Source organism: Pacificibacter marinus, assembly GCF_900109555.1.
GTDB classification, from domain to species: domain Bacteria; phylum Pseudomonadota; class Alphaproteobacteria; order Rhodobacterales; family Rhodobacteraceae; genus Celeribacter; species Celeribacter marinus_C.
In genome coordinates this window covers 58,776-116,446 of the sequence record NZ_FNZV01000011.1, presented here as the reverse complement: position 1 = coordinate 116,446, position 57,671 = coordinate 58,776, and the positions used below count along the sequence as shown (strand labels likewise).

At 52.6% G+C, this 57,671-nt stretch carries 55 protein-coding genes (2 of these 55 cut by a window edge); 8 read left to right on the top strand and 47 right to left on the bottom strand.

Going from position 1 to position 57,671, the window contains the following annotated elements; genetic code table 11:
* The 15 genes from BM025_RS14070 to BM025_RS14000 form a co-directional block, all read right to left on the bottom strand.
* Window positions 1–330 carry the 5' portion of a transglutaminase family protein gene (locus BM025_RS14070; protein ID WP_085850173.1) on the bottom strand. The gene continues 468 nt to the left of window position 1, outside the view, so only the first 330 of its 798 coding nucleotides appear in the window; the start codon lies at window positions 328–330; its stop codon lies beyond the left edge, outside the window.
* Window positions 331–342: 12 nt separating this feature from the next.
* Entirely contained in the window at window positions 343–1,284 is a 942-nt protein-coding gene (locus BM025_RS14065; RefSeq protein ID WP_085850172.1) for an alpha-E domain-containing protein, read from the bottom strand.
* Window positions 1,285–1,289: 5 nt separating this feature from the next.
* Complete coding sequence (locus tag BM025_RS14060; protein WP_085850171.1) at window positions 1,290–2,717, bottom strand: circularly permuted type 2 ATP-grasp protein; 1,428 nt, start codon at window positions 2,715–2,717, stop codon at window positions 1,290–1,292.
* A 57-nt stretch (window positions 2,718–2,774) separates the two neighbouring features.
* Window positions 2,775–3,554, bottom strand: coding sequence for a transglutaminase-like domain-containing protein (locus BM025_RS14055; RefSeq protein ID WP_244515754.1), 780 nt, complete (start codon window positions 3,552–3,554; stop codon window positions 2,775–2,777).
* A gap of 130 nt (window positions 3,555–3,684) precedes the next feature.
* On the bottom strand, window positions 3,685–4,536 hold the full coding sequence (locus tag BM025_RS14050) for an ABC transporter ATP-binding protein (protein ID WP_085850169.1): 852 nt from the start codon (window positions 4,534–4,536) through the stop codon (window positions 3,685–3,687).
* Window positions 4,533–5,432: an ABC transporter ATP-binding protein gene (locus tag BM025_RS14045; protein WP_085850168.1), complete on the bottom strand. Its 900-nt coding sequence runs from the start codon at window positions 5,430–5,432 to the stop codon at window positions 4,533–4,535. The genes BM025_RS14050 and BM025_RS14045 overlap by 4 nt, the downstream gene beginning before the upstream one ends.
* Window positions 5,429–6,292 (bottom strand): ABC transporter permease, encoded by an 864-nt coding sequence (locus tag BM025_RS14040; protein WP_085850167.1) that lies wholly within the window; start codon window positions 6,290–6,292, stop codon window positions 5,429–5,431. The genes BM025_RS14045 and BM025_RS14040 overlap by 4 nt, the downstream gene beginning before the upstream one ends.
* Complete coding sequence (locus BM025_RS14035; protein ID WP_085850166.1) at window positions 6,285–7,292, bottom strand: ABC transporter permease; 1,008 nt, start codon at window positions 7,290–7,292, stop codon at window positions 6,285–6,287. Before BM025_RS14035 ends, BM025_RS14040 begins: the two co-directional genes overlap by 8 nt.
* Before the next feature lie 69 nt (window positions 7,293–7,361).
* Window positions 7,362–8,900 (bottom strand): ABC transporter substrate-binding protein, encoded by a 1,539-nt coding sequence (locus BM025_RS14030; protein ID WP_085850165.1) that lies wholly within the window; start codon window positions 8,898–8,900, stop codon window positions 7,362–7,364.
* A 126-nt stretch (window positions 8,901–9,026) separates the two neighbouring features.
* Complete coding sequence (locus BM025_RS14025; protein WP_085850164.1) at window positions 9,027–10,574, bottom strand: phytoene desaturase family protein; 1,548 nt, start codon at window positions 10,572–10,574, stop codon at window positions 9,027–9,029.
* Between the two features lie 4 nt (window positions 10,575–10,578).
* The gene (locus BM025_RS14020) at window positions 10,579–12,129 is read right to left on the bottom strand and encodes an indolepyruvate oxidoreductase subunit beta family protein (RefSeq protein WP_085850163.1); all 1,551 of its coding nucleotides are present in this window, start codon (window positions 12,127–12,129) and stop codon (window positions 10,579–10,581) included.
* Window positions 12,130–12,141: 12 nt separating this feature from the next.
* The gene (locus tag BM025_RS14015) at window positions 12,142–14,286 is read right to left on the bottom strand and encodes a thiamine pyrophosphate-dependent enzyme (RefSeq protein ID WP_085850162.1); all 2,145 of its coding nucleotides are present in this window, start codon (window positions 14,284–14,286) and stop codon (window positions 12,142–12,144) included.
* 11 nt (window positions 14,287–14,297) lie between these two features.
* Complete coding sequence (locus BM025_RS14010; RefSeq protein ID WP_085850161.1) at window positions 14,298–14,744, bottom strand: MarR family winged helix-turn-helix transcriptional regulator; 447 nt, start codon at window positions 14,742–14,744, stop codon at window positions 14,298–14,300.
* The gene (locus BM025_RS14005; protein WP_085850160.1) at window positions 14,741–16,306 is read right to left on the bottom strand and encodes a phytoene desaturase family protein; all 1,566 of its coding nucleotides are present in this window, start codon (window positions 16,304–16,306) and stop codon (window positions 14,741–14,743) included. The genes BM025_RS14010 and BM025_RS14005 overlap by 4 nt, the downstream gene beginning before the upstream one ends.
* Before the next feature lie 13 nt (window positions 16,307–16,319).
* A complete protein-coding gene (locus BM025_RS14000; RefSeq protein WP_085850159.1) occupies window positions 16,320–17,114 on the bottom strand; it encodes a cyclase family protein in 795 nt (264 codons plus the stop codon).
* Between the two features lie 356 nt (window positions 17,115–17,470).
* Here BM025_RS14000 and BM025_RS13995 point away from each other — a divergent pair, with 356 nt between their 5' ends.
* From BM025_RS13995 to BM025_RS13985, 3 genes are all read left to right on the top strand, one after another.
* The gene (locus BM025_RS13995) at window positions 17,471–17,896 is read left to right on the top strand and encodes a cupin domain-containing protein (protein WP_085850158.1); all 426 of its coding nucleotides are present in this window, start codon (window positions 17,471–17,473) and stop codon (window positions 17,894–17,896) included.
* An 81-nt stretch (window positions 17,897–17,977) separates the two neighbouring features.
* Window positions 17,978–18,820 (top strand): fumarylacetoacetate hydrolase family protein, encoded by an 843-nt coding sequence (locus BM025_RS13990; protein ID WP_085850157.1) that lies wholly within the window; start codon window positions 17,978–17,980, stop codon window positions 18,818–18,820.
* Window positions 18,817–19,626, top strand: coding sequence for an SDR family NAD(P)-dependent oxidoreductase (locus tag BM025_RS13985; protein WP_085850156.1), 810 nt, complete (start codon window positions 18,817–18,819; stop codon window positions 19,624–19,626). The genes BM025_RS13990 and BM025_RS13985 overlap by 4 nt, the downstream gene beginning before the upstream one ends.
* 40 nt (window positions 19,627–19,666) lie before the next feature.
* On the opposite strand, the gene BM025_RS13980 is transcribed toward BM025_RS13985, so the two are convergent.
* The 6 genes from BM025_RS13980 to BM025_RS13955 all read right to left on the bottom strand — a co-directional run bounded on the left by BM025_RS13980 (window position 19,667) and on the right by BM025_RS13955 (window position 24,472).
* Entirely contained in the window at window positions 19,667–20,131 is a 465-nt protein-coding gene (locus BM025_RS13980) for a MarR family winged helix-turn-helix transcriptional regulator (protein ID WP_085850155.1), read from the bottom strand.
* Between the two features lie 76 nt (window positions 20,132–20,207).
* Entirely contained in the window at window positions 20,208–20,600 is a 393-nt protein-coding gene (locus BM025_RS13975) for an acyl-CoA thioesterase (protein ID WP_085850154.1), read from the bottom strand.
* On the bottom strand, window positions 20,593–21,006 hold the full coding sequence (locus BM025_RS13970; RefSeq protein ID WP_085850153.1) for a RidA family protein: 414 nt from the start codon (window positions 21,004–21,006) through the stop codon (window positions 20,593–20,595). The genes BM025_RS13975 and BM025_RS13970 overlap by 8 nt, the downstream gene beginning before the upstream one ends.
* 15 nt (window positions 21,007–21,021) lie before the next feature.
* On the bottom strand, window positions 21,022–21,450 hold the full coding sequence (locus tag BM025_RS13965) for an acyl-CoA thioesterase (protein ID WP_085850152.1): 429 nt from the start codon (window positions 21,448–21,450) through the stop codon (window positions 21,022–21,024).
* Window positions 21,447–22,190, bottom strand: coding sequence for an SDR family NAD(P)-dependent oxidoreductase (locus BM025_RS13960; RefSeq protein WP_085850151.1), 744 nt, complete (start codon window positions 22,188–22,190; stop codon window positions 21,447–21,449). Before BM025_RS13960 ends, BM025_RS13965 begins: the two co-directional genes overlap by 4 nt.
* On the bottom strand, window positions 22,187–24,472 hold the full coding sequence (locus BM025_RS13955; protein WP_085850150.1) for a bifunctional salicylyl-CoA 5-hydroxylase/oxidoreductase: 2,286 nt from the start codon (window positions 24,470–24,472) through the stop codon (window positions 22,187–22,189). The genes BM025_RS13960 and BM025_RS13955 overlap by 4 nt, the downstream gene beginning before the upstream one ends.
* Before the next feature lie 338 nt (window positions 24,473–24,810).
* Between BM025_RS13955 and BM025_RS13950 the strand changes: the two genes are divergently transcribed.
* A complete protein-coding gene (locus BM025_RS13950) occupies window positions 24,811–25,227 on the top strand; it encodes an acyl-CoA thioesterase (RefSeq protein ID WP_085850149.1) in 417 nt (138 codons plus the stop codon).
* A 237-nt stretch (window positions 25,228–25,464) separates the two neighbouring features.
* Here BM025_RS13950 and BM025_RS13945 read toward each other — a convergent pair whose 3' ends face one another.
* From BM025_RS13945 to dctP, 9 genes are all read right to left on the bottom strand, one after another.
* Window positions 25,465–26,517, bottom strand: a complete 1,053-nt coding sequence (locus BM025_RS13945) for a 2,3-butanediol dehydrogenase (protein ID WP_085850148.1) — start codon at window positions 26,515–26,517, stop codon at window positions 25,465–25,467.
* A gap of 63 nt (window positions 26,518–26,580) precedes the next feature.
* A complete protein-coding gene (locus tag BM025_RS13940; RefSeq protein ID WP_085850147.1) occupies window positions 26,581–28,380 on the bottom strand; it encodes an NAD(P)/FAD-dependent oxidoreductase in 1,800 nt (599 codons plus the stop codon).
* 141 nt (window positions 28,381–28,521) lie between these two features.
* Window positions 28,522–30,243 carry a sigma-54-dependent Fis family transcriptional regulator gene (locus tag BM025_RS13935; RefSeq protein ID WP_085850146.1) on the bottom strand — a complete coding sequence of 574 codons (1,722 nt, stop codon included), beginning with the start codon at window positions 30,241–30,243 and terminating at the stop codon, window positions 28,522–28,524.
* Between the two features lie 525 nt (window positions 30,244–30,768).
* Complete coding sequence (locus BM025_RS13930; RefSeq protein WP_085850145.1) at window positions 30,769–31,494, bottom strand: ribonuclease activity regulator RraA; 726 nt, start codon at window positions 31,492–31,494, stop codon at window positions 30,769–30,771.
* Window positions 31,495–31,503: 9 nt separating this feature from the next.
* Window positions 31,504–33,237: an L-arabinonate dehydratase gene (araD, locus tag BM025_RS13925; protein ID WP_085850144.1), complete on the bottom strand. Its 1,734-nt coding sequence runs from the start codon at window positions 33,235–33,237 to the stop codon at window positions 31,504–31,506.
* A 4-nt stretch (window positions 33,238–33,241) separates the two neighbouring features.
* Window positions 33,242–33,412, bottom strand: a complete 171-nt coding sequence (locus tag BM025_RS19220; protein WP_170842198.1) for a hypothetical protein — start codon at window positions 33,410–33,412, stop codon at window positions 33,242–33,244.
* 8 nt (window positions 33,413–33,420) lie between these two features.
* Window positions 33,421–34,737 carry a TRAP transporter large permease gene (locus BM025_RS13920; protein ID WP_085850143.1) on the bottom strand — a complete coding sequence of 439 codons (1,317 nt, stop codon included), beginning with the start codon at window positions 34,735–34,737 and terminating at the stop codon, window positions 33,421–33,423.
* Window positions 34,727–35,248, bottom strand: a complete 522-nt coding sequence (locus BM025_RS13915) for a TRAP transporter small permease subunit (protein ID WP_085850142.1) — start codon at window positions 35,246–35,248, stop codon at window positions 34,727–34,729. Before BM025_RS13915 ends, BM025_RS13920 begins: the two co-directional genes overlap by 11 nt.
* Before the next feature lie 68 nt (window positions 35,249–35,316).
* Entirely contained in the window at window positions 35,317–36,342 is a 1,026-nt protein-coding gene (gene dctP, locus BM025_RS13910) for a TRAP transporter substrate-binding protein DctP (RefSeq protein ID WP_085850141.1), read from the bottom strand.
* A 133-nt stretch (window positions 36,343–36,475) separates the two neighbouring features.
* Here dctP and BM025_RS13905 point away from each other — a divergent pair, with 133 nt between their 5' ends.
* Window positions 36,476–37,201 carry a GntR family transcriptional regulator gene (locus BM025_RS13905; RefSeq protein WP_085850140.1) on the top strand — a complete coding sequence of 242 codons (726 nt, stop codon included), beginning with the start codon at window positions 36,476–36,478 and terminating at the stop codon, window positions 37,199–37,201.
* Window positions 37,202–37,367: 166 nt separating this feature from the next.
* Here the strand turns inward: BM025_RS13905 and BM025_RS19625 are convergent, their stop codons facing one another.
* From BM025_RS19625 to BM025_RS13880, 5 genes are all read right to left on the bottom strand, one after another.
* Entirely contained in the window at window positions 37,368–37,670 is a 303-nt protein-coding gene (locus tag BM025_RS19625) for an ATP-binding cassette domain-containing protein (protein ID WP_085850139.1), read from the bottom strand.
* Between the two features lie 111 nt (window positions 37,671–37,781).
* Window positions 37,782–38,786 (bottom strand): LacI family DNA-binding transcriptional regulator, encoded by a 1,005-nt coding sequence (locus BM025_RS13895; protein ID WP_085850138.1) that lies wholly within the window; start codon window positions 38,784–38,786, stop codon window positions 37,782–37,784.
* A 185-nt stretch (window positions 38,787–38,971) separates the two neighbouring features.
* Entirely contained in the window at window positions 38,972–39,295 is a 324-nt protein-coding gene (locus tag BM025_RS13890; protein WP_085850137.1) for a hypothetical protein, read from the bottom strand.
* A 167-nt stretch (window positions 39,296–39,462) separates the two neighbouring features.
* Window positions 39,463–39,963, bottom strand: a complete 501-nt coding sequence (locus BM025_RS13885) for a gluconokinase (protein WP_085850136.1) — start codon at window positions 39,961–39,963, stop codon at window positions 39,463–39,465.
* Window positions 39,963–40,730, bottom strand: a complete 768-nt coding sequence (locus BM025_RS13880) for an SDR family oxidoreductase (RefSeq protein WP_085850135.1) — start codon at window positions 40,728–40,730, stop codon at window positions 39,963–39,965. Before BM025_RS13880 ends, BM025_RS13885 begins: the two co-directional genes overlap by 1 nt.
* A 162-nt stretch (window positions 40,731–40,892) precedes the next feature.
* Between BM025_RS13880 and BM025_RS13875 the strand changes: the two genes are divergently transcribed.
* The 3 genes from BM025_RS13875 (at window position 40,893) to gndA (ending at window position 44,358) form a co-directional block, all read left to right on the top strand.
* The gene (locus BM025_RS13875) at window positions 40,893–41,840 is read left to right on the top strand and encodes a 2-hydroxyacid dehydrogenase (RefSeq protein ID WP_085850134.1); all 948 of its coding nucleotides are present in this window, start codon (window positions 40,893–40,895) and stop codon (window positions 41,838–41,840) included.
* Window positions 41,841–42,872, top strand: coding sequence for an L-idonate 5-dehydrogenase (locus BM025_RS13870; RefSeq protein WP_085850133.1), 1,032 nt, complete (start codon window positions 41,841–41,843; stop codon window positions 42,870–42,872). It begins immediately after the preceding gene.
* Window positions 42,873–42,960: 88 nt separating this feature from the next.
* The gene (gene gndA, locus BM025_RS13865; protein WP_085850132.1) at window positions 42,961–44,358 is read left to right on the top strand and encodes an NADP-dependent phosphogluconate dehydrogenase; all 1,398 of its coding nucleotides are present in this window, start codon (window positions 42,961–42,963) and stop codon (window positions 44,356–44,358) included.
* Between the two features lie 333 nt (window positions 44,359–44,691).
* On the opposite strand, the gene BM025_RS13855 is transcribed toward gndA, so the two are convergent.
* From BM025_RS13855 to BM025_RS13800, 12 genes are all read right to left on the bottom strand, one after another.
* Complete coding sequence (locus tag BM025_RS13855; RefSeq protein ID WP_085850130.1) at window positions 44,692–45,495, bottom strand: sugar phosphate isomerase/epimerase family protein; 804 nt, start codon at window positions 45,493–45,495, stop codon at window positions 44,692–44,694.
* Between the two features lie 77 nt (window positions 45,496–45,572).
* Window positions 45,573–46,490, bottom strand: coding sequence for a carbohydrate ABC transporter permease (locus tag BM025_RS13850; protein WP_085850129.1), 918 nt, complete (start codon window positions 46,488–46,490; stop codon window positions 45,573–45,575).
* A 1-nt stretch (window position 46,491) separates the two neighbouring features.
* Window positions 46,492–47,262 carry a carbohydrate ABC transporter permease gene (locus tag BM025_RS13845; protein ID WP_244515751.1) on the bottom strand — a complete coding sequence of 257 codons (771 nt, stop codon included), beginning with the start codon at window positions 47,260–47,262 and terminating at the stop codon, window positions 46,492–46,494.
* Window positions 47,263–47,444: 182 nt separating this feature from the next.
* On the bottom strand, window positions 47,445–48,734 hold the full coding sequence (locus tag BM025_RS13840; RefSeq protein WP_085850127.1) for a type 2 periplasmic-binding domain-containing protein: 1,290 nt from the start codon (window positions 48,732–48,734) through the stop codon (window positions 47,445–47,447).
* 84 nt (window positions 48,735–48,818) lie between these two features.
* Window positions 48,819–49,901: an ABC transporter ATP-binding protein gene (locus tag BM025_RS13835; protein ID WP_085850126.1), complete on the bottom strand. Its 1,083-nt coding sequence runs from the start codon at window positions 49,899–49,901 to the stop codon at window positions 48,819–48,821.
* Between the two features lie 307 nt (window positions 49,902–50,208).
* On the bottom strand, window positions 50,209–51,015 hold the full coding sequence (locus BM025_RS13830; RefSeq protein ID WP_085850125.1) for a sugar phosphate isomerase/epimerase family protein: 807 nt from the start codon (window positions 51,013–51,015) through the stop codon (window positions 50,209–50,211).
* A gap of 68 nt (window positions 51,016–51,083) precedes the next feature.
* Window positions 51,084–52,061, bottom strand: a complete 978-nt coding sequence (locus tag BM025_RS13825) for an ABC transporter ATP-binding protein (protein WP_085850124.1) — start codon at window positions 52,059–52,061, stop codon at window positions 51,084–51,086.
* Window positions 52,058–53,050 carry an ABC transporter ATP-binding protein gene (locus BM025_RS13820; protein WP_085850123.1) on the bottom strand — a complete coding sequence of 331 codons (993 nt, stop codon included), beginning with the start codon at window positions 53,048–53,050 and terminating at the stop codon, window positions 52,058–52,060. The genes BM025_RS13825 and BM025_RS13820 overlap by 4 nt, the downstream gene beginning before the upstream one ends.
* Before the next feature lies 1 nt (window position 53,051).
* The gene (locus tag BM025_RS13815) at window positions 53,052–53,927 is read right to left on the bottom strand and encodes an ABC transporter permease (RefSeq protein WP_244515748.1); all 876 of its coding nucleotides are present in this window, start codon (window positions 53,925–53,927) and stop codon (window positions 53,052–53,054) included.
* Window positions 53,920–54,840 carry an ABC transporter permease gene (locus tag BM025_RS13810; protein WP_085850202.1) on the bottom strand — a complete coding sequence of 307 codons (921 nt, stop codon included), beginning with the start codon at window positions 54,838–54,840 and terminating at the stop codon, window positions 53,920–53,922. The genes BM025_RS13815 and BM025_RS13810 overlap by 8 nt, the downstream gene beginning before the upstream one ends.
* Window positions 54,841–54,938: 98 nt before the next feature.
* Window positions 54,939–56,567, bottom strand: a complete 1,629-nt coding sequence (locus tag BM025_RS13805) for an ABC transporter substrate-binding protein (RefSeq protein ID WP_090875384.1) — start codon at window positions 56,565–56,567, stop codon at window positions 54,939–54,941.
* A gap of 299 nt (window positions 56,568–56,866) precedes the next feature.
* On the bottom strand, window positions 56,867–57,671 hold the 3' portion of the coding sequence (locus tag BM025_RS13800; RefSeq protein WP_085850121.1) for an aspartate transaminase. The gene runs 404 nt beyond the window's last position; the window shows 805 of its 1,209 coding nt (coding positions 405–1,209); its start codon lies off the right edge, out of view; the stop codon is at window positions 56,867–56,869.

Below are 57,671 nucleotides of genomic sequence, written 5' to 3'. Positions count from 1 at the left end.
AGGTTTGGTGCGTGGCGTGCTTTGCAAGAAATGCCATAGCGGCGCTGTGCCATAGATTTTGCCGAATATCCCGTCTGAGGTGTGGGTTTCAACGGTGCCTGATACTGTCACCGTCACTTCGCTGGTGCCTCGATCTGCCAAAACCAAAAGCGTTTTGTTTTGGTATTGATCGTCAAAGGACACTTCTTGTGTGCCACCCACAATATCGACCGTCCAATCCAAAACGGTTTGGTGTTTGGTCGTGATGGGGGTCAAACGCACCTGTTGCAAGCCGTAGGGCACGGGGGCGTCATAGGTGTATGTGTTCGTGTGTGTGATGTGCAATTTCATGTTTTCAAACGCCTATCTGACGAACCTATAGTCTTTTTCAATCTGCAGCCCGATTGCGTTGTTGTCATGGATGAACGACGTGATGAACACATGCAGACCTTCGTCAAAGATCGATGCAATTGTGTGTTCGCGCATCTTATCGCGCTGTATGTCGATCAAGTCATGACAGGGCAGGCGGGTGCCATAGTCTTTCGCCAAAAAGCCAAGACTGTCATCCAAAAGGCGATTGCAAAAGGACAATGATCTTGGAAACCGGTTATCAAGGATCAGGAACTCAGCGATACTTGCGGGTGAAATATCGTGATTGTTGAGCCACTTAAACGAACGGTGCGCTGAGACAGATCTGAGGATCGTTTCCCATTGCACGTTGTCCAAGGTCGATCCCACTGAACTGGCCGAGGGCAAGAGCGTGTAGTATTTCACATCAATGATCCGCGCTGTGTTATCAGCCCGTTCCAGCGATGTGCCTATTTGGGTGAAATCAAAGATATCGTTGCGCAACATCGTGCCGTGAACAGCGCCGCGCACCAAAGCCGTGTGTCGACGAATTTCGCCCAATAGAGCTGGCAGTTGAGTGTCATTCACGGGCTTTTTCAGAGCGGCTTTCAGCGTCATCCAACTTTCGTTGACGGCTTCCCACACTTCGGTTGTCAACGCTGTGCGCACCAAACGCGCATTTGTGCGGGCGTTTTCTATCGACGAGATAACACTGGACGGGTTGCCAGTGTCTCTGAGCAAAAAGTCGACAGCATGTGCCGCCGTGTAGCTGTCATATTTGGCATCATAAATACCGCGTACACCAGCGGTTGTCAGAACGGATTTCCATTCGGATGCGGGGTCTTTTGATCTGGTCAGAGCAATCCGAAAGCCCGCCTCAATCAAACGCGCGGTGTTTTCGCTGCGTTCCAAGAAACGGGACATCCAATAGAGCCCACCTGCAGTTTTTCCAAGCATGGCGTCTAGTCCTCCAAAACCCAAGTGTCTTTGGTGCCGCCGCCTTGACTTGAATTGACGACAAGGGACCCGTCTTTCAAAGCCACGCGCGTCAGACCGCCGGGGGTGATATTCATGCCATCGGGGGACACAAGAACAAAGGGGCGCAAATCAACATGGCGTGGCGCCAGCCCTTTTTTGGCAAAAATAGGCACCGTCGACAAAGACAGGGTAGGTTGCGCAATGTAATTGGACGGGTTTCTGCGCAGCTTTGCCGCGAAACTTGCCAGTTCCGATTTGCTTGCCGCAGGTCCGACCAACATGCCGTATCCGCCTGAGCCGTGCACCTCTTTGACCACCAAATCCGCAAGGTTGTCCAAAACGTATTTAAGCGCATCTGGTTCGGAACAACGATGGGTTTCGACGTTTTTCAAAATCGCTTTTTCACCGGTGTAGAATTCGATGATTTCCGGCATGTACGAATAGATTGCCTTGTCATCTGCAACCCCTGTGCCCGGCGCGTTGGCGATTGTGATGTTGCCTGCGCGGTAGACATCCATGATGCCCGGCACGCCCAACATTGAATCTGGGTTGAAATTCAAAGGATCAAGGTACTCGTCATCGACACGACGATAGAGCACATCGATCACTTGGTAGCCTTCGGTGGTGCGCATTTGAATGCGCCCATCCACAACCCGTAAATCATGACCCTCGACCAATTCAACGCCCATTTGATCCGCCAAAAAGGAGTGTTCAAAATAGGCCGAATTGTGAATGCCAGGGGTCAAAACCGCCACTGTCGGCTTGCCATCGCAATTTGGGGGCGCACATGCGGCCAAAGACCGACGCAGGTTTTTAGGGTAATCGCTGACAGGCTGCACTTTGATCTGGCTGAACAGTTCAGGGAACATTTGCAGCATCGTTTCGCGGTTCTCAAGCATGTACGACACGCCTGATGGGGTGCGTGCATTGTCTTCGAGCACAAAGAAATCATCTTCACCGGTGCGCACAATATCAGTGCCCACGATATGGGTGTACACGCCACCGGGGGGTGTCACGCCCATCATCTGCGGCAAGAACGCGTCATTGCGTGAAATCAGTTCGATCGGGACAATGCCGGCCCGCAAAATTTCTTGGCGATGATAAATGTCGTGCAAAAATGCATTGATGGCCCGCACGCGCTGTTCGATCCCTTTGGACAATTTTGTCCATTCCCTGTTCGCAATGATGCGCGGGATGAGATCGAAAGGGATCAAGCGTTCTTGAGCTGCCGATTGACCATATACATTAAAGGTGATGCCGGTGCGCCGAAAAAACGCCTCGGCCTCTTTTGATTTTTTGGTGAGACGCACGGGGTCTTCTTTGGAAAACCATGTGTGATATTCTGAGTATGGATCGCGTACGCCATCCTGTCCCAAAAGCATCTCGTCGAAGTGTTTTCTGTCTGATTTCATCCAATTAGGTTAAGCTGTGGATGGAAAGTTACAAGCAATCGTTTTGCAACACATGATTTAAGTGATGCGGCTGACCTGAACTGACTGATTTTTAAACGTCATCCAGCCATAAGATGTCATGAAAGACACATCTGCGGCATCTCTGCCAACGCCTATGCGTACAATTTCGGGTGCATAGGCCATGCCTGTCGGGTCGATCAAGTGCCATTGGCCGTCTAAAAATACTTCGACCACGGCATGAAAATCTTGGGGTGTGACGTCTGGCGCATAGGCGCTGACGATTCTTGCGGGGATGCCAGCAGAGCGCGCCATGGCGATCAGCACATGGGCATAATCGCGGCAAACCCCAGCGCGTGCTATGAAACTGTCTGTCGCGGTGGTTGATGCGGTGCTGGCTGCATTGTCATAGGTGAAATGAGCTGTGATCCAATCTGCCATGGCTGCGATCAGGGGGCCACCTGAAAGCTGTGCAAATTGCTGTGCCACGAAATCAAGAAATGCTTCGGTGTGGCAATACCGCGATGGCATCAAAAATTTGATCACATCATTGGGAAGCGCCGCATAGGGGGTGGTGTTCAATCGGGAGAGTAAAACAGCGGGGCGTTGCACACGGACTTGCGCTGTGTAGGTGCAATCAAAGGTCTGATTGACGCGGCCCCAACGCCGGACGCCAATGTTTTCTTCGCCCGTCACTGTGGTCCATGCCACGTCAGGCTGCGCAGACAAAAGCGCGCGTTCGCAACGTTGAGTGCCGTCTTGCGCCGCTTCAATCTGTAGCAAAAGAGTGCAGGGGGACTGCACTGTATAAATGATGTTTGTCTGGATTGAGATTAGCAACCTGTGGCCTAACTGGTGCAATGGGCAAGGCGGGTACAGTCCCATCTATTGTAGGGATTGTCGATCCTTGTTTGATGCAAACAGGGCGCAAATTCCGAGTTGAGACGGCTGGAAAACCCATGTTGCGCGCTTAAAAGCTTTCTGTTTCGGCCCACCAGTCTTCATCAATTTCTGGCGTTGGGATCGCAGCCAAAAGGGATTTTGTGATGTTGGATTGTGGCGCGTCAAACACGGTTTGAACGGGGCCTTGGTCGACAATAACGCCGTGATGCAAGACAACGACATTGTCGCATAAATACTGAATGACCGACAAATCATGGCTGATAAACGCGATGGTCAGCCCCATGTCACGCGCAAGATCGCCCAAAAGCGTCAGCACCTGCGCTTGGCTTGAAACATCAAGGCCCGACACAATTTCATCAGCCAAAATGAACCGCGGTTCAAGTGCGATGGCGCGGGCAATTCCGACCCTTTGACGCTGTCCGCCAGACAGCTCGTGAGGATAGCGTTCCGCAAATTCAGGCGGCAGTCCAACTTTGCCAAGGGCGGCAATCGCATCGGCGCGCGTGCCACCGCGACCATAGCGTTTCATCGGTTGGGTGATAATGCGCGACACTTTATGACGAGGATTGAGCGACGACATTGGGTCTTGGAAAATCATCTGAAGATCACGCCGCAAAGGGCGCAACTCTGTCTCATTCAGACTGCCTATGTCTTGGCCATCAAACAAAACCTGCCCCGAATCCGGATCGAGCAAGCGCACCAAAATACGGCCAAAGGTAGATTTTCCTGACCCAGATTCACCAACGATACCAGTTATTTGACCTTTTGGAATGTCTAGACTGATACCTTTGAGCACTTCAATGCGGGGGGCGGGGCCAAGCAAGGGCTTGTGCGCTCTATCGGGGAAAGACAGGTGTAAATTTCGGATGGAAAACAGTGCGGGGACGTCAGAAATCGCGGGTTGAATGGGATGGGTCATGCGCGATCTCCTGCGTCATAGGCGGCGTCTATTTTAGCAATGTCGCTGTGCAGCTCTGCGATCAGTTCGGCGGGCACAGGCGAGAAAGATTTTGTCACTGCATTCAACGTTGGCGTGGCTTTGATTAAGGCCTGTGTGTAGGGATGGCTTGGAGCTTCAAACACCTGTTGAGTGGGCGCATCTTCCATCACACGACCGGCAAACAGCACGGTCACTTGTTGGCTGATTTTGGCCACAACGCCCATGTCATGGGTGACGAACAGCACAGCGGTGCCGGTTTCACGCTGCAGTTCGCGGATCAGTTTCAGGATTTGTTTTTGAACGGTGACATCCAGCGCGGTTGTTGGTTCGTCCGCTACAATTAGGCGGGGCGAGGGTGCAAACGCCGCAGCAATCAAAATGCGTTGACGCATCCCGCCTGACAATTCATGTGGATAGCTGGCCATCACCCGTTCGGGGGCGCGGATGTGAACGCGGTCCAAAAGATCGCGGGCACGTTTCATTGCGCGATCAGCGGACCATCCGTGAATGCGGATCAAAGGATCGGTGATCTGCGGCCCGATTTTACGTACTGGATTGAGCGCGGTCAGCGGGTCTTGCGGGATTAGAGACGACATTTTGGCCACGGTTTTGCGGCGTGTGCTGGGGGTCATGGCATTTAGATGCGCCCCTTCCAAAATGATTTCGCCTTCGGATATGTCCAGATTGTTGGGCAGAATACCGAGCACAGCTTTGCCAATCATCGACTTGCCAGCGCCGCTTTCCCCGACCAACGCACGGACTTCGCCTGGCTTGAGGGTCAGCGACACATCGCGCAGCAAGCGTCGCCCATTTGCGAGTCTCACGTTGAGTTTGATGATGTCTAAAGTTTGCGCGGTTGGGTGTGTTGAAGTCATTTGTGCACCGGATCAAAATGTTGTTTCAGACCTTCGCCGAGCGTTGAAAAGCTGAGGACAGTCAAGAAAAGCGTGATGAGCGGGAACAATAAAACCCACCATGCGAAATGTATCGATCCGCGGCCTTCTGCGATCATGGAGCCCCATGTGGGGTCGTCCGATGAAATCGATAGGTTGACGAAACTCAAGATGGCTTCGACGATCACTGCGATCCCCATTTCAAGCATCAAAAGCGCAATAATCGAGGGCAACACATTTGGTAGAATTTCACTGACCAAAGTTGCTGCACGCCGTGCGCCACCAATCCGCGCACTGTCCACATAATCCATACGTGCTTGCACCATGGTTTCTGCACGGATCACACGCGCAAACCGCGTCCAGTCAATCAACGCAATGGCGGCAATCACGGACCCAAGACCTGTGCCCATAACGGCCACCAAAAGTACGGCAAACAGCACGGGGGGAAAAGCCATCCAAATATCGACCAAACGCGAGATGATCCTATCCGGCCATCCGCCGTAAAAACCGGCAATCAGCCCCAAGGTAGAACCAAAAATGCAGGTCGCCGTTGCTGCAATCAGACTGACAAACAAAGCAATCCGCGCGCCGTATATCATGCGAGACAGCACATCACGGCCAAGACTGTCGGTGCCCAGCCAGTGACCCGGCTCTGATCCATCCATGAACGCAGGAGGCAGGCGTTCTAGCATGAGGTCTTGGGCCAAAGGGTCATGAGGCGCGATGAACGGGGCAAAAAGCGCGGCGGCAGCAACCACAGCGATCCACACAAGGGGCAGCCACAGTCGTAGATTCATCGGCGTCGCGCGGCGGCGAAACGGTTTTGTTAACACATCAGCCATTGCGCAACCTCGGGTTCAAAAAGGTGTAAGAAAGATCGACCAACAAGTTGATCACGGTGAACAAAGCGGCAAACAAAAGCACGATGCCTTGCACCAGCGGCAGGTCGCGGTTGATCACGGCATCGATGGCCATATTGCCCAAGCCTTCATAGGCGAACAGGCGTTCGACGATCACTGTGCCGCCGATCAAAAAGGTGAATTGCACGCCAATCAATGCGATGGTTGGCAGGGCTGCATTGCGCAGGGCTTCGCGTAAAATCACAGAAGTTTCGCTAAATCCCCGCACGCGGGCAAGGGTTGTGTAATCTTGCACCAGCACTTCTTTGAGGTTCTGTTTCAACAGTTGTGCGATCATCGCAGCCAAAGGCAAAGCCAAAGACATGGCGGGCATTAACATGTGCGACAAGGTCGATCCGACTACATCAAATCGGCCACGCAAAACGCCCTCGATCAGATAGAAATTTGTGGTGAAATCAAAGTCGATGCGCGGATCAATGCGCCCTGATATGGACAAGATCGGCCAAAGCACACCGAACAATAGTACAAAGACCAGACCCCATAGAAAATCAGGAATGGACAAAACTGCACCGCTTGTCAGGTCAAGCCCAACTTCGGTGGCAGTGCCGCGTTTGCGGGCACCAATGACAGCCACAAAGCCGCCAAGCGCCACTGCAATTGTAAGCGCCATAACAGACAGTTCCAAAGTGGCAGGCAAGCGCCCCAGCACCAGTTCAGACACAGGTCTGCGCAGGGTGATTGAAGTGCCAAAGTCACCATGCAGCACGCCGCCAAGCCAAATCACGAACTGTTCCGGCAGGCTTTTATCAAAGCCGTAAAGGGCATTGAGATTGGCAATATCTTCTTGGGTGGCCCCAGGGGGCAGCATCATAGAAATCGGGTTTCCGGGCGCAACGCGGATCAGTGTGAACACAACAACAGCCACGCCAAACAGCGTGACTGCGGTGCTGAGCAGTCGAATAAGAATGGTTTTCGCAAGCATGTACGCCTCGCCAGATTAGATTTTGGGCCGCAAACATGTTGCGACCCAAGGGAATGTTGGTGCCTGTGGTTAGGCTTTTGTGGCAGCTTGTGGCAGCAGATCGCCTGAGCTGTATGTTTCAACATCGATGGCAGAGTTGAACACAACCGGCATCACGTATTGCAAAAGCGGGATCACGTAGCCTTCTTCAGCGATGTAGCGTGACACGGCTTTATAGTCTGCGATCCGTTTTTCTTCGTCGGGTTCCACAAAGAGCGGGCCGATTTTTTCGATCAAGTCAGGTGTATCCCAAACCGCGTGAGGCGAGGGGCCAAACATGGAAAACCCTGTTGAGGTCGAAGGATCGCCGATTGAGTTGCCCCAGTTGTAAAACGCGGCTGGTGCCAGTGTGTCTGTGGCGCGCAATTCGTAGTGTTTTGCGATCTCATAGACTTCGATTTCCGCCTCGATGCCGACCTTGCGCCACATGCCAACAATGGCTTGGATCATCTCGTAATCTTTAGGTTTGAACCCGCGTGTGGTTTGGATGGTAAAGGTCACAGGATTGTCGGTGGAATAGCCGGACGCTGCCAGCAATTCTTTAGACAATTCAGGGTCGTAGTCGACAACGATGCTGTCGTCATACGCCGCATATCCGGGGGCCTCCAATGTAGAAAGTGGCACGCCGTATCCACGCAAGAGGCGATCAATGATCAGCTGTTTATCGATGGCGTGATGCGCGGCCAGACGCACGTTTTTGTCCATCATCACGTCGATATCATTGAGAAAGATCATGCCGATGTCTGTGACCGGAACAGCTTTGCCAGACAGGCCATCTTTGGCGATCAAACGGTCGTATTCTTCGTAGGGAATGTTGCTGGTGATATCGGCGTTGCCAGATTCAATTTCAGCCACACGAGATGCCGCATCTGTGACAAATTTGATAGTGACAGATTTGAAATCCGGCGCGTCGCCCCAGTAGCCGTCAAAGGCTTTTAGGCGCACATATGCGCCTTGTTCGAACGCGTCGACCATGTAGGGGCCTGTGCCGATTGGCGCTTTTTCAAAGCCTTCTGATCCGACCTGTTCGTAGTAGTTTTTGGGCAAAATAAAGGCGGTCAAAAATGCCATCCATTTGAACAGCGCAGGTTCGAAATCAATCACATCGGCTGTGATGACGTTGCCGTCTACGGTGAAATTCCCGATTTTAGACCAGACGAATTGCATCGGATTGCCCGTTTCAGGGTTTGCCGCGCGCGTGAGGGACCAAACCACATCTTCTGGCGTGAAATCATCGCCATTGTGCCATTTAACACCTTCGCGAACGGTCATGGTGATTTTGGTTTTATCGTCGTTAAACCCCCAATCCAACAAAAGCCCGGGGCCAAATGACAGGTCGGGGGCTTGGTTCACGTAACGGTCAAACACCGCGAGATAAACTGATTGCAATGCAGGGTTCACCGCAGCGGGCCCTGTGGTTGGGTCCCAGCTTTGCACTGGAATATTATAAGCGATTGTGAGGCTATCTGTGCTCTGTGCAAGCACTGGTGCGCCTGTTGCTATCAATGCTGTCAGGGCCGCGGATGTGCCAATAAATCCGCGCCGAGTGAGCTGTGTCTTTGCTGTCATGTTCAAACTCCCGTTGATGATGAAGGCTCAATTTATGAGCTCTGATTTTAGGATGAGTGTGCAGTCATATGCTTTATATTTAAAGCAAAATATGACACTCTTTTGTAAATTTTTTTGAACAGGGTGTTATTTGATCAATTGCGACGCAAAAAAACCAGATCCAGCGCCCGTTCCCGCACCGGGCCAACATGCGGCCCCGATCATGTGCAACCCGTCAAGAGGGGTGTGCCCATCGGCAAAACCGCGCACAGGGCGGAATATAAAGTTTTGAGTCAGGTGATGAGATCCGCAAATTTGATCCCCGCCCACAAGATTTGGGTTACCTGATTCTAGATCAAGGGGGGACACAAGGGTCTGCGCAAGGATCGTTTGACGAAACCCTGGAGCCTGTTCTTCGATCAAATCAAACACACGCTCAGCCATGGGTTCTTTGGCATCTTCCCATGTTTTATCGATGATTTGACCCGTCGAATCGCCCTTGATGTCGGCGGGAACCATGCGCACTTGGACCCAAAGTGTGTGTTTCCCCTCGGGGGCACGACTTGGGTCAAAGACCGTAGGTTGACCAACAACAAGCAACGGAGTGTCTGGCAAAAGCCCTGCAATCGCTTGGGTATATGTGCGTGCTGCCGTGTCAATTGTGCGTCCAATGTGGACATAGGCAAAATCTTTAAGGGCTGTGGCTTTCCACGGCACAGGGGCATCCAAAGCCAAATGGATCATCATTGTGCCGGGGGCATGTTTAAACGTGTTCAAACCGCGATCAAATCCAACGTGACCCGATGCGCCCCCAATAAGACGCATCAGGTGTTTTGGCGCAAGGCCTGCTAATATGGTTGAAGCTTGAATTTCTTTTTTGCCAACGCGCACGCCGGTGGCTGTGCCATTTTGGTGCAAAATTTCATCAACTTCAGCATTGCAGGTAATGGTCCCGCCGTTGCTTTTAATCATCGAAACCAAAGCGCGGGTGACGGTGTCTGCGCCGCCTTTGCCGATCACCATGCCCATGGCTTGACCGCCCATGGCCTCAAGATACGGAAATATAGCACCGCCTGCGATGTCAGGGGCAAAATCAAGATGCATGCCCCAAGTGGACAGCGCTGTGCGCAAACGTGGATCTTCGAATGTTGCGTCCAACCAATCGCGGGGCGAGGTCATTAAAAACTGCGCAATTTCAATGCTTTTGGATGTGCCCAAAGCGCGCCAGTTTTTCCAAAGGAATTTGACCAAGGGCCAGCGACGCATAGGCGTGCCAAGCAATCCGCCAACCACGCCTGCGCGGGTTGGAAAATCGTCCATAAGTGCGCGCCATGTTGCTTTGTCAGTTTCTGATGCAAACGTGGATAGGGTTTCGTCCAAATCCGTGGTCACGCCCAGATGATCACCCGGCTCCATCGCCTGCGCGAAAGGGCGCGTGATCGGCACAAATTCGACGCCATGTTTTGCCAGTTCTGCACCATGCTTGGCCATGAATGCAGACCCCGCAAACATGGACAGATTCATCGCAGCAACGTCGTGACGAAACCCTGCAATGGTCAATTCTTCGGTGCGCACGGCACCACCGGGCGTGGGGCCGCGTTCAAAGATGTGCACCTTTTTGCCACGGGCTGCGAGGTCCGCGGCGGCAACCAATCCGTTGATCCCAGCGCCGATGATGACAATAGGTGCACTCATGATTTTACCCCGCAAAGCTTTTGATGGTTTCTAGCGCGCCGTCCAATTTATCGCCTTCGACATCGTCAAGTGCGGCCGTGCGCAAACGGCGCATCCAGTCGGCTGCATCTGGGCGACCTTTGAGCAGATCAATCGATTGCATAATGCGCGCAAATTTAGACATGCCGCGCACGTGCGTGTCGGAATAGCCTTTGATCAAGCGGTAGTTGGCCAGCACTTCAGACGCGAGCGCGGTGTCGGTTTTAGCGACATCCATCGCAGTGTCAAACCACGCATTGGCATGGGTCATTTCGCTGTCATGGCGCAAAAGTTTACGTCGAATAGGGCGCAAAGAGGACACCAGCCACAACGACAAATACCCCGAAAGACTGTCGGTACGAATGCGCCGCCCTTTGTCAAAGTGCTTGGTGTAAAACGCTTCGACGCCTTTGCGCTTTTGCATAAACTGGCCAAGAGCGCGGGGGAGGGTGGTGGTGAATTCTTCGTAGCGGGGGTGAAAATATTCTGTCAGGTGTAAAACTTGATCGTCTTTCACCACAACTTCGTCTTTTACACGGGCAAAACGAGAGGCACGGGTTTTGATATCGGCCACCCGCAACAGGTCATCGTAACACAATGCGCGGGCGCAATATTTGGCCGCATTGGCGCTCATTTCATAGGGGGCTGTATCCAAGGTTACAGATTTTTCCACCATGTCGAGATATTGGTGCCCGTAGGTGACGTCTTGATAATCAACGACTTTTTTGATCCCAAGCCCTGTCATTTCTTGCACTTCCAACGGCAGAGCAATGATGCGTTTTTCAAGTGCTGACCATGAGGCCTTGAGATGCTTTGGCACATTCAAAACGGGTACGGGCAGGTCGGCAGCGGTTTGTGGTTGGGGGGCAGGTTTGTCGCCTTTTGCGATGTCATAAGCATCCCCAAAAGCCCGCAAAGATGCATCCACACCGCGCCCAGATGCACGAATGATATCTTCGAAACTGCTGCGTTCAAATGGCAGTGCGCCAGAGCCAGCCAATGCGCCCAAAAGCGAGGATGAAATCACTGAGCCCGCTTTTTTGGCAACCGTTTCCATGTCAAAGGCCACCAATTGATCAGCGGCAATGCCCATGGCTTCGTACACATCTGTTTCATCGAAGCGACCGTCACCGGGGACGATTTTTTCTGACACGGCCGCGATGCGGTGGGTTGATGTGATCAGTGTCGTGCGGCCCGGTGTAACGAACCCGCGCATGATCGCACGGCCACCTTCCATCAATTCGGAGGCCATCAAAATATCTACATCGCCAATGGACGGAGATAAGGAAAACACCGGCATGCGGCCTGTGTCGCGGCACATTTCGATGTAGTAAATCGTGGCGCCTGTGCGTTGTGCGACCCCTGCAACCGAGGTGGATTGGGCGCGATATCCGTTGGCTTCGGCGACGGCAACGATCCAGTTTGTTAAAACGCCGCCGCCTTGACCGCCCACAGCCAAAGCTGCGAGCGTGATGATTTTTTCGCCGTCAGGACCGGGGGAGCGGCGTGCGACGAGAGGTTTGGTTTGGATGTTCATAGGGTCTGGTCCTTATGCAAAAGCGACGCGTTTGGCGTCACGACGCGTTTGCAGCCATGCGATGATTTTGCCTGTGCGCGAGGCGCGGCGTTTTTCAAAATTGCTTGGGTTTGTGATGATTTCTGCTTGGAAGAATGACGGGCAAAGCACTGCCGCATCCGCCACTTCGCCACAGTTCCCACAGCCCACACAGGTTTGGTCGATTGCGGCCACTGGATCATCGCGCAAGGGGTCGCCCGTGTCTTTGACCGACAAAGATGGGCAGCCAGACAGGCGCATACAGGCGTGATCTCCGGTGCAAATATCTTCGTCCACACCAAAGCGGGGGCGCACCACGCGTTTGCCGTCTTTGGCGGCTTTTGCCATTTGCGGTTTCACACGACGCTGTTTGTTGAGCATACATTCTGATGAGGCGACGATGACCTTTGGGCCTTCGGCTTCTGTGGTCAGCGCTTCTTTCAATGTGTCGCGCATTTTGGTCACATCATAGGTGCGATCAATCTGGCGGATCCATTTGACGCCCATGCCTTTGCAGGCATCCACGATGGAGTTTTGCGTTTGCTTGGTGGGGTTGTCGGCGCGTGAGGACAAGATGTCTTGTCCGCCTGTTGCAGCAGAGTAAAAGTTGTCGACGATCACAATGACGTTGTCGTTCTTGTTGAACACCGCATTGCCCACCGATGACGTTAGGCCGTTGTGCCAAAAGCCGCCATCGCCCACGAAAGAGATCGAGCGGCGGCCTTTTTTGTCAGCGTTGTGAAATGCCGATGCCGACGCTGGCCCAAGGCCAAAGCCCATGGTGGTCGCGCCGAGGTCAAAGGGCGGCATGATTGAAAACAGGTGACAGCCGATATCCGACGCGATGTGGTGTTCGCCCAGTTCTTCTTCGACCAATTTTGTTGCAGCAAAAATAGGGCGTTCAGGGCAACCCGTACAAAAGCCTGGTGGGCGCGCAGGCAAAGATTTCGACAGATCAGGGATCGAGATGGGTTGTTCGTTGGTGGTGACTTTCGCAACTGGAAGCATGGCTGGTGCGTGCTGCGAAAAGAAATCGCCAAGCCCATCGACCATCACTTGACCGGTGTATTCACCGCCCATTGGCAGGATGCCTTTGCCCTCTAGTTTGACGGATTTGCCAGACTGGTACAGCATATGTGCGATTTGTTGTTCAACGTAATTGGGTTGGCCTTCTTCGACGATCAAAACGGCGTCTTTGCCTTCGCAGAAATCTAAAATCTGGTCTGGCACCAAAGGATAAACGCAGTTGAGCACCAACATATCTACATTGGTGTCGCCATATAGATCGGCCAAACCAAGACGGTTCAACGCACGAATGACGGTGTTGTATGTGCCACCTTGCAAGATGATCCCGACCTTGCCGGAGGGCGTGCCAAAGCGTTCGTTGATCTGTTTGTCGATGATGAATTTTTGCGCAGCGGGCAGACGTTTTGTCAGCTTTTCTTCTTCGTGAATGTATGTCGCAGGGGGCAAAACAATGCGTTGTAGATCGCGTTTTGGGTTTTCCAAAGCCTCAGAGACATTCATCTGGGGGCGTTTGTTGTCTGACGCAGTAAAGTGGCCGTGCACGTGACACGAGCGAATGCCAACTTGCAGCATTACGGGCGTGTTTGAGATTTCTGACATCTCAAAACTGTCGCCCACGGCTTTGACGATTGAGGGCAGGTTGGGGCGTGGATCTAGCATCCAGACCTGTGATTTCATTGCAAACGCATATGTGCGCTCTTGCATGATGGATGAACCTTCGCCGTAGTCTTCGCCGACGATAATCAATGCGCCGCCCGTTACACCGCCAGAGGCAAGGTTCGACAAAGCGTCAGAGGCCACGTTGGTGCCGACCACGGATTTATAGGTCACAGCACCACGAATTGGGTAATGCACAGAGGCGGCCAGCATTGCTGTTGCGGTTGCTTCTGAAGCGGAGGCTTCGAAGTGGACGCCCAGTTCGGTGAGAATTTCTTGGGAGTCTGCCAAGACATCCATCAGGTGTGAAATTGGCGAGCCTTGATAGCCACCAACATAGCCGACACCATTTTCCAAAAGGGCCTTAGTGATAGCTAAGATGCCCTCGCCGGTGAAGGTTTCGCCTTCTCCTTTTTTAAGCTTTTGGACTTCTTTGGCGAAAGAACGTTCTGCCATTTCAGGCTCCTTTAAAAATCGTGATGGCGGATGTCGTAAAAAATCCGCAGTAGCAATGAGTTGAAATTCTCGCGTTCATCTTCGCTGAGGGACGCAAGCATGGTGTCGCGCATATTTTGCATCGATGGCCAAGCGGCGTCATAGGCGGCGCGCCCTGTTTGGGTGAGGCTGATTTGACGGTATCTGCTGTCTGAACCTTGCGCTGTGCGCAAAATCAGGCCTGCGTTTTCCATCGTGTCGAGTGTGCGTGACAGGGTTGATTGTTTGATGACCGTGAGGATGGATAGATCGGTAATGGAACATGGCCCGCTTTCGGCCAAAGCGGCCAAAGCACGCATTTGAGCCACGGATATACCGACATCTTTGAGAGCGGATTCAACACCTTTGTTGTACCGCGCTGCGATGCGGTTCATCAGATAGGGGGTGAATTCTTCTAGCTGTTCGCGATGATCGGTCATGCGCCCAACTCTTTTGCTGTCAAAAACCCTGATCCGCCTGACAAGCCCGGGCCGGGATGGGTTGAGGCGCCGATGTGGTACAGACCCTTGATGCCAGTGTCATGACGCACGCTGTCTTTGAACGGACGCCAGAGGAAAAATTGCTCGACCGAACACGCGCCGCCGTAGGGATCACCGCCGACAAGGTTCATGTTGTAGCCTTGTAAGTCTGCGGGTGAAATCGCGCGACGTGTGAGAACACTGTCTTTGAAACCATCGATGTGTTGAGCCAAAATGGCTTCAATACGATCTGCATAGGCTTCGCGCAGTTCGTCCGTCCATTGACCGTCAGCGGGGACTTCAATCTCGCCTTTTGCATCGCCTTTGACCACGCGTGGGGCTTCGGGCATTTGCAACCAAAGCACGGTTTTACCAGCGGGGGCACGAGTAGGGTCAGCAGCACAAGGTTGACCGACGCAGATGGTGGGCACCTCGGGCAACATGCCGCGTTCGGCCTCGTTTCCAGCTTTCGACACCGCATCAAGTCCGGCACTTAGATGCAAAAGTTGTACGTCTTCCAAGCCATTGGTGTTCCATTTGACGTCACCGTCAATGAGGTAGTGAAGCTGGAAGTTTCCTTTTCCGTATTGATATTTGCGCAGATCATCGGCTTTTGCAGGTGTAGGGGCGAGCGTGCCGTAAAGTTGGTTTGGCGTGGTTGACGCCAACACCGTACTGGCCGAAACTTCTTCGCCAGATGTCAGCACCAACCCTGTTGCTTTGTTTTGTGTTAGCGTGATTTTTGCGACCTCTGCCGACGTCCGCACGCTGCCGTCGTGTTCTTCGATGATGGCGATCAGGCCGCGCACCATTTCAGCTGCGCCGCCTTTGATCACGGGCGCACTTGCGGCTTCTAGTGCAAACCCGATCACTTGGCCCATCTGCCCCGAAAACGTTGACTCTGGCCCAAGCCCCGCATGCAAACACCATGGGGCCCAAAGCGCGCGATTTAGATCGCTGTCAAATGATGTTTCCAACCAATTGCGCATGGATTGCAGCGCGCCACCCATGGTGGAAGCCAACCCGCGGGGTTTGCGTTTCCATGTTTCTTTGGCCATTAATTTTGCCGTAGATTTGGACCACGGGTCACCGCCCATCAATCCAAACAGCAGTTCGGCGTCTGCACCGAAAGCGTCTAGATCGGCGGCAAATTGTGTGCCGTCGCCGTCATGGACCGCGTTGAATGCGGCCACGTTGGTTGTACGGTCTGTTGTATATGTCAGTGCTCGGCCATCTGGCATCAAAACACCTGTTGGCGTGTTTGTGCTGCAGAATTCAACACCGTGGCGGGCCAGATCTGCACCCAAAGCACCATGTGCAGCACCTGTGACCCAAAGAACAAAAGTGGTGGCAAGGGGATCATATGTGACCCCCTCGGCCAATGTTTCTGACCGCATGCAACCGCCTGCGATGGCTTCGCGTTCAAACACTGCGACGCGTTTGCCGGATTTTGCGAGCATGGCACCTGCGGTTAGGGCGTTGATCCCTGATCCGATGATGGCAACCTCGGTTGATGTGGTCATGGCTGTGCTCACTTTATGCTGCTGGCACAAGTGCAAGGGCGCGAATCGGGGACCCCGTGCCTTTGACGATTTTGAGCGGTGCAGTGATCAAGATTGCGCCTTTTGCGGGCAGTGCGCTGAGGTTGGTCAGCGATGCCAACCCATAGCGGTTGTGTTTATGCAAAAGGTTGTGTGCTGGGAACGGAATTTCAAATCCGCCCGCCGCACCTGCGTCTGTTCCGATGCACTGTGTGCCCCAGCCCAGTGCCTTTTTCTCTTCCATCAAGTATTGAATCACTTCTGCGGTCGGGCCAGGTGTGTGTGGGCCGTTTTCGTCAGCGTTCAGGTACTTGTCTTCGTCATCGTTGTATTGGTCCCAATCGGTGCGCATCAGTACCCATTCGCCTTCTTTGATCTCGCCGTGCTCTGCTTCCCATGCTTTGACGTGCTCTACTGTGAGCAAGAAATCTGCATCAGCTGCGGATTCTTTTGAGCAATCGATCACGTTGGCGGGGGCGACAAAGTTTTGGGGTGCGATGGTGTCGACTGACCCGTCTGGGTAGTCTTTGCCAGTGATCCAGTGGTGTGGCGCGTCATAGTGTGTGCCAGAGTGTTCACCCAATTTGAGCCAGTTCCACGCCCACCAAGGGCCACGGTCGCCATACTCAGAAATCTTGTGGATTTCGACTTTGGGTGTGTTGTCTGCAAAGTCTTCTGGCAGTTTCAAAAGCGGTGTGTCGGGCCCGAGGGGGGCTGTGCAATCAACAACTTTGACTGAGCCATCAAGCAGGCCTATGGCGACGTTTGCGAGTGTATCCTGAGCGTTCATATGGGGTGTCCTCTGTTGGAATGTTTGGTTTTTCATTTTGTTATATGCAAATGCATACAGTTGGTTTCTTCAAGTACAAAATTTAATTTGAGTGAATTTTTTTGGAATTGTCCCTAATATGAATGTGCTGTGTTGCTGTGTTGCTTACTATTTTGGCGACAAATGTAGCATTAAACACACTATTTAAGCGAATATGAATGAAATTGATCTGATGATTCCGTTTGTGTCAATTTCTGTAGTGATGAATATTTCATACAGCTGCATTCAAAATATACTTGAGATTTAAAGTAAATAATGTCAGGCTTTGGCTGATATGAGCCTATGAGCTGCATGTAAAATCTTAGGAGGATTTCCATATGACCGAAAAAGTTGTTCCAGTTGTCACACGTGCGTCTGAGCTTGATGACGGCACATCGCAGTCTGGCGATTGTGTTCGTAAATCTGGCGTAAGCCCTCAGCACACACCTGCTACAAAAATCTGGTTTGGTCGTGTGAGCAATGAGCCGGGTCATCGGTCACCGCCGCATCACCACGAAGAATGTGAAACAGGTGGCTATGTGTTGAAAGGCCATGGTCGAATTTATTTTGGCGAAGATTATAAAGAATACACAGACTTACACGAAGGCGACTTTGTTTTTGTGCCGCCATTTATGCCGCATGTTGAAGTCAACATGAGCACGACAGACGAGCTAGTTTGGCTGACATGTCGGACGCCTGACAACCTTGTCACCAACCTTCCAGAAGTGCCTGACGACGCCCTTGAAGGCTATCGCCGCGCTTAATCTCAAGACCAGTGCGTCGTTGTTGACACCTTTGTGTTGTGCGCAGAGGGTCGTCAACGGCGCGCCACGAAAGGACCATTTATGAAACTTCTCCGCTACGGGCCTGTTGGTGCCGAACGCCCTGCAATTCTTGATGCTGAGGGCAATATGCGCGATTTGTCCAGCGTTGTGCCTGACATCAATGGGGACGCGCTGTCGCCCGAAAGCTTGGCAAAAATCGCCAAGGTCGATGTGTCTAGCCTGCCTGTTGTGCAAGGCACGCCTCGCGTGGGATCTGCGATTGCACGGCCCGGAAAGTTTCTGTGTGTGGGACTGAATTATGCTGATCACGCACGCGAAACAGGCAAAGAGCCGCCCGCAGAACCTGTCTTGTTTTCCAAAGCCACCACAGCTTTGTGTGGTCCTTATGATGATGTCGAAATCCCACGTGGGTCTGATCGCACAGATTGGGAAATCGAGCTGGGGATCGTGATTGGCAGCCGCGCAAAATACGTTGATGAAGCGGATGCTTTGAGTCACGTGGCAGGTTACGCATTGGTGAATGATGTCTCTGAGCGCCGTTTTCAATCAGAGCGTGGCGGGCAGTGGATCAAGGGCAAAAGCCATGACACCTTTGGTCCTGTTGGACCTTGGATGGTGACCAAAGACGAATTTGACGACATTCAAAATATCGACCTTTGGCTTGATGTGGATGGCGACCGTCGTCAGACTGGTAACACCAAAACAATGATCTTTGGCGTGGCGCATCTTGTGCACTACATCTCGCAATTCATGACCTTGGAAGCTGGCGATATTATTGCCACTGGTACGCCTCCTGGTGTTGGCTTGGGCATGAAACCCCCGACGTTCTTGCGTGCGGGGCAGGTGGTCACTTTGGGTGCATCTGGTCTTGGTGAGCAACGTCAATTGATGGTGCAAGCATGAGTGTAGACTTTGAAAAAGCCAAAAATGCGCTAACGGATTTGACTGGCAAAACCGCAATTGTCACGGGTGGTGCGCGCGGCCAAGGTGCAGTCGAGGCAGAACTACTTGCCTGTGCTGGGGCCAGCGTTTTGATCTGTGATGTGCTGCAAGATGACGGTGTCGCTTTGGCTGAAAAGCTAACTGGTTCTGGTCTGAATGTGCGTTTTCAAGCCCTTGATGTCACATCAGAATCCGCATGGGCCACAGCTTTGGATGTGGTGCAAGAGTGGACCGGTCGGTTGGATATTTTGGTCAACAATGCCGGAATTATCAATCGTAAAATTATCCGCGACATGTCCGTAGAAGAGTGGCGCAAGGTGATGGATGTCAACGCAACGGGGGCCTTTATCGGTATCAAACTTTGCGCGCCGATGATGATGCAAACTGGTGGGGGAAGTATCGTTAATATTTCTTCGAACAGCGGATTTTCGGGTCACTATGACCCGGCCTATACATCGTCCAAATGGGCGCTGCGTGGCCTGACGCGCTCTGCCGCGATGGAATATGCGCAAGAAGGTATTCGGGTGAATGCGATCTGTCCTGGGTTGATTGTGACTGACCTCAATCGTGGGTCACCCCATTTGAAGCCAATGATCGAAATGACCCCGATGAAACGCTCTGGCGAGGCCGAAGAAGTCGCGCAATTGGTGCTGTTTTTGGCCTCCGAAGGGTCGGCTTATATCACAGGTGAAGACTTTGTGATTGATGGTGGTTTCACAGCGGGCGCGGGCTATCGCCGCGTCGCGCAGGAAACAGGCATCTTATAAAGATTGATATCGCCCCAGTGTTTAAACCTTGGGGCGATCGTCAGCTTTTGTTGCGCACATCCAGCATGATTGAAATACCGCGTGCTGCGTCAGCTTCGGTCACGTCCGTAAACATGTCATCAATCCAGCCGCGATGCTCTGCTGTCATCTCATCCATCAAAGTGTTGCCTTTTTCGGTGATTTTAACCAAAAAGGCGCGGCGATCGCTGATCATGTTTTCGCGGATGGCCAAGCCGTCTGCCACCAGTCGTTCGACAACCCCAGTGACATTGCCGTTTGAGACCACCAAATGCTGCGATAACTCGCTCATTTTCATGCCTTCTGGCGCGGCATATAGGGCTGCTAAAACATCAAAGCGCGGCAAAGTTGTGTTGTATCCAGAGCGCAGTTTTTCGCGCAGTCCGCTTTCAACGTGGCGCACAGCTTTGAGCATTTGCAACCAAAGCCGCAATCGTTGACGTGACAAGGCTTCGTCTTCAATATAGTGCAGATCGTTCGTCGTCATACCTAGGCTCCAAACGCTTGTGGTCAAAAGACAATTTCATATATCAGTGGAAGCCCTTTGGCGTAAAGAGAAAGGTTCAATTCCTCACTTGGCTTGAATATTTCCGCGGCTTACCTTTGGAATCGATGGCGACCAACAAAACATCAGCAGTCATAATGCGTCGGCTGTCTGTGTCGGGTTCGGCCCAACCAGACAGCGACAGATTGAAAGAACTGTTGCCATGACGGGTGACAGTTGCGTGCATCACGAACTCTTCACCAGCCGCCAAAGCTGCATGAAAGTTCAGCTCTTTGATGCTGGCGATGATCACATTTCCACCTGTCATCTTACGACCTGCAAGCCCTGCGGCGTGATCGAGTTGTGACATGATCCAGCCACCAAAAATAGCGCCGCTTGGGGTCGCCTCGGCGTAGGGGGCGACGGTGATCAAAACGGCAGGTTCTGAGGGACGTTGGTCTGGCTCACTCATGTGGAATAACTGCCGTGGCTTCGATTTCGATACGTGCCGCGTCTTCCATCAATCCTGCAACTTGCACAACGGCCATCGCTGGAAAATGACGCCCAAGAACTTCACGGTAAGCTGCGCCAAAGGGTCGCAAGTTTTCGTTATATTCTTTTTTATCAGTTATATACCAAGTCATTCGCACCAAGTGTTCAGGGCTGGCACCAGCTTCAGACAGCACGGCCACGATGTTTTTGAGTGTCTGGCGGAACTGGCCCACCATGTCCAGATGTTCCCATTCTTGTTGTGCATTCCAGCCAACAAGACCGCCAGTAAAGACCATTTTGCCCTCAGCCATCATGCCATTTGCATAGCCTTTTGCCGGAGCCCAACCATCGGGTTGTAGAAATGTGTGCGGTGTCAGAACAGTCATAATCAAGCTTTCGAATTAAGGAGTCGGAGACATAAGGTAAGTGGACATTTTGCTGCGTAGGCTATTGGGCCATGGCGCGGATTTGCCCGTGGATGTGTTGGCGTAGACAACCGTTGCGGAGCCTGTAAAACGGGTTTCGTCATTGCTGGCGCAAGCTAAATCAAAGGTCGCAGATGAGGTGCCAAGCCGTTTGATGAACACAGTAAATTCAAGCCATTCGCCAAGGCGTGACGGCGCGCGAAATCGCACATCAATACTGCCCATAGGGGTGCCCATGCCGCCATCAGTTTGGCGCATTTCACCCCAACTAAATTCCATGGCATCGGCAAAAAACCGTTCGATGGAAGATGATATCATTTCAAAATAGCGTGGGTAAAAAACGATACCTGCCATGTCACAATGATTGAATTCCACCTGTCGTTTGAGTGTAAAGGTCTTGGTCACGTTTCCCCTCCTGATACGGAAATGCTTTGACCTGTGATCATATCAGAGCCTTCACCGCACAGCCACAACACGGTTTTTGCGACATCTTCAGGGGGGACGAGTTTGTGCATCGGATTGGTCGCTTCTAAACTTGCGCGCGCGTCTTCAGGGGATCGGCCTGTCTTTTCAACGATGTTAGCGATGGAGCGTTGGGTCATTTCTGTGTCTAGAAACCCGGGACAAATTGCATTGACCGTGATGCCTTTGCGAACCAGTTCTAACGCGACGGATTTGACCATGCCGACCACGGCGTGTTTGGCCGCTGCATAGGGCGCAACATAGGGATAGCCTTTGAGACCCGCAGTGGACGCGATAGCAATCAAGCGACCCCATGGTTTGTCTTTCATCGCTTTCGTGCCTTCGCGCAGGGTCAAAAACGTGCCTGTGACATTGACCGACATCATGCGTTCAAACGCAGCAAGTTCAGTTTTTGCAAAAGGCGCACTTTCGGATGCCCCCGCATTGGCAATCACGATGTCGGGCGCGCAGTCTGCGATAGCTTTTGAGATTGCGGCCTCATCGGTGATGTCTGCCACCACAGCTGATATTGCGTTATGTTTGGCTGCCACAGTTTCAAGCGGGGCCAATCGCCGTCCACAGATTGTGACTTGCGCGCCGGCGTCGGCAAGCATCAGGGCGATGACCGCCCCAACGCCAGAACCGCCGCCCGTCACAAATGCTGTTTTGCCAGAAAGCGTCATGTTGCCATCGCTTTTGCGCGTTCGGCCAAGGTGATCGCCTGACGACGTCCGCCTTCGTAGGGGGCTGGCCATTCTTGTTCTGTATCACCAAGTTCGACCGCCGCGTGCAAAGTCCAGTAGGGGTCGGCCAAATGTGGTCGCGCCAAAAGCACCAAATCCGCACGCCCCGCCATTAAGGTCGAGTTGACGTGATCAGGCTCATAGATGTTACCTGCTACAAGCGTCGGAATGCCGACTTCGTTGCGCACACGGTCTGAGAATGGCACTTGGAACATGCGGCCATAGATTGGCTTTTCGGCTTTGTCAGTTTGACCGGATGAGACGTTCATCGCGCTGACGCCAGCATCTTTAAACATCTGCGCAATTTCCACGGCATCCTCGGGCGTGATGCTGTCGCCTTCCATCCAGTCGTTGGCGGAAATGCGGACTGTCATTGGTTTTTCGGCGGGCCAAACGTCGCGCATTGCATGGAAGATTTCCAATGGGTAGCGCATACGGTTTTCAAGGCTTCCGCCATATTCGTCACTTCGTTTGTTGGTGACGGGCGAAATGAATGACGCAAGCAAATACCCGTGGGCTGCGTGCATTTCGATCATGTCGAAACCAGCTGCATCGGCGGATTTAACCGCGTCAATGAATTGCGCTTTTACTTCATCCATGTCGGCGCGGTCCATTGCTTTTGGCACAACGTTACCGTCCATCAATGGGATAGCTGAAGCAGACAAAAGATCCCAGTTTTCGCCGTCAGGAAGGGCTTGGTCGATGCCGTCCCATGCCAAACGTGTGGACCCTTTGCGACCTGCATGACCAATTTGGGCACACATTTTTGCGTTGGTTTCTGCGTGGGCAAAGTCATTTAAGCGTTTCCACGCTGGGATTTGCGCCTCAGAAATGCAGGGGCACCCGGGGGTGATACGCCCTTGCATACTTACGCAAAGCATTTCGGTAAATACAAGACCCGCGCCGCCTTTGGCACGTTCTGCGTAGTGCACAAAATGCCAGTCATTCGGCATGCCATCTTTGGCTTTGTATTGCGCCATCGGGGACACAACGACGCGGTTTTCCAGCGCCATATTACCCAATTTGAACGGTGCAAACATAGGGCTGCGCGTTGATGTGCTGCCCGCTTGTTTTTGGAACCACGCCTCGGCGGAAGCAAGCCATTTAGGGTCGCGCATCCGTAGGTTTTCATGGCTGATCCGCTGCGAGCGTGTGAGCATGCCGTAGTTGAGCTGCATCATGTCGAGGCCAAGGTAGCGCTCGACATCTTCGAACCATTCGGTGGAATTGCGGGCGGCAGAGGTGACGCGCAGCACCTGCAATTTACGTTCGTCTTGGTAGGTTTCCAAAGCGTCAGGCAGAGCTTTGCCGGCGTTGAGTTCATCTGCCAACATGATGGCACTTTCCATGCCAAGTTTCGACCCAGAACCGATTGAGAAATGCGCGGTTGCAGAGGCATCGCCAAGCAATACTACGTTTTCAAAGAACCAGTTTTCACAGGTGACACGCGGGAACTGAATCCAAGCAGAGCCACGAATATGGTTGGCGTTGGTCATCAAAGCATGGCCGCCAAGATGTTTGGCGAAAATCTTTTCGCACAAGGCAATACTGTCTTGTTGGTTTAGGGTATCAAACCCAAAGGATTTGTAAGTTTCCGGGCCGCATTCAACGATGAAGGTCGCCGTGTCGTCGTCGAATTGATAGGCGTGCGCCCAAATCCAACCGTGTTCGGTTTCTTCGAAAATAAAAGTGAATGCGTCATCAAATTTTTGATGGGTGCCGAGCCAAACAAAGTGGTTTTGGCGCATATCGATTTGCGGTTTGAATTTGTCTTCGAAAATGGTGCGGGTCATTGAATTGAGACCATCTGAGGCCACCACAACGTCATAGTCTTTTTTCATTTTGGCAATGTCATCTGCCGTAATGTTGGATTCAAATTCAAGTTTGACACCAAGCTGACGGGCGCGCTCTTGCAGCAAGAGTAACAACTTTTTACGCCCGATTCCGCAAAACCCATGCCCGCTTGAGGTCATGCTTTCATCGCCACGAATGGTTTTGACATCGTCCCAATAGGCAAAGCTGTCGCGGATCATCTTTTCAGAAATCGGATCGTTTTCTTCGAAGTTAGACATGGTTTCGTCTGACAAAACCACGCCCCAACCGAATGTATCATCCGCTTTGTTGCGTTCGAAAACAGTGATGTCGTGATCTTCATTGCGCAACATCATCGAGATTGCAAAGTATAGGCCTGCGGGGCCTCCTCCGAGAATCGCTGTTTTCATTGTTGTATCCTTTATTGAAGCGGGCCTTGCCGTATCTTCATTGAATGTTCTAGGTCTTCAAGAGACTATTTACTTTAAGTCTAAAGTTAAATTTCAATGCATCGCCTGTCAACGGACTTTGTCACTCTATACGCTAAATATATCGGGATTTCTGTATTATTGGCGTTATGAACACTAATATTTTCACATTATCTGTAATGTGTAGATTAGATTTGTTGAGAGATGCGCGCAAAATACGTTGTGCACACGCGAGGTTTGACATCTGCACAAACTTTAAACATAAATTATATAAACCAAAAGCACAGTTGGTGCTGGATAGTAAAAATAGAGGAAATATCATGCCATTTAAGATTTCAAAACCGATGCGCTTCGGCGATTGTGACCTCACTGGGATCGCTTATCACCCCGCATATTTATCTTATCTCGTGGATGTGAATGAGGCCATGTTTGCCTCGTTCGGGGTGACATGGAAAGAGTTGATGTTTGAGCGTCATCTTGGGTTGCCGAGTGTCAAAATGAACATCGAGTTTAAAAAGCCAGCCGTGTATGGCGATACATTGGATTTCGCGGTGCATGTCAAACGCATAGGAAAATCATCTTTGGATCTTTATACTGTCGTGACCGTTGATGGGGACATTATATGGACGATCGAGCAGCTGATTGTCATGACATCAACCAAGGATCACAAATCTCATCCATGGCCAGACGATTGTCGTGCGGGTTTAGAGACGTATTTGGACCCCGCGCAATCCTAAATGGGGACTGTTGCATTACTGATGCCCGCGATCTTGATATTCATTTGCCTTGGTGCCTATAGCGTCGGCCATAGCGCACCAATGTCTGGCTGGTGGTGATGTGGGGCATGATTGGAACCGCAGGGCCGCCCCTTTGAGAGCCCCAGCGTTATAAAGCCCGCACCCTCACGAACACGATTTCGAACAATCCGGCGCATGGTAAATAGGACGCGAGCTTTCAAGCCCGCGTCCGGAAGATCACTCGGGTGCTTTTACGAGGATTTTAACGTGGGATTTCTCGGTCACGAGGCTCTCAAACCCTTCTGGCACGATGTCATCAATGGAAATCCGTTTGGTCACCAATTTATCAGCGTTGAAATAGCCTTGGGTCATCAACTTCATGACCGCAGGATAAACGTTTCGATATGCGATAGTACCAAGAAGTTGTCGCTCTTTGAGTACCACGGTGTTGGGGTGAAACGCCGCTTCCTTTTCCCAAATCGAGACGATCAACGTCTGGCCCTCATGTCGGGTTGCATCAATACATTGCGGCAGAACTTGCGGCACACCTGTCACTTCGAAGGAGACATTCACGCCCCCCGTTGCCTCTTGGATTTTGGCGACCACATCCTCGGCGGTGGGGTCGATGGCGGTTGTTGCGCCAAGTTCCAGCGCTTTTTTGCGGCGCACATCTGAGGGTTCAACCACATGGATTTGCGACGCACCAGCCACGCGCAGCGCTTCGACGACCAGTAAACCGATGGGCCCCGCGCCAAACACCGCCGCGGTATCGCCCGCCTTGATTTTTGACATGCGGACGGCATGCAGCGCCACGGCTGAGGGTTCGATCAACGCGCCCTGTTCCATCGACAAAGCATCGGGCATCTTGTGGACCATGCGGGCTGGCACCACCGAATAGGCGGCAAACCCACCATGACCACCAGACAAACCGACAAACCCGAGATCGTTGCAAAGATTGTATTTGCCTTCCAAACAGGCGGGGCAGTCACCACAGGCAAAAATCGGCTCGATGGCAACGCGGTCGCCTTTGGCAACATGGGTGACGGTTTCGCCAACCTCAGTCACCACGCCGCTGTATTCATGCCCCATCGTGATCGGAGCTTGGTCGTGGCTGAGCGGGTGATCTTCGCCCACGGGCACAAAGATCGGTCCGGCGAGATATTCATGCAAGTCACTGCCGCAGATGCCAGTCCAAGCAACCTTTATCTTGACGTCACCGGGGCCTGGGGATGGCTCTGCCACCTCTTCAACGCGGATGTCTTTAACACCATACCAACGTGCTGCTTTCATAGTTCATCTCCATATTTATAAAGGGTGCGCCCGAACTGGAAACGTTCGGGCGCAAGGGAGGCATCACGACAGGTGATGCACCGTTTGAAGGCCGTAGACCGAGGTCTCAAGGCCCTCCATCCGCGCTTTGAGTTGCAGCGCGAGATAAAGCGAATAGTGACGCGATTGGTGAAGGTTTCCGCCGTGGAACCACAGGTTTTCTTGTTGTGTCGGTTTCCACATGTTGCGCTGTTCACCTTCCCATGGACCGGGGTCTTTTGTGGTGTCAGAACCAAGTCCCCAGACCTTGCCAACTTTATCGGCAACCTCAGGGCTGATGAGATCCGCAGCCCAGCCGTTCATCGAACCAAACCCCGTGGCCATCACCACAAGATCTGCTTCAAGGCGGGTGCCATCGCTTAGAACCACAGCGTCCTCGTCAAAGTGATCAACCTGACCTTGCACGAGTTTGACCGCACCATCTATGAGCAGTTGGCTTGCGCCGACATCAATGTAATAGCCCGACCCACGGCGCAGGTATTTCAAGAACAGACCAGAGCCGTCGTCTCCCCAATCCAGTTTGAAACCGACCTTTTCAAGCCCCGCGTAAAACTCTGCATCACGCTCGCGCATCTGATCATAGAGCGGGATTTGGAATTCATGCATGATCTTGTAGGGCAAGGACGCAAAGATCATATCTGCTTTCTCGGTCGTAACCCCGTTGGCCAGAGCTTCCTCGGAATAGAGTCCGCCAAGACCGATATCCATCAAGCTTTCGGAACGCACGATATGGGTCGAAGACCGCTGCACCATGGTCACATCGGCATCAGCCTCCCAAAGGGCGGCGCAAATGTCATGTGCAGAGTTGTTGGATCCTACAACGACGACCTTTTTGCCAGTCCAATCATCGGGGCCTGTATGTTGTGACGAGTGTTGGATTTCACCCTTGAAGCTGACCATTCCGGGGAAATCGGGCACATTCGGTTTGCCCGACATCCCCGTGGCCAGCACAAGCTGTGTGGGATGCAACGTGACGGTTTCGCCATCGCGATTTACCTCGACCGTCCATGTTCCGGCGCTTTCGTCATAGGCGGCGTTGACCACCTCGGAGCGGGTCCAATAAGGGATTTCCATGACTTTGGTGTACATTTCAAGCCAGTCACCGACTTTGTCTTTCGGCGTAAACACCGGCCAGTTGTCAGGGAATTTTATATAAGGCAGATGATCATACCAGATTGGGTCATGCAGGCAGAGCGACTTGTACCGACTGCGCCATTGATCGCCGGGGCGGTCGTGTTTGTCCAAAACGATGGCCGGCACACCGAGCTGGCGGAGCCGCGCACCCAAAGCGATACCGCCTTGTCCGCCGCCAATGATCACCGTGTAGGGTTGCGTGTCATAGCCAAGCGAAGCCTCCTCTGCCTCGCGACGTTCTGTCCAGCTCTGGCGGTTTTTTTTGGCCCCGTGTTCCGCGCCCATTGGGCGATGTTTGCCACGGTTTTCTTCAAAGCCTTTGAGTTCTTGCAATGCGGTCAGCAAGGTCCAAATCCGACCGTCTTTGAGCCGCATAAGACCCCAACCACGTCCGGCCTTTGTCTCAAATGTGATCCATGCTGTTGTGACACCGTCCTCCTCGACGGGGCATTCTGCATCTTGCAGTCGGAAATGGTCTGGGCACGTTTTGTCCAATTGGTGCAACAGCATTTCGCCTACAGCTTCTTGACCTTCGACCGTCTTTAGGTTCCAAGTCACGGCGACCAAATCGCGCCAATAGCTGTCGGTGGTAAAAAGCGCTGTCGCCCCTTTTACGTCGCCTGTCTGCAAAGCGATGTTTAATTTATCCAGCACGTCCTGCGTGCGGGTTGCCACGGTTGTATCAAGCATCACATCTCCTCCTAAGTGCGTTTCTTGTGGGAGAAGTATCTCAGTAGGAATTTGCTGCGGGCTATGCTCAATCGTATTGGGTACGACCAAAAAGTAAGCGCTGCGTTGCGGCATGTTGCAAGCGCAACAGCACGCAACATCTTAATCGGGGGGATGCAATCCGGCTTTGCGAATTCGGCGCAAAACGGTTGATCGATTGACACCTAGCCGCCGCGATGCCTGCGCCATGTTCCAGTCACAGGCATCCAGAACCTGCTCCAACGTTTCTTGTACAGGTTGGTGCGCCTCAACGGGGGGCGGCAGATCAGACTGGTCGATCACCGGCCCTTCACAGAGCGCAACTGCCACGTCGAGCACTTGTTCCAATTCACGCAGATTTCCCGACCATGACCGCCCCATCAAATCGGCCCGCGCCGAGGGCGATAGGCGAACGGTATCTGGGGCGCGGCGTCGCAACAGTCGGTCAATCATCCATCCGAGATCTTGTCGCTGGCCCAGCCGTGGGACGGTCAGCGTACTTCCCGCCAAACGGTGAAACAGCGGCCGCGGCAGGGTTAGTTGACCCGGCGTGAGACACGTTGTGGACAAGGGGCGCAGATTGGGTTTTTGATCCAAAAGCACAGTGAGCGCGCTTGCGGTTTCTGAACTGAGCGCATCAATCCCGCGTAGCAAAAGCGTCGTCGGCACCGTGATATCGTTGCAGGCCAAATGGAGGTCTTTGGGTGCCATTCCAGCGCAGTCAAGTAGAATGAACCCATTGGCCTGTCCCACCATATGAATGGTCCGCGCCAGTTTGCTTTTGCCGGTGCCAGTGTCGCCACAGATCAACAAAGGCACGGTGGTTTGCGCCAGCTTTTCAGCATGGTTCAACAACCGCGCCATGATGGGATCGCTGCCTGCCAATCCGGCCAAAGCCCCGTTGAGACGGGACGCGGTTCGCAATGTGCGCGGCGCTTGGGGAGCGATGGCATGCCCAAAAAGCGCGCCGCCGTCACGCAATTCCACGACCCGATCTTCTGTCGGGCGGTCCCGCATCAGGCTAGGCAGATCATCGACAGACAAGTTCAAAGCCGCGTCGATCTGCTGACCCAAAATAGGCACACCCTCGGGAAACAACCGGCGTGCGCCACGGGTGTAACCGATGACCCGTCCCGAACCATCCAGCCGCACCGCGACCTCTGGATCGACATCCAGAAATTCTGGGCTGGTTGAAAAGCGCAATACCCAGTCTTTGCGGCTTTCGGCCATCAGATTGGCCATTTCCACCCGCCGCGCGGCGGTGGTCACAAGGCTCATGGCAAGGTTTTGACTGCTTTTCGTGGTCGGTGATCGCAAAAGCGAAATATCCAGAACGGCGGTGAGTTTTCCAAGACTGTCAAAGATTGGTGCGGCTGTGCAGGACAGGGTTGTATGGGCGTTGCCAAAATGATCGTCTTGATGGACCGTCACGGGTTCTTGGGTGACTATACAGGCGCCAACACCACTGGTGCCGGCCAGTTCTTCGGCCCAGTTCGAGCCAAGATATAGCCCCGCTCCGCGCAGTTCATCGGCAAATAAATCATCACCAAAATAGTCAACACAGACACCCTGAGCATCGGTCAAGATGAGCACATAATTCTGTCCGGCAACCTGACGAAATAGATTTTGAAGTCCCGTTCGCGCCGCCGCGATCATCCATTCCGCTTGTTTACGATGATCGCGCAATTCTGCCTCGGTCACAATATGCGCTGGATCGTTGCGCAGGGGGTCCATGCCGTAAAGTTCTACGCAACGCCGCCAAGATGCGGACACAAAGGTATCGCGTCCAGTCTGTGTGCCATCCAGAACTTGTCCGATTTCTTCGATGTGTTGGTGATCTGTCAAAGCTGTATCCTCCCGCGCATGAGCGTAACATGAGTTTTTCGCTTTTTGGGAATGAACTTTCGCAGGTGCGCCGCTTTCACCATACGGATCGCGGACTGCAATACTGTTCCAACGATTATTAAGAAGCGCCTGTCTAATTTACTTTTTGACGAATATAGGAGCTTCAAATCCATTCAGGCAGAACTGATATGGCGCACGCCTTATGCAACCAGATGCCAAATCGAAGGGGCAATATTTCAGTATATTAATGGGTTAAATAACGCACGACGGCGGCGTTCGTCATTAAGTTGCCAAAGCCTGTTGGCCTTCGTATTGAGCCTCAATCAATGTTAAGCCTAAGGCAACTAGTTCCATAAGACGTGCCGCAGGGGCGTCTTCACCAATTTCCATTCCGCCTCGAAGGGTTAGGCTGCGGATTGCAGCTTCTCAACCGCTAGTCATTCTAACAGTTCAGGGTCATAGGTCGGCGTGCTGAACCAACATTGCGCCACATCACCGTCAGCCTCGTGCGTTAAATTTATGCCCTCAACGACCTGTTTTCATGCGCCATGCGTCAAACTTTTTCTGGTTTTCATCTTTGGTACAGGGGTAGAGACCAATGATTGGTGCGCCGTTCATGACTTCTTCGAGCACGAAGTCTTCGAAACTTTCCATGCCTGAACATACATCTGCAATCTCATCGGCCAAATGTGCGGGGATCACCATCACGCCGTCGCGGTCGCCGACAACGACGTCGCCAGGAAAGACAGCGACATCGCCGCAGGCAATTGGGCCATTGATTTCGATGGCTTCGTGCAGGGTGAGGTTTGTGGGCGCTGATGCACCAGCACTAAAGGCAGGCATGTCCAATTGGCCAATGCCGTGGGCATCGCGAAAACCGCCATCCGACACAACGCCCGCACAGCCACGCACCTCAAGTCGCGTGACAAGGATCGATCCAGCTGTGGCTGCGCGTGCGTCTTTACGCGCATCCATCACCAACACATGGCCTTTGGGGCAGGTTTCCACCGCAACGCGTTGCGGGTGATCTTCGTTGCGAAAGACTTCTAGCGGATTGCGATCTTCGCGGGCAGGAATGTAGCGTAGAGTGAAAGCTTGCCCGACCATATTTTGGTCTTTGTCGGACACAGGGCGCACCCCTTGGATGAACTGCGTGCGCAGGCCGCGTTTGAACAGTTGCGTGGCAATTGAAGCGGTTGATACGCACATTAGTTTTGCACGGGTAGCATCGGAAAGTGTATATTCAGACATCGGTGTCCCTCAGAAAATATCAGGTTCGCCAGCGGTGCGGCCAAACCCTGTTTCAAGAAAATCAAAGTCGCAGCCTTTGCCGGCTTGCGTCACATGTTTGGAAAACAAGTAGCCATAACCACGCTCGAACTTTGGCTCTGGCGGTATCCAAGCGGCACGGCGTCGCGCGAGTTCTGCGTCATCGACCAACATATCAAGGCTGCGAGCATTCAGATCAAGCCGCACAGTGTCTCCTGTTTTGAGCAAGGCCAGCGGCCCGCCTATATAGCTTTCGGGCGAGATATGCAGCACGCAAGCGCCATAAGACGTGCCAGACATACGCGCATCTGATATGCGCAGCATGTCGCGGTGCCCCTGTTTGAGCAGTGCTTTAGGAATGGGGAGCATGCCCCATTCGGGAAACCCTGGCCCGCCCAAAGGTCCTGCATTGCGCAGCACCATCACCGTGTTTGGCGTGATGTCGAGGTTTTCGTCATCGACCGCTTTTTTCATTTCAGGATAGCTGTCGAACACCAAGGCCGGACCTTCGTGATGGTAATATTTTGGATCACATGCGGCGGGTTTGATCACCGCGCCATCAGGGCACAGATTGCCGCGAAGGACGGCAAGCGAGCCTTCTTTGTACACCGGATTTGACAGGGGTCGGATCACATCGTCATTATAGACCTGCGCGCCCTCAAGGTTCTCACCCATCGTTTTACCCGTAACTGTGAGGCAACTTGTGTCGAGCATCGCTTCGATTTGTTTCATCAAAGCACGTAGTCCGCCTGCGTAATAGAAATCTTCCATCAAGTAGTCTTTGCCTGATGGGCGGACATTTGCAATCAGCGGGGTGATGCGGCCTAAAGCGTCCAAGTCATCCAAGGTCAAATCCACGCCGGCACGCCGCGCCATCGCGATCAAATGTACGACGGCGTTGGTCGAACATCCTGTGGCCATCGCGACCACCGCTGCGTTTTTGCACGCGCCGCTGGTGATGATTTTCTCAGGTGTGAGGTCTTCCCAGACCATTTCGACAATACGTCTGCCGCACGAGGCACTCATGCGCTGATGGCCTGAATCGACCGCTGGGATGGAGGATGCTCCGGGCAAGGTGATGCCCATTGCATCCGCGATCGCAGTCATGGTGGATGCGGTGCCCATTGTCATACAGGTGCCAGCCGAGCGCGCGATGCCGCCTTGTACGCCCGTCCATTCGGCGTCTGAAATATTGCCTGCACGGCGCTCGTCCCAGTATTTCCAAGCATCAGATCCCGAGCCCAAAATCTTACCTGCGTAATTGCCCCGCAGCATTGGACCTGCTGGCAGATAGATCAACGGTACGCCTGCCGATATGGCCCCCATGACCAAGCCGGGCGTGGTTTTATCGCAACCCCCCATCAGCACCACGCCATCAAGGGGATGCGAACGGATCATTTCTTCGGTCTCCATCGCCAGCATATTGCGGTACAGCATTGACGTGGGTTTGGTGAAACTCTCGTCAACGGACAGAGATGGCATTTCCACACCAAAGCCCCCCGCTTGCAACACGCCGCGTTTGACGTCTTGTGCCCGTTCGCGAAAATGCGAGTGGCAGGTGTTGAGTTCCGACCACGTATTCAAAATACCGATCACAGGTTTGTCGCGGAAATCTTGTTCGTCGTAGCCAAGCTGTAACATGCGGCTTTTGTGACCAAACGTGCGCAGATCATCAGGGGCAAACCAACGTGCAGAACGCAGGTCTTGGGGTGTTTTACGTGTCATGAGTCTATCCAGTAAATGCGAAAATGAGCCACACAAGAAATGCCGTCAGCACCACACCGAATACTTCTGGCCAATTGCCAAAAGCGGCGTCTTGGCCCGCCTCATCAATGAGTTCGGGCGGGGTTTCAGGGGCTAAGGGGTCTTGGGTCTCGGTGGGGTCAATGGGGTTTGTCATGGGTCACCTCAATCCAGCATCGCTGGCAGCCAAAGCGCCAACTGGGGGAAAAACAAAACAAGGAACAAGCCAAGAACTTGAAGCGCGATAAAAGGCAGTACTGCGAGAAAAATATCTTGAAGTTCGATGCCTTTGGGGGCGACAGATTTCAAAAAGAAACAGGCCGGACCAAAGGGGGGAGAAAGGTAGTAAATTTGGATGTTCATCGCGAAGAGCACACCAAACCAAATCGGATCAAATCCAAGGTTGATCACCACCGGCGCAAAGATGGGCACCGTGATAAAGATGATTGCGATCCATTCCAAAAACGTGCCTAGCAGCATGATGATCAGCATCATCACAACGATGACCATCAGCGGCGGTACGTCTAGTCCTGTGAGTAATCCACGTAAAAATTCACCCCCACCGATCCGGTTGTAGATGCCGATCAAAGACACCGCACCAAGGACAAGCCAGATGATGGAGCCAACTGTCAAAACCGTTTGGCGCATCGCATCGCGCGCCATGGTCCAACGCAATTCGCCTTGGATCGCGGCGACAATCAGTGCACCAACTGCACCAATGGCGGCGGCTTCGGTTACGGTGGCCACGCCTGAGTAAATGACACCTAAAACTGTGCCAATCAAAATGGCAGGTAAAATCACGCCCTTCATGTATTTCAAGCGTTGGAAAAGCGGCAAACCTGTTTCAGGGATGTCATAGATCGGGGCCATGGACGGGTTCATCCGAACGCGTACCAGAATGTATGTGATGTACAATGAGGCCAGCATGAAACCAGGAACTGCTGAGGCGGCGAAAAGTTTGGTGATCGAGACCTGTGCTGCCAGACCATAAATGATCAAAACGACAGAGGGTGGGATCAAAGTGGCCAGCGCGCCAGCCGCACAAATGATGCCGATAGAGAGCTTTTTATCGTACCCAAGACGCAGCATTTGCGGTAGGGCGATCAGTCCAAGCATGACAATTTCGCCGCCCATGATGCCAGACATCGCCGCCAAAACGACGGCAACAATACAGGTTTGCACACCAACTGAGCCGCGAAACCGGCCCCCCAAGATGGCCATGGAATCGAACAGAGATTTGGCGATGCCCGATCGTTCTAACACATTGGCCATAAAGACAAAGAATGGCACCGCGATGAGTTCGTATTTGTGCAACACCTCGCTGACGTTGGCTGCCACGATAAAGAACCCAGCGCGTTCGCCGAAATATAGCATCGCCGTCGCCAAGGAGACGGTTAATGTTGTGACACCTAGCGGCACGCCGAGCGCCATCAGACCCAACAACGATATGACGATTAGAAGTGTAATAAACTCAATTCCCACTGGGCATATCCTCTTGGGTTTCTTGGGTCCAGCGAATGATATTCGCGATCAATTGGGCCAAATATAAAATGCACCCTACAACGATGATGACTTTGAAAATTGTCGGTTGGGGGGAGTTGAAGGCCGTGCCTGAATACTCTGTGCGTCCGATCACTTTTAGTGCGGGTTTCCACAAAGCGAGGGTCAGCACAAAGATTGCGGCAAAGGCGATCAATTGTTGAAACAGTCGAAACAAACGCCACACTTTGGGCGACACCAGAATTTCCAACATGGTGATTGAAATATGGCGCGTGCGTTCGGTGACATAGCCAACGGACAGCACCCAAGCCGTGGCGCACAATGTCATGGCCAGTTCTGTGGACCACACAGTTGGGCGGTCAAAGCCATAGCGCATTACAACTTCAAGCGCTGAAATCGCGATACAGGCGAAAAAGAGAATTGAGCAGCTATGGCCGATGAACACACTGATGTGACTCATGGTGTCGGCATAGCGGGTAAGCAAGCGTTTCATTGCCACTCCCGTTTGGAAATTACGAACATGTCGCCCCGCCAATTAGGGCAAGGCGACACAAGTTATTCTTATTTTTCGAACAGACCAATTTGGGTCATGTAGGCGATGTGTGCGTCTAACGCTTCTTTGGCCAATGCCGATTTGGTGGCGTATGCTTCCCACTGTGAGCGGGCGACAACCCGCAATTTATCGCGGTCTTCTTGGGCCCAATTGATCACTTCAATGCCATCCGCAGCATCATCACGCGCGGCCAATTCAGCGTCGAGTTTAGACACCTCTTCGGTCATCGCGGTCATTGCGTCATACCACCATGTTTTCAAAGCAACCTGATCATCTGCAGACAAAGTATCCCATTTTTCAGTGTTCACAGTGAACTGCATTGAAGGCATGGAATGGATGCCAGGGTAGAGTGGATAAGGCGCCACATCGTGCAAACCTGTGCGATCATTGTTCACATAGGCCGAGGCATCTGCCGCATCCACGATGCCTTTTTCCAGCGCGCCGAACACTTCTGAAAACGGGATCGACACTGGCGAGGCACCTGCTGCTTGAAACACAGCTGCGGCAAGACCTTCGGGTGAGCGAATTTTCATCCCCTCCAAATCTTCGAATGTACGAATGGGCGTGCGTGCAGGCAAAGATTCACGAGAATAGGGACCACAGGCCACAACGTGAACTTCGCCGCCGGTGATTTCGTCTGCAGCGCGTTGCATCATCGCTTCGCCGCCACCATCACGGCAAAACCCCAGCATTTGCTGCGGTGTGTCGTAGCCTGAAATCAGGTCGCCCATGATAGCGAACGCAGGCTCAAGCCCCGCAAAGTAGTTTACAGATGTAAAATCACCGTCGAGCACACCGGCTGCAACCGCTTCGGGCGTTTCACGCGCTGGCACCACGGATCCGTTTGGTGTGAATATAATTTCCACACGGCCCTGTGTCATTTCAGATATTTTTGGCAACCAAGTTTCTGTCAAATACTGAGTCGAAAAATCGCCTGCGTTGAAAGATGTTTGAATGTTGAATGTTTCTGCCTGTGCGCTGCTGGCTGCGGCACAAACAGTCGCTGCCAAAAGCGCTGTTTTGGTAAATGTCATTGTCTTCCTCCCAATGGATGTGCGCGAGCTTCTCCTTCTCGTGCAACTCATACATTAATATATTAGTGCATTCAGGTCAAGGCTGGCTTAGGATGAGAACAACAGAACGCAAATTCAGCATTGAGCTCTTAAAATGAATACAAAAAATGGGATTCTATCAGATATATTTAAGACGGATCGCAGTGGTGCGGCGCCGGGGAAATTACGCAAAACCTCGATAAGTCAGCAAGTTTATGAAACGCTGCGTGAAAGAATCATCTTGCTTGAATTGAAGCCGGGTCAAAATCTATCACGGGCAGAAATTGCAGAATCTTACGGTGTGAGCCAAACACCGGTGCGCGATGCAATGCTTCGGCTTGAAGAAGAAGGCCTGCTGGTCGTGTTCCCGCAATCCAAGACCGAAGTGGCACGGATTGACGTTGATCAGGCGCGTGAAACACAGTTTTTGCGTATGTCACTGGAAATCGAAATTTCAAAACAGCTCGCGCTGTCAGATCAAGACGAGGCAATTGAAGAGGCACAGGTCATTCTGAGGCGGCAAAAATCCGCATATGACGCAGCCGACCTTGTCTATTTCGAAGAGCTGGACCGCGCGTTTCACTTTGCTTTGTTTAAAGCCGCGAGAATGGAAACGCTTTGGTCGTTGATTTCGGAAAGATCGGGGCAAATTGATCGCTTACGCACACTTAATTTGCCAGATGCAGGCAAAGCCAATGAAGTCATAGAGGCCCACAGTGCGATCATCGCTGCAATCAAAGACCATGACGCGGAACGCGCAGAGAAAAATGTGAGAATCCATCTCTCGGGAACACTGGGTCAGTTGTCACAAATTATGGCACGCAATCCCGAATATTTTTAACCTGACGCCGCGAGGGGCTATGTGTACCTGACCTTAAATCGAATTGTTTAGATATTTGTACTATTACTATAGAAAAGGTTTCCGCTGCATGTGTGGATGGCCATAAATTCAAGGTTAACTTAACATAAGACGGATTACGGGCGTAACCAGTCTTAATTGGTGCTACCTATCCATGTGCAAAGGTTGTTGCGCCAAGTTCTTCGGCCACATCCGCCACCATCGGAAAATGCACAGCTGTCGCAGCATCGAGATGTTCAGGGCGGATCCCAAATTGTAAGGATTGACCAGTCTGCAAAGCCGTTTCTAGATTGGGCAGTTCTACCCGTTGTACTGCCACCTCGACGGTCTTTGGCCCCACAGCTTTTGCAGTAAGAAAATTCATACGCGGCGAATCGATAAAGCCCGCTACGAAATCGTTGTCAGGGTTTTCATACAACTCGATCGGGGTATCCGATGCTGATGCTGACAAGTGCCAACATCAATCCCGTGTGTGCCATAGATGTCGTGGGCGGCGAATTATACCAAACTTAAGACAAATAAGAGTGTGCTCTGTTGCAGGACCATGTGTTTGGTTTTGACGTTATAATGTTGATTGGGCCACTTTCAGGACGGGTGTGATCATTTGGTTGCGCGCCAATTCAGGGGTCTTCAAAAGCTCCAAAACCAATTCTGCGGAGGCTTCCCCAATTTTGAACGGCATTGGGTCGACTGTGGTCAACGTTGGCACGCAGACCTCTGCAATATCGTAAGCCCCAAAACCTGCGATTGCGATCTGTTGTGGCACTGTGATGCCGCGCCGCTGACATTCAGAAAGCGCGCCAAAACCAACCAAATCAGATACGCAAATCACGGCATCCGTGTCAGGGAATTGATCCAACAACGTTGCCATTGCGCGGGCCCCCTTTTGCATTGGTTTTTGCGGCGCACCAGACCCGATCAACCGATCTGCTTTTAGGCCATGACCCTGCATAGCCTCTTGAAAACCCCGGCGTCTATCTTGGCCGCGTGAATCACTTTCGGAATCCCCGCCCAAAAAGGCGATGCGCGACCGACCTTGTCCGACCAAATGATCAACAAGAAGTTGCATGGCGTCAGCGTTTGAAAACCCCACGACATGCCCGATTGGGGTCTTTGGATTGTCCCATGTTTCAATCACAGGCACGCCAGCGTTTGCCAGCAACTGCCGTGCCTTGTCGGTGTGATGGCCGCCTGTCACAATGATCGCTTCTGGGCGGCGGCGCAAAAATTGGCTTATCAATTGTTCTTCTCGCACCACGTCATAATTTGTGTGCCCCAACAAAACTTGATAGCCCGCTTGGCTAAGCTTATTGGTCAAAGAAACAACTGTGGCTGCAAAGTTCGCATTGTTTAGCGAGGGAATGGTCACAGCAATAAAATCGCTACGTTGGTTGCGCAAATTGGCCGCTGTGACATCAAAAACATACCCAAGTTTGTCGGCCGTCTCACGGATTTTTTCGCGCGTGTCCTTGCCGACAGAAGCGTCTTCTTTGAATGCACGGCTGACGGTCATAACCGACACGCCAGCTTCGCGGGCAACATCTTTCATCGTAGGGCTACGCTTCATTAAAAATCCTCGGGTGTCTTTGTAAAAATTGTGTCAGCTTAAATCTGCGGTTGTAACCTTGTTATGTCATTGAGAACTGAGCCCTACGGCTACGATATCAGTGAGGTAAAATTCGCACTTGGGATGCACAACGCAACACCTTGATGTCCCCTTGGCAAACGCGCTGCCAAGGTTCAGTGGACTGTTTAAGCCGCTTTTGTCGTGTTGTGATGATGAATGCGGCCCGTGAAAAACCGCGGCAAAAATGCTTCGGTTGCGGCTTTACCTATGGTGCGTTCTGGCGATGCCAAAGCGGCCGTCACAGCCTCCATGTCATCATAATCGATTTCCATGATCATCGGGAACGCAGGCGCGCCTTCGTCTGCGTCATTGGTAAAGGTGACACGCACAGCGCGCGCCCCTGGCATGGATTGCCATTTGGGCAAAAGCTCTTCCATAACTGCGGCGCGAAACGCCTCTGTTTGTCCGGCGTTGATCTGCCCCTCAAATATTGCATAACGTGTTATCATCTTGGCAACTCCTCTGGCCTTTTGAAAATTCCATCACTGTCGCTTGGTCTTCGCCACCCAATCGCGCTTACGTCAGTATGCGGCGCGCTTGAGCACAAATCGTAGAATAACATCTTGCAAGATGACGCGCCCCAGTGCCCCTGCGTTGATCAAGACATCCCTGACAGTCATAGAAATTCTTTAGAAAAGCGGGCGACCAATTCCGTCACGATGGCCTCAGCTGTCTGATCAATATCAACACGTACAGACTCTTCATCAGGGGTTGGCGGCTCTAATATTGCGAACTGACTGTCCAACAATTCGGTCGGCATGAAATGATCTTTCCGTTCGGCCATGCGCGTTCCAATGAGCTGACGTGTGCCATCGAGAAACAGGAACATAACAGGCCCACCAGCATGGTCGCGAATGATGTCACGATAGCTACACTTAAGCGCAGAACAGCCAATGACCAAAGGCAAACTGCCCTTGGTAAAAGTCTGCCCAACAGCCGCCAGCCATGGTGCGCGATCGGTGTCATTCAATGGGGTGCCTGCACTCATTTTGGCAACATTTTGTGCAGGGTGCAGATCATCACCATCCACAAAAGTCGCCCCGATTTGAGCGGCAAATCCGGCCCCAATCGACGACTTGCCGCATCCAGACACGCCCATGACGATAAAGCGCTGCATTAAAGCGACGCCGTGATGCCGCCATCCACATAAACAGTGGTGCCGTTTACGAAAGAAGAGGCTGCGGAGGTGAGGAAAATACAGGCCCCGACCAGTTCCTCGACATTTCCCCAACGCTGCGCAGGCGTGCGATTGGCAAGCCACGCAGAAAACTCAGGATCAGCGACCAGCGCGGCGTTCAAAGGCGTATCAAAATAGCCCGGAGCCAACGCGTTACACTGCAATCCGTGACGCGCCCAATCGGTCGCCATGCCTTTTGTGAGGTTCGCGACAGCGCCTTTGGTTGCGGTGTAAGGCGCGATACCCGGACGCGCGAGCGCTGTTTGCACGCTGGCAATGTTGACGATTTTACCCGCACCGCGTTTAATCATATGGCGCGCACAAGCTTGGCCGACATGGAACACGGAAGCGACATTTGTTTGCAGCAAGCGTTCAAAGGCGTCGGCCGGAAAATCTTCAAGGGCGGTGCGGTGTTGCATGCCGGCGTTGTTCACCAAAATATCGATGGCGCCTGTCTTTGCTTCAAACCCATCCACTGCCGCGCGCACGCCCTCGTGATCTGTGGCATCAAATGCAAGTACATCAACGGTGACACCTTCGGCGCGTAGGCTGTCGGCGGCGGCGTTAAGTTTGGTTACGTCGCGACCATTGAGAACAATACTGGCACCCGCTGCGGCAAGACCGCGTGCCAAAGCAAATCCGATGCCTTGTGAGGAGCCAGTTATCAGGGCGCGTTTTCCAGTAAGGTCAAACAGTTGAGTGCTCATTTTCGAGGTCCATATATTGAAGAATATTAGCGTTATTCCCTTTATGTTATCGATAACACTTAATGTCAACGCCCGTGAAAGAACAAAAATTTCGACTAGACGACCTTGATGCGCCCTCCTATGTTAACGATAACATAGCGAGTCACACACTGGAAATACTTAATGACAAAGCCTGATATCCTCCAAGTTGGTTACTACCCTGAATGGGACCAAGTGCCACTTGATGCAGCCTTCACCATGCACAAATACTTTGAGGCCGAAGACAAAGCCGCTTTCCTAGAAAAAGTCGGCCCCAGCATCAAAGGTATCGCGACCCGCGGCGAACTTGGCGCAGACCAGGCCATGCTCGACGCCTGCCCCAACCTAGAAGTTGTTTCGGTTTATGGTGTCGGCTACGATTCCGTGGATGTTGCAACCTGCACAGCGCGCGGCATTCATGTCACCAACACGCCTGACGTTTTAACAAACGACGTGGCAGACCTCGGCGTTGCGATGATGCTGGCACAATCGCGCGGTATGATCGGCGCATCACAATGGGTGCGGGACGGGTCTTGGAACTCAAAAGGTCTGTATCCACTGCAATCGCGCGTGTGGGGGAAAAAAGTGGGCGTTTTGGGCCTTGGCCGGATCGGTTTTGAGGTCGCCAAACGACTTGCAGGATTTGATTTAGAAATCGCTTACAGTGATGTGAGCGCGAAAGATTACGCGCCAGACTGGACCTTTATACAAGACCCTATCGCGCTTGCGGAACATGCCGACTTTCTGTTTGTGACACTCGCGGCGTCTGCCGAAACCCGCCATATCGTGAACGCAGATGTTTTAAACGCCTTGGGGCCGAATGGCATGGTGATCAACATTTCACGCGCGGCCAATATCGATGAAGAGGCATTGTTGACAGCTCTAGAAAACAAAACTCTAGGCGCTGCGGCCTTGGATGTGTTCGAAGGCGAACCCGCCCTAAACCCACGGTTTCTTGCGCTTGATAATGTCATGGTTCAACCGCATCATGCCTCAGGCACATATGAAACACGCAAGGCCATGGGCAAACTGGTGCATGACAATCTTGTCGCTCATTTTGCCAATCAACCCCTTTTGACCAAGGTGAATTAAATGAAATCAATCGTCATTCATGCCCCGAAAGATTTGCGTATCGAAGAACAGGGCGTCACCGCGCCGGGTCCTGGCGAAGCTCAAATCGCGATGGCTGCTGGTGGGATTTGCGGGTCCGATCTGCATTATTACAACCACGGTGGCTTTGGCGCGATCAAGCTGAAAGAACCGATGGTTTTGGGCCACGAAGTTGCAGGGCACATCACCGCTTTGGGCGCGGGCGTTGATACACTCAAAGTCGGACAACTTGTTGCGGTCTCTCCTTCTCGGCCCTGTAACACCTGTAAATTCTGCCTAGAGGGTGCGCAAAATCAGTGTCTAAACATGCGATTTTACGGCTCCGCGATGCCTTTCCCACATATCCAAGGCGCGTTCCGCCAAGTGCTTAACGCAGACGCCAGCCAATGTGCTGTCGCCGACGGCTTGACCGCAGGCGAAGCGGCGATGGCCGAACCCTTGGCGGTGTGTCTGCACGCCACGCGCCGCGCAGGTAATTTGGTCGGAAAATCGGTTTTGGTGACCGGTTGTGGGCCTATTGGCATTCTGTCAATCCTGTGCGCACGCCGCGCTGGTGCGGACCGGATTGTGGCCACGGACCTGTCTGATTTCACACTCAACATGGCGCGTTCTGTGGGGGCTGACGAAACCGTCAACATGGCGCAAACACCAGATGGTTTGGACAAGTTCACCGCAGACAAAGGCACTTTCGATGTCATGTACGAATGTACAGGCGCTGTGCCCGCGTTAACGGCAGGCATCCACGCAATGCGCCCAGGCGGGACGATCATGCAATTGGGCCTGAGCGGCGATATGTCTTTGCCAATGATGAACATCACCGCAAAAGAGCTATCGCTTAAGGGATCTTTCCGGTTCCATGACGAGTTCCACACCGGTGTAAGTCTGATGCAAAAGGGTTTGATCGATGTGAAGCCTTTGATCACGCACACTGTCAGCATCGATAACGCCGAAGACGGGTTTAAGCTGGCATCGGACCGCACACAGGCGATGAAAGCACAGATCAGTTTCGCCTAATCATTGGCTTGTTTACAGGTGAAACGACCTGTCTGGCCACCACCTGCACCCATCGCATTTCATTAGCCACAAACGGACTGTAAATTTTATGACACTTTCACAAATTGGGCTCATTGGCCTTGGAACGATGGGGGCAGCTTTGGCGTCCAACATCGCAGACAACTGCTTTGACATCGCGGTTTGGAACCGCACCACATCCGTCACCCATGACTTTGTCAAAAACGCAGGCGACCTCGCCCCTCGGATCACAAGCACCGATACGCTTGAAGATTTGGTTGCAGCCATCGCCACCCCGCGCGCTATCATTCTTATGGTGCCCGCAGGCCAGCCTGTTGATGACCAGATTGCGGCATTGCGACCTTTGCTGGATGACGATGATTTAATCATAGATGCAGGCAATGCGCTGTTTCATGACACCAACCGCCGCGCGGCCGAGGCAACGGGTCCGTTCCTTGGCATCGGCGTGTCTGGTGGCGAAGAAGGAGCGCGATTTGGCCCGTCCATCATGGGTGGCGGCGCGCGTCAATATTGGGATCGCGTGTCTCACATTCTTGAGGCCATCAGCGCCAAACACAAAGGCACGCCGTGCGCCACATGGATGGGCGAAGCGGGCGCTGGCCATTTTGTCAAAGCCGTGCACAACGGTATCGAATACGCCGATATGCAAATGATTGCAGAGGTTTATGGTGTGATGCGTGACGGATTTGGCATGTCTGCGTCTGATATCGGTGACGTCTTTGCACGTTGGAACACCGGCCCGTTGCAATCATATTTGATCGAGATTTCCGGCAAAGTGGCACAGGCTTACGATCCCAAATCTGACGGCCCATTGTTGGACATCATTGTGGATGCCGCGGGTCAAAAAGGCACGGGACGCTGGACCGCGATTGAGGCACAACATCTTGCCTCACCGATCCCGGGGATCGAAGCAGCCGTTGTCGCGCGCAACCTGTCTTCACGTCGCCAAGAACGGGCCGAGGGCGAAGCCTTGTTTGGCGGCGCACCGACCAGCATTCCAAAAGATCAGCTTTCAATCGACCAGTTGGAAATGGGCCTCATCGCTGGCAAAATCCTAAGCTACGCGCAGGGTTTTGCGATGATCGAAGCAGCATCCGAGTCCTATGATTGGGCCTTGCCCCTGCCCGAAATTGCGCGAGTTTGGCGTGAGGGCTGCATTATCCGTTCGACAATGTTGGATGATATGGCGACGGCGCTCACAAACCATCCTGATCGCAATTTGATGCGCGCGCCTGCGTTTGCGGACCAACTCAAAGCGCACCACATGGCCTTGCGCCAGATCGTCGCCGTTGGCACCCTGCACGGGATCGCGATGCCTGCGCTAGCGTCTAGTATCGCCTATTTTGATGCGATGCGCACCGCACGCGGTACGGCGAATATGATCCAAGGACAACGCGATTACTTTGGCCGTCACAGCTTTGCGCGATTGGATGGCGGTGAAGGCTGGCACGGACCATGGGCGGACTAAAGCAAGCTTAAGCGGCGTCAGCCAGAAGCCTCTGATCACCCAGAATTGCAGTCGCATAAGGCTTTGTTTTTCCACTTTACCTCTTTTTGCGACTGCGCCGAACCGACATCGTCGATTTATCAAACGTGCAAACCTGTGAGATGCGATTGTCAAATTTCACAGGTTTTAGATGACCAAACCGCATCAAAAACCCCAAACTGTCGAGTTTGCGATTCGATGCAAAACTCAGAATAAGCGCGTCCAAAAGTTGTATTCGCGACGCAGACTGTCCAAGACGATCCTGACCTAGAAATTGCAGGTCTTGTGCAACCAAACACAAGACCTGCAAACGGATTACAATAGGGCGCGCAGATATTCCAATGAGGTCGGGAAATCTTCGTCCATTTGTGGCTCGCATTTGGCCTCGACCGTCAAAGTGCCTTTGTAATTATCGGCTTTAAGCGCTGCGATTTGACCTTTGATATCGGTTTTGCCTTTGCCGAAATGTTGCCACACCATGTGATTGCCAATGTACTGACCGTCTTTTAAATGGACGTTGCGGATAAAGGGTTTAAGCTTTTGGTAGCCCTCCATGAAATGTTCTTGATCCGCGTCATACAGATTGCCCACGTCCCAGCAGTATCCGAAAGCAGGATGATCGACAGCCTTGAGCAGCGCCAGGCAATTGTCTGCTGTGTCGGCCCATGATCCGGGGAAGTTTTCGAGTTGCACAGTGAAACCACGCGCGGCAGCGGATTCGGCGGTTTCATGCAGGATCTCAACAACTTTGGCAAAGCTGTCAGGGCCATCAGTGGCTTCGCGCATCACACCGAACGTTACCAACACATCGATGTCGATGGTTTCGGCCAAATCCATGCTCATTGAGGCCAATTGATTGCGGTGAATGGGCATCAAGTCATGAGAAAGGCCCGTTTTAAACAAACCCGGCGACACCGTTGTAAAGGTGATGCCGTATTCATCGCCAAATTTGCGCATCCGTGTCCATGCATCTGCCTCGACAATGGGGTACCGTTTGGCTTCGACCATGCGGATTTCAAATGTGCTGACGCCTTGTTTCAACGCTGTCTCGAAAATATGTGGAAAACACGCCTCGGAACGGTCGGGCAAAACTTCATCGGTGACTGTAGCCAGTATCATCGGAACCTACTTATATTTGAGTGAGTGCAGCCAAAGCGCTGCAGGAGGGGCCACCCCTTTTGGGGTGACCTAGAATTTTAGCCTTTGATCGCGCCAGAGGTCATGCCGCGCACGAGTGATTTTTGCAGCAAGAGATAAACAATCAAGCTGGGGATCAGTGCCAAGAAAGCACCCGCCAACAACGCGCCTGTGCCCACTTCAACATCGGCGCGCAGACTGCGCAGAATGACCGTAATGGTGTAATCTTCGGTTCTGTTTGCGGCCACCAAAGGCAGCAAATATTGATCCCAGATGCCGTTGAAGCCAAAGATCGCAACCACGCCCAATGCGGGCAGGCTCATAGGCAAAATCACTTGGACCAAAATGCGGAATTCGCTGGCCCCATCAATGCGCGCGGCTTCAATGATCTCTTCGGGGATATCGCGCATGAACGCGGCCATCACCAAGATCGAAAAGGCCGAAGCCGCCACGGGCAAGATGATCGCAAAGATTGTCCCACGCAAGCTGATGCCCAGCAATGGCAGATCGCCCAACACCACAGCCAAGGGCACAGCCACGACTTCTTCGGGCAACATCATGGTCGCCAAGAAAATGCCCAAGACAACGGTTTGCCCATAGAATTTGCGGCGCGCCAATGCATAGCCTGCCGTGACCGCAACAGAGATTTGGATCAACAGACCAAAGCCCGCGATAAACAAAGAATTGCCGAAATACGACCAAATACCGCGTCCTGCAGCAACCCGAAAGTTTTCTAGGCTGGGGTTGTGAGGCCAAAGCGTGAGCGCTGTTGGGTCGGTGTTGAAATCAAACGCACCGACGATGATCGTCATGATGGGACCCGCGAAAACGAACAACAAAATCGCGCACATGATGCCGCGCACAAGCAGCGTTTTTTGGTCACCAACGGCCCAGCCGAAAGCGGTATCAAGTGTGCCTTCGACGCTAGATTGGCGTCGGCGTCGCTTGGGAATCGGAGAGGATACAGGCGTAGACATACTATTTGGCCTCCTTGTTGCGCGTGAAATAGATCGCCACAAAGGTCAAAAGCACGGAAGCGATCAACAGCAAGATCGACGCCGCAGAGGCGACCCCCAAATTGTTTCGTTCAAAGCCTTGGGTGTAGATCTGCGTCATCCAGACTTGAGTGGATCCCGCAGGACCACCACCGGTTAGAACCCAAACATCCGTAAAAATGCGCAAGGCGCGTACAGCGGCCAAGATCGAAACGATCATAATGGCAGGGCGCAGGGCTGGGATGGTCACGCTTATGATACGGTGCCGCATCCGCGCGCCGTCAATGGCTGCCGCCTCATAAAGGGATCTGTCGACGCCTGCGAGGCCTGCCAGAAAAATGACCATATAGTATGGCGCACTGGACCAAATCCCCACGGTCATTACGGCGTAAAGTGCCACCGAGGTATCTTCCAAGTACCGAATGGGATCCATGCCAAACAGGCCAATCACCTTGTTTAAAAAGCCGTCCGCGGCAGGGTAGTAAATGATACGCCAAATTTCACCGACAACGGCCGAGGCTGTCACAACCGGCAAAAAGACCGCTGTGCGTACGAACCATAAAGTGCGTGAAGGGCCTTCGAGCAGCAGTGCCAGTAAAAACCCGATGATCACCGCGCCAAAAGACTGCCCCGCGCCCAATACGATCGTATTGCGCACCGCTTGGTGAAATCGTTCGTTTGTCAAAACTTCGATGTAGTTTTCAAAGCCGACCCAAGTATTGCCCAAGAAGGGGCTCACATCTTGGAAACTCATCCGTATCCCTTGGGCCATGGGGATGAATTTAAAATATATAAACAAAAGCAGCGCAGGCGCGAGGAACATCCAAGCTGACCACCAACGAGACTGTGACCGGATACGACCGCGACGAGACACAGAGGGGGTATGCGCCCCCTCCGTGCTGGCGGCAGTCGGTTTTGAAGCGCTGCCTGTTTGGTTCATTTCAATGCATCCAATGCTGAGAGTTCATCCGAAATCCGGTTTGCAAGTTGTTCGAGTTGCGCATCCACATCATCGTTACACTGCGAAAACAATGTCTGGAAACTTTCAGCAATTTCCAAACGTGCAGCCGTGAAATCGATGTCAGATGGGAACAGCTCAGAGTTTTCAAGCTGTGTCGCCACGGTGGCCCAACGATCATCACCGTAAATTTCCGCACCGTTCAACGTGGTGTTTACGGGCAAACGCACAACGGGCTGACCCGGTGCAGTCATGCCAACGGTTTGGCCCTCAGCACTGATCAAAAATTCCGCCAACGCTTTTTGCGCGTCAGGCAGTTTTGATGTCACGCCAAAGTAGATGCTTGTGCGTTCTGTCAAAGTTGTGCTGCCTGCGGGGCCTGCCGGTGCGAGGATCAGCTCAAGTTTGTCTTTGCCAATTTTGCTGTCAAAGCTTGGGATCGCGTAAGGGCCTGTTTGATAAATGCCCGCTTTGCCTTCGGCAAAAAACGGTGTTGCACTTGCGTTTGTCATCGCGCCAGGTTGGGCTAGGTTTGGATCTCCACAGAACGCGTCATACAACCAATTGACCGCTTTCTTTCCGGTTTCATTGTTGATGGTGACCTCGTATTTGCCTTCGCCACCTTCAACGTAATGCGCGCCTTGCTGTGCAAGGTATGAGAACATCCACCACGCAAAGAAACCGCGGTTTGTTGTGCCTGGAACGGCCATGCCAAATGTGTCGCCATCAATGCCGTTGCCATCAGGGTCGCCTGTCGCGAAAGCCGTGGCCAAGGCAATCAAATCATCATGGGTTTTGGGAACATCAAAGCCCAAGTTTTCGCGCCAATCTTTGCGGATGAATGTGACTTGAGCATGCTGGCTGAACGGCACACCATAGCTTGTGCCATCGGCCACTTTGACAGAGTCCCAAGAAATTTCGGACACGTCATCGTAGCCCGCCAAATCGGTGACTTCGATCGGTTTGATCCAACCGTTTTGCGCATAAGCCGCCATGCTGGATTGGTCATAGATCAACACATCTGGAAGGTCTCGGGCAGCAACACGGGCTTGCAATTGCGTGTCGAATTGCAGCGCTGTGAGGTATTCAACTTTGATGCCTGTTTTCTCTGTAAATGCTTTGAACACAGCCTCATAGGTTGCGGCAGCTTGTGGTCCGCTGCGAGACCAAACCTCTAGAGTGTCTTGCGCTTGTACTGACAACGTCGATGACAACAGCACGGTCATTGCGATGCCGGTACGTTTCAAATTCTTGATACCAAGTTCCATTGTGTTCTCCTGCTGGTGATTTTATGGGTCTTTTTATTCGGTAATTTGGATCCACCGCGGCAAGTTGTAAAAAGCAAAACGTCCCTAAAGGGGAAAACGAGATGTGCCGTCAGCGCCAAACAAAATGGCCTGCGCCGGATCAAACGAGAACCGGACACCTGCACCGTGATCAAAATCTTCATCATGATCGAGAACGGCCAACAGGGCAGTGTCATCGGCAGTTTTACAATTCAAAATCGTTTCCGATCCAAGCCGCTCGACCATTTCAATGGCGCCTTTGACTGGGCCGTCGGGCGCAAAGTTTAGAACCTGTGGGCGAATGCCAAGCGTCATAGAATCGCCGACAGATACACCCGAGATGTCCGCAGGAATATCGACCGCTTCAATGCTGTTGCCTTTGACTTGAAGATGACCATCAAGGCATTTCACCACTTCAACAGGGAAAAAATTCATTTTGGGGCTGCCAATAAAGCCCGCAACAAACAGGTTGCTGGGCCGCTGATACAGATCGATCGGTTTGCCAACCTGCTGAACGATACCTGCATCCAAAACGACAATTTTGTCGGCCAAGGTCATGGCTTCGACTTGATCGTGCGTCACATAAATGATGGTCGCGCCAAGTTTGCGGTGCAATTCTGCCAATTCCATACGCATTTCAACACGTAAAGCGGCATCAAGATTTGACAGCGGTTCATCAAACAAAAACACTTGCGGCTCACGCACAATCGCGCGCCCAATCGCAACGCGCTGTCTTTGCCCACCTGACAGCTGCGATGGCTTGCGTTTTAACAGATGTTCGATTTGCAACACTTGTGCTGCGCTCTGAATCTTCTGTTCACGCACCTCCTTGCTGTATCCTGAAATCTTCAGGTTAAATCCGATGTTATCGCCAACCGTCATATGCGGATAAAGCGCGTAAGATTGGAACACCATCGCGATGCCACGATCACCTGGGTGGATATCGTTGCACAAATCGTCACCGATCCACAGCTCCCCTTCGGTAATGTCTTCGAGACCAGCAATCATACGCAGCAGAGTCGACTTGCCGCAACCAGAGGGACCGACGAACACTACAAATTCGCCTTTGTTAACATCTAAATCGACACCCTTGATGACTTCTAGATTGCCGTAAGATTTGCGAATTTTGGATATTTTGAGTTCAGTCATGGCCCCTGCTCTTTTAGATTTTCCTGAATTTGAAAAGGTCTACCGTCTTTAGCTAACGCTAGCATTTGGTGTACCATTTCTATGCATACCGTGTTGCGATCACATCAGCGAGAATACATATGACAATCAGATACGATAATTTATCTATTTTTTGCGAGTTATGAGACGCGCATAAATGCTCGAAAAACTTGAAAACAGCCGCCACGTAAAAGCATGGCAACAGGAAATACACCTAGGTAAAATGACCTTCATCGCTGTGGTCCCCCGCCCGAAACCGGGAAACCACTTGTGTTTGTATCGACGCCTTTTACGCCAAAATTGACTTGAGATACGCAATAGATGTTGGGAAGTCGGCCATTTCATGCGGCTGGCAAGCGGCTTCCAAAACTAAGGTGCCTTTGTAATCATCAGCGATCAGGGCTTCGACTTGACCTTTTACGTCTGTGACGCCCTCACCGTAGCGCATCCAAACCATTTTTCCGTCAACAACAGCACCGTCTTTAAGGTGTACGTTGCGGATGTAAGGTTTAAGTTTTTCGTAGCCAGCGCGGAAATGTGTTTCCTCGGCTTCATACAAATTGCCTGTGTCCCAGACATATCCGAAGTCAGGATGATTTACGGCTTCCAACAGGTTGAAGCAGGCATCTGATGTGTCCGCCCAGCTGCCCGGCAGGTTTTCAAGCTGCACAGTAAAGCCGCGTGCAACCGCGATTTCAACTGCGTTTTTGATTAAGGCAACAACCTCGTCAAACTCGTTGGCCGCAGGGTTTTCAGCACGCGTTGGGCCAAACAAAATCAACGTTTTGATGCCCATTTCATCCGCCAAGTCCAAGCTCATTGGCAACAAGTAATTGGTGTGCAGCGCTGTCAGTTCACTTTTCAAAGGCACTTTGAACAAGCCGGGAGACACGGCCGTATAGTTGATGCCAAATTCTTTAGACTGTTCTTTTAAACGCGCGAATGCATCGGCTTCAAACATTGGGAAACGTTTGCCTTCAACGAGTCTCAACTCAAATGAACCGATGCCTTGCTCTTGGGCGCGCCCAAAAATTTTGGGCAAACTTTCAGAGGATGCATCGGGGTAAACTTCGTTGGTAACGCAAGTGATAATCATCAGTGATCTTTCTGGGTTAGGTTTTGATTGAAGTTCTATGCGGGCCACGCACAAAGCGCGGCACGCCTTTATTGGTCGTATAAGTGACAGCTGACCGTGCGGTTCGGGTCCTGCAAAAACGGTACAGGCGATTGCGTCTTACAAATGTCGCCAATGCACTTGTGACACCGAGGATGAAACGCACAGCCGCTTGGTGGATTGAGCGGCGAAGGCACCTCGCCCGTCATCGGGATTTCGGTGCGCTTTTCTGTGGGATCTGCGGATAAGGCCGCTGAGAGCAAAGCCTCAGTGTAAGGATGCGCAGGCGCGTCAAACACGTCGTCCGTGTTGCCCTGCTCAACCATCTGACCAAGATACATCACCGCCACACGATCTGCGAGATAGCGTGTGGTGGCCAAATCATGCGCCACCAATATATAGCTCAGCGCGTATTCGGCTTGCAGGTCTTTAAACAGATTGATGATCTGCGAGCGAATGGACACGTCCAATCCCGACACAGGTTCATCCAAAATCACCAAACGCGGCCGCGTGATAATTGCACTGGCGATGGCGATCCGTTGCCTTTGACCGCCTGAAAACTCATGCGGGAATTTGCGGGCATCTTGGCGACGCAACCCTACGGCGTCCAAAGCCGCATTCACGCGGCGATCGACCTCGTTTGAGTCAACTTTTTCGTTCACGATCAAAGGTTCAGCGATGAAATCACCAATACGCACACGCGGGTTGATCGACGACCATGGGTCTTGGAACACCGCTTGCACTTTAGAGCGATAGGTTTTGAGCCCCTGCCCGTTCAGCGTGTTGATGTCTTGGCCGTCGTATAAAACGCGCCCCGCTGTGGGCGTCTGTAATTTCAACAAAAGCCGTGTCGTGGTGGTCTTGCCGCAACCGGATTCACCAACCAAGGCCAGCGTTTCACCCTCAGAGATGTGAAAGTTCAAATCCGTAGCGGCTTTGACGATTTTGGTTTCGCGTTTGAAAATACCTGTTTGCACTTCGAAATGCTTGGACAGGTTTTCGACTTCAAGAATAGGTGTCTTGATCATTGGTCTAAGACCCTCCAGCAGCTTGCTAAATGTTCGCCGTCGCCATCCGCGTCAAGCGTGGGGGGCAACTCTGCGAAACAGCGACTGTCCGCCTTTTCGCAACGCGGCGCAAAAGGACAGCCTTGCAACGGTTCCATCGGCGCAGGAGGCTGGCCTTTGATGGTCGTCAAACGCCCTTTGTGTCCGCGCAACTTGGGCACGGCACCGATCAACGCTTCGGTGTACGGATGCGCAGGATTGGCAAAAATGCGCTCCACCGATCCGGACTCCACGATGCGACCAAAATACATGACCACGATTTTGTGGCACAAATTGGCTACGATCCCAAAGTCGTGGGTGATGAATATGATGCCCATCCCCGTGTCGTCTTGCAGCTCTTTGAGCAGGCGCAAATACTGCGCTTGCACGGTCACATCCAGCGACGTCGTCGGTTCATCGGCGATGATGATTTTCGGCTCGCACGAAATCGCAATCGCCCCCACAACCCGTTGCCGCATGCCCCCACTCAACTCGTTTGGATAGCAATCCACACGATGTTCAGGGGCGGCCACTTTCACTTTACGCAGCGCGTCAATCGCGCGGGCGCGCATCGTTTTCTTGGGGCCTGGCGCATGCAACCGAAAGGCTTCAGATATCTGTTCGCCCACGGTGAACGACGGGTTCAGCGAGGTTTGCGGGTCTTGCAAAATCATCGCGATTTCACTGCCCCGCACCTTGCGCATTTCAGCTTCGGACAGGTCCAAAAGCTCGCGCCCTTCCAGCTTGATACTGCCGGATTTCACCTTGGCTGCATGTTTCGGCAAAAGCCGCACAAGCGAGGTGGCTGTCATAGATTTACCCGAACCGGATTCGCCCACGATGCCCAAAGTTTCGCCTTTGTTCAGCGTGAAATTGTGGCCGTTGACGGGATAAAACGAACCCGCTTTGGTTGAAATTTCAACGCGGAGATCTTTGACCTCAAGAAGTGGTGTATCTTGTGTTTGTGTCATATCAAATCTGCCTTTGTCTTGGGTCGAGTTGTTCACGCAACCAATCCCCAAGCATATTTGCCGACATCACAGTCAGAAGAATTGCGAGACCAGGAAAGAACGAAATCCACCAATCTGTGGCAATGAAATCGCGGCCATCTGAAACCAGTAGACCCCATGTTGGCGTGGGGCGCGGAATGCCTATGCCGAGAAAGCTTAAAGACGCGTCGAGCATGATCGCGATGCCAACCTGCAAGGTCGCCAAAACCACGATGGTGTTCATAACGTTCGGCAAAATGTGGCGAAACAAGATGCGTGTATGAGACGACCCTGCCACTTGAGACCGCGCCACGAAATCACTGTTGCGCAACAACAAAACCTCGGCTCGCACTTGCCGCGCGAAATAGGCCCAAAGGGCAAATCCCACAACGATGACGACGGACAGAAAGCTTGCGCCGATGGCAGCAGCCAATGCCAGGGCCAAAAGCATCGCAGGCAGAGCCAGGGAAATATCGACGAGACGCATCACCAAGCCATCGAACCAGCCACGAGCATAGCCCGCGATCAGTCCCAAAGTGGTGCCAACGACGACGCCAACAGCAATGCCGATCATTGAAACGGCCAAAACATACCAAGCGCCGTGCAAAATGCGGCTGAGGATATCACGCCCCAATCGGTCGGTGCCCAAGATGTATTCCCACGTGCCACCAAAGCCGACAGGCGGTTGCAGCCGCGCGCGCAGATTTGGCACATACGGATCATGGGGCGCGATGAAATCGGCGAAAAATGCTGGGATGATAAAGACGACGAGCAAGATCGTAATGGGGACAAGAGGCAAAGACCACAACCGCACCCAAAAACGCATTGCGGATACTCTATTGACGGAAAAATCAATCATTTCGGATCCTCGGATCAATAGCGACGTAGAGCAGATCTACGACAAGGTTTGAGATCATATAAATGACGGCGTAGGCGATGATCACGGCTTGCACGACTGGGAAGTCGCGACCACGGATCGCTTCAATCGCAACCCATCCCATGCCGGGCCATGAGAACACGGTTTCAATCACAACCGAGCCCGTGAGGATCGACGCGGCCAAGATGCCAAAATAGGTCAGCGGCACAACGGCTGCGTTACGCAGTGCATGTTTCCAAATGACCACGCTTTCCGAGACGCCTTTGACGCGGGCCAGTTTAATATATTCGGCGTCCAGCACTTCGAGCATGGCCGACCGTGTGAGTCGCGCAAGCGCAGACACTTGGAACCATGCGATGGCGATGGCAGGCAAAATGGCGTGGTAAATCGTGCCCATGCCCGAGGTTGGCAACCAGCCAAGCCAAACAGAAAACACCCAAATCAACACGATGCCCAGCCAAAAGTTCGGCATGGATTGCCCCAAAAGCGCAAACATCTGCGCGCTGTTGTCAATCGGCGTTCCCTTATAAACAGCCGCCGCTACGCCCAAAGGCAAAGCAATCACAACACTCATGAGAATGGCCAAACCACCCAATTGCAGTGTCGCTGGCATACGGTCCAAAACAAACCCCATGGCGTCTTCGCCTTGCCATTTCAGTGAGGTGCCAAAGTCGCCATGCACAGCGTTGCCCAAAAAGGTCGCATATTGCTGCCACAAAGGTTTGTCCAAACCCCAGTCCCGAATAAAGGCATCGATTTGCTCTTGGCTGGCGTCATCGGGCAAGAGCGCGTCCACGGGATTTCCCGACAGATGCGATAGCAAAAACACGATGACGGTGATGACCAAAAGCGCAAACAGGCTCGAAGCGACCCGTCTTGCGAGATATTTTAACACTGCGTATTCCTTGAATTTTTTGCACATCAGCGCTGTGCGGAGCCCCATTCAGAGGCTCCGCAGGCTGTGCGGCTTTAACTTCGATTTCGACTTTGACTTTATTTCAAGTCGATCAGCTCATAGTGGCTCAGACCTGAAGACGTGGATCCAGGGAAAGACCATCCTTCGACCAGATCACTGTTCACGACAACAGAGGCAGGCACGGCCGCCATTGGAATGTGCGCGTAACCGTCAAAGATACGGGTGAACATGCCTTGCAGCAATTCATCACGCAGAGCTGGATTTGTTTCTGACACCAATTTGGCACCCAAATCATTAATCTCTGGATCACCCACGTTGAGGTGCGGGCTGGCTTGATCTGTAAAGAAGATTTGCACACCAAGAGCGGCAGGACGCACAGGCGCGTTACGCATTGGTGTCACAAAATCAGCTGTAAAGCCACGAATCGCGGTGTTGCCAGTGGCCCAGTCTTGTTCACGCATTTCGGTTTGGATACCGACAACGTCCAAGTAAGCCTGCACAAGTTCCGCCATTTGAGCGAACTCAGGGTTGCCGGCCAAACTTGTCACGACCAACGGAATAGCCGCGTTGTCAAAGGCGTCTGGGTAACCAGCTTCTTTGAGCAAAGCCATCGCCTTTTCAGGGTCATAGCCGTAGTCCGCATCGAAACGATCTGCCAAATCTTGCGAATACCCAGGGAAACGTGGATCCATCGTGTAAACAGGCAAGGCCTCAACACCTTCGCCGTAGAGAACTTCCAAGATACCATCACGATCCAGCGCACGGTTCACAGCTTCGCGGACGCGAACATCAGCCCAAGCATAGGTGCGCGCGTCACGTGTTTCTTCGGCTTCGGGGTTCATGAACTGACCCGTGAACAACATGGTCGACTGCATCGCGCCAGCACTTGAAGACAAAACAGATTGGCCAGCCTCAGCGGCATCTTCACGCAAATCACGTGGCAATGTCACGGCATGCGCTTCGCCAGCTGACAACATCGCGAAACGTGTAGAAGGCTCGGACACCCAGCGGAATTCGATTTCGTCAAACTCAGGAGATACGCCAGTCCAGTGATCTTTGATCGTGGTAAAGGTCAGTGACTGACCCACTTCGCGGCCTTCATATTGGAACGGACCAGAGCCAGCTGGCGCAGTTTCATAACCCTCAATGCCTTCTGCTTCGAACTGCGCTTTGCTGTAAATCACAAGTGAACCGCGACCTGCGTGCGAGAACAAGAAGTTCGGCACGGGGCTTGGCAGATCAAAGCGCACAGTGTGATCGTCAACGGCAGTGATCGTCGCCGTTTTAAGCTGCTTAATACCACTGAGTTTTGCGTCATCACCGGTGTGAATGTTGAAGCTGTGCACAACGTCTGCAGCCGTCACAGGACCCCACTCACCGTTGAATTCGGCATTTGGGTGCAGCTTGAACGTCCAAGACGTAAAGTCTTCGTTGTGTTCCCAGCTTTCGGCAAGCTGGCTGTTGTCGTATTTACCAGTCGCCGCATCATTGCCCACGAGGGTCTGCATCGACGGAAAGATAAATGCGCCAGTGGTGGTCCAATACAGGTTGGAATCTGCACCAAGTGGGCTGACTGCGATCACGACTTTCTCACTGGCCATAGCAGCGTGTGTCACGCCGGCCGCCGTCAGTATCGTGCCAGCTAGCAACATTGATGTCAGAACGCGCTTTGGCGCACCGCTGAATTTTGATTTTTTATGTAACATGTCTTTTTCCCTGTCTTAAAAGTGACGATTTCGGCTTGATTGGCTCAAAGCTCGCTATGTGTTTACAGATTCAGTATGGGGGGAGGATTTGAGAGGGGATAATACGCATCTCAGGTGATGGCATCGCGTTTGACGATGACCTTGCCGCGTCCTTGGTATGGAAACCCCGTTGCAGTGGCACCGATGATGCATCAAAAAATCCGACGTGCTATATGCACGCAAGAGACACCGCAGTTGCAGCAGAAAATGGCGAAAAATTAGAGGCAACCCCAAGGCCAAATGACCTTGGGGTCATTTTTTTAGGTCAAAGCCGCACAGGCTTCTGCAATTTTGGCACAAGCCGCTTCGATTTCTTCCATCGATGTGGCTGTCGAAATCCGGAAATATGGCTCAAGCCCGTAAGCGCCGCCATGAACCGACGCAACGCCCGCAGTGTCCAAAAGGTAGAGGCCAAAATCAAGATCACTCTCGATTTTTGTGCCCGACGGAGTCGTTTTGCCAATCGCGCCCGCACAACAAGGGTACAGATAAAATGCACCGTCTGGCAGTGTACAGCTCAGTTCCGGAATGGCGTTGATCAATTCATGCGCACGATCGCGACGCGCGCGGTACACTTCAACAGCTTCTGTGACGCCCGACTGATCGGCGGTCAAAGCAAACGCGGCTGCGGCTTGACTTACAGAGGACGGACACGAAGACATCTGAGACTGCAACTTGTTGATCGCGTTGATCAATTGCAACGGCCCAACCGCATAACCAATCCGCCACCCTGTCATGGCGTAAGATTTGGACACGCCATTAGACACCAAAGCTTGGTTTTTCAGCTCTGGGCAGACACCCAAGATGCTGCACGCGTCAAAATCAGCGTACCAAATGCGGTCATAAATTTCATCACACATCACCAAGACATGCGGGTGTTTCACCAAAACATCGCCAAGCGCGCGCAGTTCTTCAGCGTTGTAGGCCGCGCCTGTTGGGTTGGATGGGGAATTCAAAATAACCCATTTGGTTGCTGGCGTGATCGCCGCTTCCAAAATCTCAGGTGTCAGTTTGAATCCAACGTCTTCACCACATTTCACGATCACTGGCGTGCCGCCATTGGCA

Coding starts and splice junctions, on each gene's coding strand:
- BM025_RS13955 (WP_085850150.1), bottom strand. CDS start 24,472: ATGAAAACAGCGATTCTCGGAGGAGGCCCCGCAGGCCTATACTTTGCA.
- BM025_RS14015 (WP_085850162.1), bottom strand. CDS start 14,286: ATGGCAGAACGTTCTTTCGCCAAAGAAGTCCAAAAGCTTAAAAAAGGA.
- BM025_RS13805 (WP_090875384.1), bottom strand. CDS start 56,567: ATGTTACATAAAAAATCAAAATTCAGCGGTGCGCCAAAGCGCGTTCTG.
- BM025_RS13820 (WP_085850123.1), bottom strand. CDS start 53,050: ATGACACAAACACAAGATACACCACTTCTTGAGGTCAAAGATCTCCGC.
- BM025_RS13880 (WP_085850135.1), bottom strand. CDS start 40,730: ATGAGCACTCAACTGTTTGACCTTACTGGAAAACGCGCCCTGATAACT.
- BM025_RS14005 (WP_085850160.1), bottom strand. CDS start 16,306: ATGACCACATCAACCGAGGTTGCCATCATCGGATCAGGGATCAACGCC.
- BM025_RS13975 (WP_085850154.1), bottom strand. CDS start 20,600: ATGAGTGAGCCAGACCAACGTCCCTCAGAACCTGCCGTTTTGATCACC.
- BM025_RS13870 (WP_085850133.1), top strand. CDS start 41,841: ATGAAATCAATCGTCATTCATGCCCCGAAAGATTTGCGTATCGAAGAA.
- BM025_RS14030 (WP_085850165.1), bottom strand. CDS start 8,900: ATGACAGCAAAGACACAGCTCACTCGGCGCGGATTTATTGGCACATCC.
- BM025_RS19220 (WP_170842198.1), bottom strand. CDS start 33,412: ATGACAAACCCCATTGACCCCACCGAGACCCAAGACCCCTTAGCCCCT.
- BM025_RS13930 (WP_085850145.1), bottom strand. CDS start 31,494: ATGTCTGAATATACACTTTCCGATGCTACCCGTGCAAAACTAATGTGC.
- BM025_RS13845 (WP_244515751.1), bottom strand. CDS start 47,262: ATGAGTTTCCAAGATGTGAGCCCCTTCTTGGGCAATACTTGGGTCGGC.
- BM025_RS14060 (WP_085850171.1), bottom strand. CDS start 2,717: ATGAAATCAGACAGAAAACACTTCGACGAGATGCTTTTGGGACAGGAT.
- BM025_RS14040 (WP_085850167.1), bottom strand. CDS start 6,292: ATGGCTGATGTGTTAACAAAACCGTTTCGCCGCCGCGCGACGCCGATG.
- BM025_RS13885 (WP_085850136.1), bottom strand. CDS start 39,963: ATGCAGCGCTTTATCGTCATGGGCGTGTCTGGATGCGGCAAGTCGTCG.
- BM025_RS13915 (WP_085850142.1), bottom strand. CDS start 35,248: ATGAAACGCTTGCTTACCCGCTATGCCGACACCATGAGTCACATCAGT.
- BM025_RS13855 (WP_085850130.1), bottom strand. CDS start 45,495: ATGATACTGGCTACAGTCACCGATGAAGTTTTGCCCGACCGTTCCGAG.
- BM025_RS13985 (WP_085850156.1), top strand. CDS start 18,817: ATGAGTGTAGACTTTGAAAAAGCCAAAAATGCGCTAACGGATTTGACT.
- BM025_RS13825 (WP_085850124.1), bottom strand. CDS start 52,061: ATGATCAAGACACCTATTCTTGAAGTCGAAAACCTGTCCAAGCATTTC.
- BM025_RS13815 (WP_244515748.1), bottom strand. CDS start 53,927: ATGATTGATTTTTCCGTCAATAGAGTATCCGCAATGCGTTTTTGGGTG.
- BM025_RS13945 (WP_085850148.1), bottom strand. CDS start 26,517: ATGAAAGCAGCACGTTGGTATGGTGTTAAAGACATCCGCGTTGAAGAG.
- BM025_RS13905 (WP_085850140.1), top strand. CDS start 36,476: ATGAATACAAAAAATGGGATTCTATCAGATATATTTAAGACGGATCGC.
- BM025_RS14010 (WP_085850161.1), bottom strand. CDS start 14,744: ATGACCGATCATCGCGAACAGCTAGAAGAATTCACCCCCTATCTGATG.
- BM025_RS13995 (WP_085850158.1), top strand. CDS start 17,471: ATGACCGAAAAAGTTGTTCCAGTTGTCACACGTGCGTCTGAGCTTGAT.
- BM025_RS13890 (WP_085850137.1), bottom strand. CDS start 39,295: ATGATAACACGTTATGCAATATTTGAGGGGCAGATCAACGCCGGACAA.
- BM025_RS14065 (WP_085850172.1), bottom strand. CDS start 1,284: ATGCTTGGAAAAACTGCAGGTGGGCTCTATTGGATGTCCCGTTTCTTG.
- dctP (WP_085850141.1), bottom strand. CDS start 36,342: ATGACATTTACCAAAACAGCGCTTTTGGCAGCGACTGTTTGTGCCGCA.
- BM025_RS14020 (WP_085850163.1), bottom strand. CDS start 12,129: ATGAACATCCAAACCAAACCTCTCGTCGCACGCCGCTCCCCCGGTCCT.
- BM025_RS13970 (WP_085850153.1), bottom strand. CDS start 21,006: ATGACTGTTCTGACACCGCACACATTTCTACAACCCGATGGTTGGGCT.
- araD (WP_085850144.1), bottom strand. CDS start 33,237: ATGACACGTAAAACACCCCAAGACCTGCGTTCTGCACGTTGGTTTGCC.
- gndA (WP_085850132.1), top strand. CDS start 42,961: ATGACACTTTCACAAATTGGGCTCATTGGCCTTGGAACGATGGGGGCA.
- BM025_RS14035 (WP_085850166.1), bottom strand. CDS start 7,292: ATGCTTGCGAAAACCATTCTTATTCGACTGCTCAGCACCGCAGTCACG.
- BM025_RS13940 (WP_085850147.1), bottom strand. CDS start 28,380: ATGCTTGATACAACCGTGGCAACCCGCACGCAGGACGTGCTGGATAAA.
- BM025_RS13830 (WP_085850125.1), bottom strand. CDS start 51,015: ATGATTATCACTTGCGTTACCAACGAAGTTTACCCCGATGCATCCTCT.
- BM025_RS14045 (WP_085850168.1), bottom strand. CDS start 5,432: ATGACTTCAACACACCCAACCGCGCAAACTTTAGACATCATCAAACTC.
- BM025_RS13980 (WP_085850155.1), bottom strand. CDS start 20,131: ATGACGACGAACGATCTGCACTATATTGAAGACGAAGCCTTGTCACGT.
- BM025_RS14025 (WP_085850164.1), bottom strand. CDS start 10,574: ATGAGTGCACCTATTGTCATCATCGGCGCTGGGATCAACGGATTGGTT.
- BM025_RS13895 (WP_085850138.1), bottom strand. CDS start 38,786: ATGAAGCGTAGCCCTACGATGAAAGATGTTGCCCGCGAAGCTGGCGTG.
- BM025_RS13950 (WP_085850149.1), top strand. CDS start 24,811: ATGCCATTTAAGATTTCAAAACCGATGCGCTTCGGCGATTGTGACCTC.
- BM025_RS13850 (WP_085850129.1), bottom strand. CDS start 46,490: ATGTCTACGCCTGTATCCTCTCCGATTCCCAAGCGACGCCGACGCCAA.
- BM025_RS14050 (WP_085850169.1), bottom strand. CDS start 4,536: ATGACCCATCCCATTCAACCCGCGATTTCTGACGTCCCCGCACTGTTT.
- BM025_RS14000 (WP_085850159.1), bottom strand. CDS start 17,114: ATGAACGCTCAGGATACACTCGCAAACGTCGCCATAGGCCTGCTTGAT.
- BM025_RS13875 (WP_085850134.1), top strand. CDS start 40,893: ATGACAAAGCCTGATATCCTCCAAGTTGGTTACTACCCTGAATGGGAC.
- BM025_RS13840 (WP_085850127.1), bottom strand. CDS start 48,734: ATGGAACTTGGTATCAAGAATTTGAAACGTACCGGCATCGCAATGACC.
- BM025_RS13835 (WP_085850126.1), bottom strand. CDS start 49,901: ATGACTGAACTCAAAATATCCAAAATTCGCAAATCTTACGGCAATCTA.
- BM025_RS13960 (WP_085850151.1), bottom strand. CDS start 22,190: ATGACGCTTTCTGGCAAAACAGCATTTGTGACGGGCGGCGGTTCTGGC.
- BM025_RS13990 (WP_085850157.1), top strand. CDS start 17,978: ATGAAACTTCTCCGCTACGGGCCTGTTGGTGCCGAACGCCCTGCAATT.